At 54.7% G+C, this 57,671-nt stretch carries 53 protein-coding genes and 1 pseudogene (1 of these 54 cut by a window edge); 40 read left to right on the top strand and 14 right to left on the bottom strand.

Going from position 1 to position 57,671, the window contains the following annotated elements:
* Window positions 1-136: 136 nt before the first annotated feature.
* A complete protein-coding gene (locus FEF65_RS02505; RefSeq protein ID WP_161595161.1) occupies window positions 137-628 on the top strand; it encodes a DUF992 domain-containing protein in 492 nt (163 codons plus the stop codon).
* A 27-nt stretch (window positions 629-655) separates the two neighbouring features.
* Here the strand turns inward: FEF65_RS02505 and FEF65_RS02510 are convergent, their stop codons facing one another.
* A complete protein-coding gene (locus FEF65_RS02510) occupies window positions 656-1,399 on the bottom strand; it encodes a helix-turn-helix domain-containing protein (RefSeq protein WP_138238218.1) in 744 nt (247 codons plus the stop codon).
* A gap of 149 nt (window positions 1,400-1,548) precedes the next feature.
* On the opposite strand from FEF65_RS02510, the gene FEF65_RS02515 reads away from it, so the two are divergent.
* Complete coding sequence (locus FEF65_RS02515; protein ID WP_138238219.1) at window positions 1,549-1,890, top strand: mechanosensitive ion channel protein MscS; 342 nt, start codon at window positions 1,549-1,551, stop codon at window positions 1,888-1,890.
* 3 nt (window positions 1,891-1,893) lie between these two features.
* Entirely contained in the window at window positions 1,894-2,679 is a 786-nt protein-coding gene (locus tag FEF65_RS02520) for a DUF2145 domain-containing protein (RefSeq protein ID WP_170304408.1), read from the top strand.
* 59 nt (window positions 2,680-2,738) lie between these two features.
* On the opposite strand, the gene FEF65_RS02525 is transcribed toward FEF65_RS02520, so the two are convergent.
* Window positions 2,739-3,659, bottom strand: a complete 921-nt coding sequence (locus FEF65_RS02525; protein ID WP_138238220.1) for a branched-chain amino acid transaminase — start codon at window positions 3,657-3,659, stop codon at window positions 2,739-2,741.
* A gap of 200 nt (window positions 3,660-3,859) precedes the next feature.
* Between FEF65_RS02525 and FEF65_RS02530 the strand changes: the two genes are divergently transcribed.
* The 8 genes from FEF65_RS02530 to FEF65_RS02565 all read left to right on the top strand — a co-directional run bounded on the left by FEF65_RS02530 (window position 3,860) and on the right by FEF65_RS02565 (window position 11,953).
* Window positions 3,860-4,669, top strand: a complete 810-nt coding sequence (locus tag FEF65_RS02530; protein ID WP_138238221.1) for an ABC transporter ATP-binding protein — start codon at window positions 3,860-3,862, stop codon at window positions 4,667-4,669.
* Entirely contained in the window at window positions 4,666-5,466 is an 801-nt protein-coding gene (locus FEF65_RS02535; RefSeq protein WP_138238222.1) for an MlaE family ABC transporter permease, read from the top strand. Before FEF65_RS02530 ends, FEF65_RS02535 begins: the two co-directional genes overlap by 4 nt.
* A gap of 11 nt (window positions 5,467-5,477) precedes the next feature.
* A complete protein-coding gene (gene mlaD / locus FEF65_RS02540) occupies window positions 5,478-5,930 on the top strand; it encodes an outer membrane lipid asymmetry maintenance protein MlaD (RefSeq protein ID WP_238701125.1) in 453 nt (150 codons plus the stop codon).
* A 134-nt stretch (window positions 5,931-6,064) separates the two neighbouring features.
* On the top strand, window positions 6,065-6,679 hold the full coding sequence (locus FEF65_RS02545; RefSeq protein WP_138238223.1) for an MlaC/ttg2D family ABC transporter substrate-binding protein: 615 nt from the start codon (window positions 6,065-6,067) through the stop codon (window positions 6,677-6,679).
* A gap of 39 nt (window positions 6,680-6,718) precedes the next feature.
* On the top strand, window positions 6,719-9,841 hold the full coding sequence (locus tag FEF65_RS02550) for a YhdP family protein (RefSeq protein ID WP_238701126.1): 3,123 nt from the start codon (window positions 6,719-6,721) through the stop codon (window positions 9,839-9,841).
* 17 nt (window positions 9,842-9,858) lie between these two features.
* Window positions 9,859-10,671 carry an ABC transporter permease gene (locus FEF65_RS02555; protein WP_138238225.1) on the top strand — a complete coding sequence of 271 codons (813 nt, stop codon included), beginning with the start codon at window positions 9,859-9,861 and terminating at the stop codon, window positions 10,669-10,671.
* Window positions 10,664-11,551 carry a beta-N-acetylhexosaminidase gene (gene nagZ / locus FEF65_RS02560; protein ID WP_138238226.1) on the top strand — a complete coding sequence of 296 codons (888 nt, stop codon included), beginning with the start codon at window positions 10,664-10,666 and terminating at the stop codon, window positions 11,549-11,551. The genes FEF65_RS02555 and nagZ overlap by 8 nt, the downstream gene beginning before the upstream one ends.
* A gap of 78 nt (window positions 11,552-11,629) precedes the next feature.
* Window positions 11,630-11,953 (top strand): rhodanese-like domain-containing protein, encoded by a 324-nt coding sequence (locus FEF65_RS02565; RefSeq protein ID WP_138238227.1) that lies wholly within the window; start codon window positions 11,630-11,632, stop codon window positions 11,951-11,953.
* 271 nt (window positions 11,954-12,224) lie between these two features.
* On the opposite strand, the gene FEF65_RS02570 is transcribed toward FEF65_RS02565, so the two are convergent.
* The 3 genes from FEF65_RS02570 to FEF65_RS02580 all read right to left on the bottom strand — a co-directional run bounded on the left by FEF65_RS02570 (window position 12,225) and on the right by FEF65_RS02580 (window position 15,393).
* Entirely contained in the window at window positions 12,225-14,330 is a 2,106-nt protein-coding gene (locus tag FEF65_RS02570; RefSeq protein WP_138238228.1) for a putative bifunctional diguanylate cyclase/phosphodiesterase, read from the bottom strand.
* A 55-nt stretch (window positions 14,331-14,385) separates the two neighbouring features.
* On the bottom strand, window positions 14,386-14,775 hold the full coding sequence (locus FEF65_RS02575; RefSeq protein WP_138238229.1) for a PilZ domain-containing protein: 390 nt from the start codon (window positions 14,773-14,775) through the stop codon (window positions 14,386-14,388).
* A 234-nt stretch (window positions 14,776-15,009) separates the two neighbouring features.
* Window positions 15,010-15,393 (bottom strand): PilZ domain-containing protein, encoded by a 384-nt coding sequence (locus FEF65_RS02580; protein WP_138238230.1) that lies wholly within the window; start codon window positions 15,391-15,393, stop codon window positions 15,010-15,012.
* Between the two features lie 187 nt (window positions 15,394-15,580).
* Between FEF65_RS02580 and FEF65_RS02585 the strand changes: the two genes are divergently transcribed.
* From FEF65_RS02585 to FEF65_RS02695, 22 genes are all read left to right on the top strand, one after another.
* Window positions 15,581-16,804 carry a dicarboxylate/amino acid:cation symporter gene (locus FEF65_RS02585; RefSeq protein ID WP_138238231.1) on the top strand — a complete coding sequence of 408 codons (1,224 nt, stop codon included), beginning with the start codon at window positions 15,581-15,583 and terminating at the stop codon, window positions 16,802-16,804.
* Between the two features lie 142 nt (window positions 16,805-16,946).
* A complete protein-coding gene (locus tag FEF65_RS02590) occupies window positions 16,947-17,684 on the top strand; it encodes a cytochrome b/b6 domain-containing protein (RefSeq protein WP_138238232.1) in 738 nt (245 codons plus the stop codon).
* A 350-nt stretch (window positions 17,685-18,034) separates the two neighbouring features.
* On the top strand, window positions 18,035-18,916 hold the full coding sequence (locus FEF65_RS02595; RefSeq protein WP_138238233.1) for a phosphoribosylaminoimidazolesuccinocarboxamide synthase: 882 nt from the start codon (window positions 18,035-18,037) through the stop codon (window positions 18,914-18,916).
* A 2-nt stretch (window positions 18,917-18,918) separates the two neighbouring features.
* Window positions 18,919-19,881 (top strand): calcium/sodium antiporter, encoded by a 963-nt coding sequence (locus tag FEF65_RS02600; protein ID WP_138238405.1) that lies wholly within the window; start codon window positions 18,919-18,921, stop codon window positions 19,879-19,881.
* A gap of 93 nt (window positions 19,882-19,974) precedes the next feature.
* Window positions 19,975-20,430 (top strand): SUF system Fe-S cluster assembly regulator, encoded by a 456-nt coding sequence (locus tag FEF65_RS02605; RefSeq protein ID WP_138238234.1) that lies wholly within the window; start codon window positions 19,975-19,977, stop codon window positions 20,428-20,430.
* A complete protein-coding gene (sufB, locus tag FEF65_RS02610; RefSeq protein WP_138238235.1) occupies window positions 20,430-21,884 on the top strand; it encodes a Fe-S cluster assembly protein SufB in 1,455 nt (484 codons plus the stop codon). Before FEF65_RS02605 ends, sufB begins: the two co-directional genes overlap by 1 nt.
* A gap of 166 nt (window positions 21,885-22,050) precedes the next feature.
* Window positions 22,051-22,803 (top strand): Fe-S cluster assembly ATPase SufC, encoded by a 753-nt coding sequence (gene sufC, locus FEF65_RS02615; protein WP_138238406.1) that lies wholly within the window; start codon window positions 22,051-22,053, stop codon window positions 22,801-22,803.
* Complete coding sequence (gene sufD, locus FEF65_RS02620; protein WP_138238236.1) at window positions 22,800-24,050, top strand: Fe-S cluster assembly protein SufD; 1,251 nt, start codon at window positions 22,800-22,802, stop codon at window positions 24,048-24,050. Before sufC ends, sufD begins: the two co-directional genes overlap by 4 nt.
* Window positions 24,051-24,212: 162 nt before the next feature.
* A complete protein-coding gene (locus FEF65_RS02625; protein ID WP_138238407.1) occupies window positions 24,213-25,430 on the top strand; it encodes a cysteine desulfurase in 1,218 nt (405 codons plus the stop codon).
* Window positions 25,431-25,599: 169 nt separating this feature from the next.
* Window positions 25,600-26,055, top strand: a complete 456-nt coding sequence (gene sufU, locus FEF65_RS02630) for a Fe-S cluster assembly sulfur transfer protein SufU (protein ID WP_138238237.1) — start codon at window positions 25,600-25,602, stop codon at window positions 26,053-26,055.
* Window positions 26,052-26,624, top strand: coding sequence for a putative Fe-S cluster assembly protein SufT (sufT, locus tag FEF65_RS02635; protein WP_138238238.1), 573 nt, complete (start codon window positions 26,052-26,054; stop codon window positions 26,622-26,624). The genes sufU and sufT overlap by 4 nt, the downstream gene beginning before the upstream one ends.
* Before the next feature lie 15 nt (window positions 26,625-26,639).
* Window positions 26,640-26,957, top strand: coding sequence for a non-heme iron oxygenase ferredoxin subunit (locus tag FEF65_RS02640; protein ID WP_138238239.1), 318 nt, complete (start codon window positions 26,640-26,642; stop codon window positions 26,955-26,957).
* Window positions 26,958-27,271: 314 nt separating this feature from the next.
* Window positions 27,272-30,064, top strand: a complete 2,793-nt coding sequence (locus FEF65_RS02650) for a cation-translocating P-type ATPase (RefSeq protein WP_138238241.1) — start codon at window positions 27,272-27,274, stop codon at window positions 30,062-30,064.
* A gap of 215 nt (window positions 30,065-30,279) precedes the next feature.
* The gene (locus FEF65_RS02655) at window positions 30,280-31,905 is read left to right on the top strand and encodes an NAD(P)-binding protein (protein WP_138238242.1); all 1,626 of its coding nucleotides are present in this window, start codon (window positions 30,280-30,282) and stop codon (window positions 31,903-31,905) included.
* A 12-nt stretch (window positions 31,906-31,917) separates the two neighbouring features.
* The gene (nifJ, locus tag FEF65_RS02660) at window positions 31,918-35,505 is read left to right on the top strand and encodes a pyruvate:ferredoxin (flavodoxin) oxidoreductase (RefSeq protein ID WP_138238243.1); all 3,588 of its coding nucleotides are present in this window, start codon (window positions 31,918-31,920) and stop codon (window positions 35,503-35,505) included.
* A gap of 42 nt (window positions 35,506-35,547) precedes the next feature.
* Window positions 35,548-36,963: a Si-specific NAD(P)(+) transhydrogenase gene (sthA, locus tag FEF65_RS02665; protein WP_238701129.1), complete on the top strand. Its 1,416-nt coding sequence runs from the start codon at window positions 35,548-35,550 to the stop codon at window positions 36,961-36,963.
* Window positions 36,964-36,978: 15 nt separating this feature from the next.
* Window positions 36,979-37,794 (top strand): sulfite exporter TauE/SafE family protein, encoded by an 816-nt coding sequence (locus FEF65_RS02670; protein WP_138238244.1) that lies wholly within the window; start codon window positions 36,979-36,981, stop codon window positions 37,792-37,794.
* Between the two features lie 82 nt (window positions 37,795-37,876).
* Complete coding sequence (gene dcd, locus FEF65_RS02675; RefSeq protein WP_138238245.1) at window positions 37,877-38,446, top strand: dCTP deaminase; 570 nt, start codon at window positions 37,877-37,879, stop codon at window positions 38,444-38,446.
* A 12-nt stretch (window positions 38,447-38,458) separates the two neighbouring features.
* Window positions 38,459-39,334, top strand: a complete 876-nt coding sequence (gene metF, locus FEF65_RS02680) for a methylenetetrahydrofolate reductase [NAD(P)H] (RefSeq protein WP_138238246.1) — start codon at window positions 38,459-38,461, stop codon at window positions 39,332-39,334.
* A gap of 6 nt (window positions 39,335-39,340) precedes the next feature.
* Entirely contained in the window at window positions 39,341-40,261 is a 921-nt protein-coding gene (locus FEF65_RS02685; protein ID WP_138238247.1) for a bile acid:sodium symporter family protein, read from the top strand.
* Window positions 40,261-40,827, top strand: coding sequence for a YqiA/YcfP family alpha/beta fold hydrolase (locus tag FEF65_RS02690; RefSeq protein WP_138238248.1), 567 nt, complete (start codon window positions 40,261-40,263; stop codon window positions 40,825-40,827). Before FEF65_RS02685 ends, FEF65_RS02690 begins: the two co-directional genes overlap by 1 nt.
* Window positions 40,828-40,983: 156 nt before the next feature.
* The gene (locus tag FEF65_RS02695) at window positions 40,984-43,176 is read left to right on the top strand and encodes a hybrid sensor histidine kinase/response regulator (RefSeq protein WP_138238249.1); all 2,193 of its coding nucleotides are present in this window, start codon (window positions 40,984-40,986) and stop codon (window positions 43,174-43,176) included.
* A 54-nt stretch (window positions 43,177-43,230) separates the two neighbouring features.
* Here the strand turns inward: FEF65_RS02695 and FEF65_RS02700 are convergent, their stop codons facing one another.
* From FEF65_RS02700 to FEF65_RS02710, 3 genes are all read right to left on the bottom strand, one after another.
* A complete protein-coding gene (locus tag FEF65_RS02700) occupies window positions 43,231-44,400 on the bottom strand; it encodes a citrate synthase (protein ID WP_138238250.1) in 1,170 nt (389 codons plus the stop codon).
* A gap of 124 nt (window positions 44,401-44,524) precedes the next feature.
* Complete coding sequence (locus FEF65_RS02705; protein ID WP_138238251.1) at window positions 44,525-45,424, bottom strand: tyrosine recombinase; 900 nt, start codon at window positions 45,422-45,424, stop codon at window positions 44,525-44,527.
* A 443-nt stretch (window positions 45,425-45,867) separates the two neighbouring features.
* Window positions 45,868-46,449 carry a hypothetical protein gene (locus FEF65_RS02710; protein WP_138238252.1) on the bottom strand — a complete coding sequence of 194 codons (582 nt, stop codon included), beginning with the start codon at window positions 46,447-46,449 and terminating at the stop codon, window positions 45,868-45,870.
* 90 nt (window positions 46,450-46,539) lie between these two features.
* Between FEF65_RS02710 and FEF65_RS02715 the strand changes: the two genes are divergently transcribed.
* Together FEF65_RS02715 and FEF65_RS02720 are read left to right on the top strand one after the other, a co-directional pair.
* Window positions 46,540-47,211 carry a putative molybdenum carrier protein gene (locus FEF65_RS02715; protein WP_138238253.1) on the top strand — a complete coding sequence of 224 codons (672 nt, stop codon included), beginning with the start codon at window positions 46,540-46,542 and terminating at the stop codon, window positions 47,209-47,211.
* Between the two features lie 63 nt (window positions 47,212-47,274).
* Window positions 47,275-47,742, top strand: a complete 468-nt coding sequence (locus tag FEF65_RS02720) for a hypothetical protein (RefSeq protein ID WP_138238254.1) — start codon at window positions 47,275-47,277, stop codon at window positions 47,740-47,742.
* On the opposite strand, the gene FEF65_RS02725 is transcribed toward FEF65_RS02720, so the two are convergent.
* The 6 genes from FEF65_RS02725 to FEF65_RS02750 all read right to left on the bottom strand — a co-directional run bounded on the left by FEF65_RS02725 (window position 47,737) and on the right by FEF65_RS02750 (window position 51,463).
* A complete protein-coding gene (locus FEF65_RS02725; protein WP_138238255.1) occupies window positions 47,737-48,345 on the bottom strand; it encodes a hypothetical protein in 609 nt (202 codons plus the stop codon). The genes FEF65_RS02720 and FEF65_RS02725 overlap by 6 nt on opposite strands.
* Before the next feature lie 124 nt (window positions 48,346-48,469).
* Window positions 48,470-48,994 carry a hypothetical protein gene (locus tag FEF65_RS02730; protein ID WP_138238256.1) on the bottom strand — a complete coding sequence of 175 codons (525 nt, stop codon included), beginning with the start codon at window positions 48,992-48,994 and terminating at the stop codon, window positions 48,470-48,472.
* Entirely contained in the window at window positions 48,991-49,962 is a 972-nt protein-coding gene (locus FEF65_RS02735) for an AAA family ATPase (RefSeq protein ID WP_138238257.1), read from the bottom strand. Before FEF65_RS02735 ends, FEF65_RS02730 begins: the two co-directional genes overlap by 4 nt.
* Window positions 49,959-50,198, bottom strand: coding sequence for a hypothetical protein (locus tag FEF65_RS02740; RefSeq protein WP_138238258.1), 240 nt, complete (start codon window positions 50,196-50,198; stop codon window positions 49,959-49,961). Before FEF65_RS02740 ends, FEF65_RS02735 begins: the two co-directional genes overlap by 4 nt.
* Before the next feature lie 178 nt (window positions 50,199-50,376).
* On the bottom strand, window positions 50,377-50,568 hold the full coding sequence (locus FEF65_RS13780) for a helix-turn-helix transcriptional regulator (RefSeq protein WP_138238259.1): 192 nt from the start codon (window positions 50,566-50,568) through the stop codon (window positions 50,377-50,379).
* Window positions 50,569-50,722: 154 nt separating this feature from the next.
* A complete protein-coding gene (locus tag FEF65_RS02750; protein ID WP_138238260.1) occupies window positions 50,723-51,463 on the bottom strand; it encodes a hypothetical protein in 741 nt (246 codons plus the stop codon).
* A 279-nt stretch (window positions 51,464-51,742) separates the two neighbouring features.
* Here FEF65_RS02750 and FEF65_RS13785 point away from each other — a divergent pair.
* From FEF65_RS13785 to FEF65_RS02770, 5 genes and pseudogenes are all read left to right on the top strand, one after another.
* A pseudogene (locus FEF65_RS13785) lies at window positions 51,743-51,979 on the top strand (type I restriction endonuclease); the annotation flags it as partial.
* Window positions 51,959-54,151: a DEAD/DEAH box helicase family protein gene (locus tag FEF65_RS02755; protein ID WP_420813943.1), complete on the top strand. Its 2,193-nt coding sequence runs from the start codon at window positions 51,959-51,961 to the stop codon at window positions 54,149-54,151. The pseudogene FEF65_RS13785 and the gene FEF65_RS02755, both read left to right, overlap by 21 nt.
* A gap of 12 nt (window positions 54,152-54,163) precedes the next feature.
* Window positions 54,164-56,593: an N-6 DNA methylase gene (locus FEF65_RS02760; protein WP_138238262.1), complete on the top strand. Its 2,430-nt coding sequence runs from the start codon at window positions 54,164-54,166 to the stop codon at window positions 56,591-56,593.
* Window positions 56,593-57,273, top strand: a complete 681-nt coding sequence (locus tag FEF65_RS02765) for a DUF6602 domain-containing protein (protein ID WP_138238263.1) — start codon at window positions 56,593-56,595, stop codon at window positions 57,271-57,273. The genes FEF65_RS02760 and FEF65_RS02765 overlap by 1 nt, the downstream gene beginning before the upstream one ends.
* A gap of 25 nt (window positions 57,274-57,298) precedes the next feature.
* Window positions 57,299-57,671, top strand: partial view of a hypothetical protein gene (locus tag FEF65_RS02770; protein ID WP_138238264.1) — the beginning only. The gene runs 677 nt beyond the window's last position; the window shows 373 of its 1,050 coding nt (coding positions 1-373); the start codon lies at window positions 57,299-57,301; its stop codon lies beyond the right edge, outside the window.

Consider the following 57,671-nt stretch of genomic DNA (forward strand, 5'->3'; position numbering starts at 1 on the left):
CCCTGGCCGTCCAGTCGGCTTGCTGCCACTTTGTCGCGCTTTTGCCTTTGCTTACTGATACGGGCACACCACTGTCATGCAGGAGGCATCTTTGCTACACTGCATAAGCTCGCCAAAAGGTTCACAGGAGGAAGTCATGCACAAATGTGTGATTGCATCTGTTATCCTGTTATTTATCGCAAGCCCGGCACATGCTGCGGATCAACAGCAGCCGGCTGAGCAGATCGGCCTGCTCAGCTGCAAGCTCCAGCCAGCCACCGGCATCAGCCTTCTCATTCGCTCCACCCGTTATATCCGTTGTGAATTTACGCCGGAAAAGAGCGACCGCCATATCTATTACAAGGGCGAAACAGGCATCGGCTTCGGGCTTGATATCGCCGTGAACAGAGGTTCTGAGGTCGCCTATGCCGTGCTTGCCCGCCGCGTTGATCCGCATGCCGACCCGCAACTGGCGGGCACCTACTCCGGCGCCGGCGGCACAGCCACATTCGGCCTGTCAGCCGGTGGCACCGCCCCGATTGAAAAACAGGATGGCAGCATCACCCTGCAACCGATTAACGCCGACAGCAGCGGTGCCGGCGTGACACTCGGCTTCACCTACCTCTATCTTGAGAATGACCCGCACTGACCAGAGGTTCAAAAAACTGCCCGGCTATCATATCGTATCCTGCTTCCTCTGACGCGAAAAAATCAGCGGTTCCCAATCGCGCAGTGCCAGAAACAGGCCGACATTATGCCTCTCCCGGATACTGACCGTCTCCCCCTCTTTGCGCAGCTCGGCAAACTCATGGGCCAGCCCATGTAACCGCCGCAGCAGCGTCTCCCGACCGGCCGTCGTCAACTGACCATGCAGATAGAGTCGCATCTCTTTGTCCTGATCAAACTCGGCATCAAGAAACTCGCCGAGAAGATGGCGCATAAAATAGACCTCTATCGGCCCGCGCGGCAACCAGCGGAAATCCTCCGCAACACGCAGTTTGATGCGATTGTTGGGGTGAAGCTCCAGCAACTTCAACTCTTCAAGGCGCGCCAGATAGCGAAAAAGTTCGGCCCGCGTAAATGTGAACGCAGCAAGAATTTCATCGAAACACCAATGGTTACGGGCACAGACCGCCACAAGAAACAGCCGTTTATCTGCCACCAGTTCCTTCTCCTGCTCAATCGTCAGGCTGGATATGCGATGACGCTGCTGATCGAATAAACGAACAAGGTCAATGAAGTCCATGCCAATCATGTCACAGATCATATCGATGCGCCTGAGCGTAAAGTGCCCGGTCGAAAACATTTTCTTCACGCTGGCCTCACTCATCCCCAGATGAACTGCGACATCAGCATAGGTCACACTGTTCAGCTTTAATGCCCGCTTGAGTGTTTCCAGCGCCGCTCTGGTGTTATCCATATGCCCCCCTCAAACCACAAAGAAAGTATAAATATATTATACCCACCATATACTATTGTGATACATATCACAATATATTTTCCGTTTATTTCACCCTCATCCATACTGACTACCGCGAAGGCATAAAACCTTCGTCACAGGAGGAGACCATGAAAACATTCATCACAACCATTGGAGTCACACTGACACTGCTCACCATGAGCGGGCAGGCGCTGGCACAGGGCAGCATTCAACACTCCGCACAGGCATTCAATCACTCTGTACAGGCATCAGGCCATACCGTTATTGCCGGTGCAAAACTGTCTGCCGGTGTCATCGCTGTACCGCTTCTCATCGCAGGCTCGGTCGGGGCGGTCAGCGCTGCCAGCGGCAACGCACTGATGCACGAGGCCGATAACGACTTCGGCAAACCCCTGCAGGTATCCGATGAAGCCATTACCGCAGGCCCTACCCCGACACAGGCCATCTACGGCCCGCAAAGGCAGGAGTAGAAGATGAAACCATACATATATACAGCTCTTGCGCTGATACTGCTCTTCGTCCTGAATGGCAAAGCCGAAGCCGGTAGCATGGCCGGTGGCGAGCCTCAGTTTTCTGCCGAACAGATTGTTTCATTTGCCAAAAAGGTTGAAAAAACGGTTGCTGCACGCGGCGCACGGGTATTTATTCTGGCCAGAGCCGGCAGACCGGCCTCGGAGATGCCGGAGGGATTTCACTACACCCATGTCGCTTTCGGCGTCTATTCGACAATCAAAACCGACGATGGCCGTGACATTGCCGGCTATGCCATTTATAACCTCTATCAGGACGATAAACAGGCTGATCGCAGCAGACTCGTCCAGGACTACCCGGTCGATTTTTTCGCCAGTGTCTTCGAGCTTAAAAGTGGCATCGTGATTCCCCGCCCCGAGCTGCAGAAGCGGCTGCTGGATGTGATTGCATCCGATACCTACAAAAAGCTGCATAATCCGGCTTATTCAGTGGTCGCCAACCCATACAACAACCGCTATCAGAACTGCACCGAGTTCACCCTCGATATCATACAGGCCGCCATCTACAACACAGCGGATACCCGGGTGATCAAGGCCAACAATCGCGCCTATTTCAAGGCACAGGAGGTCCATGTCTCCCCGCTCAAGCTGTTGCTTGGAAGCATCACCATGCCGGATCTGAAAACCGGCGACCAGAGCCATGGCATTCGCACGGCATCATACACCACCATTGCCGGCTATCTGAAACAATATGATCTGGTACAGGAAGAGCTGCTGGTCACACCATAAAAAAACAGGGCCTGCAACATGTGCAGGCCCTGTTTCAAATCAGCAGCGATACGGCTCGATCAAACGTAGCTGAGCCAGCCGTCATGCTCGGCACTGCGGCCATGCACAACATCAAAGTATTTCTTCTGCAGAACCTCTGTGACAGGCCCGCGTGAACCGCTACCGATCGTACGCCCGTCCAGCTCACGAATCGGAGTCACCTCTGCTGCCGTGCCGGTAAAGAATGCCTCGTCAGCAACATAGACCTCATCACGGGTAATACGCTTCTCGCGCACCTCGTAACCGGCCTCGCGAGCCAGCTGAATCACCGTAGCGCGGGTAATACCATCAAGCGCGCTGGTAAGCTCCGGCGTATAGATGACGCCATCATAAACCATAAAGAAGTTCTCTCCGCTGCCTTCGGCCACAAATCCTTCGCTATCAAGGAACAGTGCCTCGTCATAGCCATCGCGCAGCGCATCGGAAAGTGCCAGCATCGAATTGATATAGTTGCCGTTCGCCTTGGCCTTGCACATGGCGATATTGACATGATGGCGTGTAAACGAAGAGGTACGAATGCGGATCCCCTTCTCCAGTGCCTCCTTGCCAAGATAGGCACCCCAGCTCCAGGCGGCCACGATCACATGGGTCTTGAGGTTATCAGCACGCAGTCCCATGCCCTCGGAACCATAAAAGCACATCGGTCGAATGTAGGCGGAATCAAGGTTGTTCTGCTTCACAGCCGCAAGCTGTGCTGCATTGATCTCCTCTTTTGAGAATGGCATCGGCATATTCATGATCTTTGCCGAACGGAAGAGACGATCAGTGTGCGCCTGCAGACGGAAAATCGCGGTGCCGGCATCAGCATGATAGGCGCGGACTCCTTCAAACACGCCCATACCATAATGCAATGTGTGCGTGAGTACATGTACCTTGGCATCGCGCCAATCCACCATTTCGCCATCGAACCAAATCAATCCGTCACGATCTGCAAAGTTCATCTGTTCTGCTCCTGAGGTTGTACCTTCAAATTATCCCGTTCCCGACCAGCCGGATCATGGCACATCGGCACTATCCGGGGCCTGACAGCAGGCGAGAGTGCATTCGCCGGCTGAAAATGGTCCCAAATGTAGCGTCTGACCGCCACACGCGCCATATCCTCTGTGCGTGCATTGGAATTTTGCCGTGATAGTCTGCCGCCATGATTCGCGGAGAAGCCCTTTGCAAACGTTTCGGTGATGTAACCGCCCTTAACCCGACTGACATCAGTATCGGGACAGGCAAAATTACCGCCATTATGGGTGGCTCAGGCTCAGGCAAAACAACGCTGCTGCGACTGCTTGCCGGACTTGAAAAACCGACCTCCGGCCACGTCTGGTACGGCGATGAAGACCTGTGCACCATGCCGGTCAAACGGCTGTATGAGCTGCGTGAAAGCATGGGCATGCTGTTCCAGTACTCTGCCCTGCTAAACTCCCTGAACGTCTATAACAATGTCGCGTTTCCGCTGCATGAACATACCGAACTGGCCGAAGAGGTCATCGCCACCATGGTCGCCATGAAGCTTGAGCAGGTCGGCTTGCGCGGCTTTGAGAAATTGATGCCATCCGAGCTTTCAGGAGGCATGGCCAAGCGCGTCGCATTTGCCCGCGCCATGGCGATGGACCCGAAAATCGTGTTTTTTGATGAGCCGACATCGGGCCTCGACCCTATTTCGGCTGGCGTTATCAGCACACTGATCCAGGAGACCTCGCGCAAGAACCGGATGACATCGGTGGTTGTGACCCATGATGTCGCAGCAGGCCTCGCCATTGCCGACCATGTCATCCTGCTCTGGCAGGGCAGCATTATTGCCGAAGGACCGCCTGATGCGATCAGGGAGAGCGATGACGCCCGCGTACAGCAGTTCCTGCAGGGGCGCCCTGACGGGCCGATCCCGTTTTCACGCAGCACTACTTCATATATCGATGACCTGACCCACAAACCAGGCACCATACGGCTGGAATCATGAGCGATCTTTTTATCAAGCAATCGGCTCCGGCCGTCTTCTTCGGCAAACTGGGGCGACAGGCACTGCGCGGGGTCGAACAGATCGGCGATGCGACCATGCTCTGTTTTCAGGCGCTGGCGCTCATTGTGGCCCGCCCATGGCAGGGCAAGCATTTTATCCTGCAGCTTTCTGCGCTGGGCGTCGGATCGCTGATCATTATCGTCATCACCGGTGCTTTTACCGGCATGGTACTGGCACTGCAGGGATACTATACACTGGCCAAGTTCGGTTCGGAGTCACTGCTCGGAGCCGGCGTCGGCATGTCGATTATTCGCGAGCTGGGCCCCGTACTCGGGGCGTTCATGATCATCGGCCGCGCCGGCTCCAGCATCACGGCTGAAATCGGCATCATGCGTGTAACCGAGCAGACCGATGCTCTGGAAATGATGGCAGTCAATCCGATGCAGCGTATTCTGCTGCCCCGCATCGTCGCCACCACACTGGCCGTACCTCTGCTCGTTTCCATCTTCGATGTCATCGGCATCGGCTCAGGCTATATCGTTGGTGTGGAGCTGCTGGGGGTTAACCCCGGAGCCTATATCGCCGAGCTGATCGCCAAAGTGACCATGCATGATCTGTACGGCGGCTGGGTCAAGGCTGTTGTCTTCGGCTTTATGATTGGCGCGATCTGCACCTACATGGGCTATCGCTCGGAACCTACGACCGAAGGCGTCGCCAGAGCTACCACCCAGGCGGTGGTCATCGCATCCGTCGGCGTACTGATTGTTGACTACATTCTGACCTCGTTTTTCCTGTAAGGAGTTTATCAATGCAAGCATACAGACGTGTCGAAATGAGCGTGGGGGTATTTGTCTTCCTCGGACTGATCGCCATTGCCTGGCTGGCCCTTAAAATCGGTCAGGTCGGAGGCCTGGGCGAATCGGGCTATACGCTGGTCGCAAACTTCGATGATGTCGGCGGCATTCGCAAGGGTGGCGACATCATGATGGCCGGCGTCATCATCGGACGCATTGATTCCGTCACACTGGCAAAAAATGATCAGGCAACGATGGTCCTGCGCATCCATGATGATGTAAGAATAACCGAGGATGCATTTGCCTCCATCCGCACCAAGGGCATTATCGGTGATCGCTATGTGCGCATCACCCAGGGGCCGTCGGATACCTATCTGAAACCGGGCAGTGAAATTGAGGAAACAGAATCCGCGATCAACATCGAGGACCTGATCAGCAAATATATCTTCAACGGCAGCGGCAAATAGATACGTAAAAAATAACTGGCAGGATTAATTTTTACACGCCCTGTTGCGAAAAATACGATATCCGGCAACTGCAATCCGTGCCATCATACAGCCACAAGGTAACAGCAAATCCTCACCTCAGGAGTTTTAACGATATGAAAATGATTCGAATCACTTTTGCACTGCTGATGGCTCTTGCCTGCGCCCTGCCAGCCATGGCCTCCGCTGAAGAAGGCCCTCGCACCGTCATTGAGGGCACCGTAAACAACATCATTCACGTCCTCGAAGCTCGCACGGATAAAACAGTTATTTCCCCCGAGGATCGGGAGGCAATCCGTCATGCTATTGAAGGCCGCTTTGACTATGAGGCGATGGCCAGCCGTAGTCTGGGCAAGCCATGGAAAGATCTTGATGCAGGCGAACGCACCCGTTTTACCGGCATTTTCCGCGACCTGCTCGAGTACTCTTACGGCAATCGCCTGAGCGACTACAAGGGCCAGAAGGTCGAGTTTGACGATGCTGAAATCAAGGGTGAAAACGCCCGCGTAAAATCAAAGGTCATTGATGGCACCCGCGAGACACCGGTTGAGTATCGACTGCACCAGACAGAGACCGGCTGGCAGGTTTACGATATTCGCATTGAGGGCACCAGCATGGTCCGCACCTTTTACCAGGATTTCCAGTCGCAACTGGACACCGGCAGTTACACCGACCTGGTCAAGTCTCTCGAGACGAAAATCGCCGACCTGAAGGCCAAGGCAAAGGGATAACCCCATTCCGGAACTCAGGGTTTGTCTGGCACTGCTGAGATGATGAAACGCGCGCTGGCATCATGCCGGCGCGTATTCCTTTTGGTTACGCTGATTTTGAGCATGTTTGCCGGCTGGCTCTACTGGCAGGCACCGGGGCTGAATAGTATCCGTCCGGATATCGAGCACTTTCTCCAGCAGCAGCTCGATCTGAAAGAGCTGCAACTGGGCCAACTTTCATGGTACTGGGCCGGATCACTATGGATACAGGCGGAACATCTCGATTTTACCAGCCGGGATGAAACCCTCGCCTATCACAATGGCCATGCTGCCATCAGGGTCGCGCTCACCGATCTTCTATCCGGAGAAGTTTCCCCCGACAGCATCCGCCTCAGTGGCGGTCGCCTCGATCTGGTCTATACCAACACTGCCACCGCATTGCCTGCATCACTGCTGGTACTTGATAATGTAGAGCTGGCCTGGAGCAGCGGCCAGTGGCGAGGCAGCATCCCGCACGTTCAGTTAACCATGAACGGCAGCACCCGCAGCCTCGATCTCTTCGCGCCATCCGTGAAGCTCAGCGGGCAGCTTGATCGTGATGGCCTGCCACACAGACTCGAATTGCATTGCAACCAGCTCGACTGGCTGCCAGCCGAACTGCGTGAGCGGATACAGGGGGGGGCACCTGAAGGCACCATCACATTGCAACGAACCGGGCCGCGCAGCTGGCAAACAGAGCTGGCCATGGCATCATCTGCAACAACCGTCATCATACCGGCAGATGGCTATCACTACCCGCTGAACCATCTGGAAGCCGGGCTTAACATCATCACAACAGAAGCCGATGCCATGGCGCCGGCCAGCATTGAAATCGGGCGCCTGCACTGGTCACTGGGTGATAACAGCATTATGGCCACCGGCAACTGGAAACAAGGCAAACTAACTCTGCAGGCAGAGTCCAGCCAGCTTGCCATGCCGCTGATCTGGAGCTGGATGGAGGGCGCTGGCGATGAGGAGTGGCGCCACTGGCTAACGCTGATGCACAGTGGCCACGCCCATAAAGCGAGTGCGCAAATGACACTGCAGTGGGAGCACCCGTTCACCGGCTGGCCAACAGATTCAGCCATCGATGCCATGCGCTATCACGTACATGCTGATATTGAGGATGCTGATATCGCGCTCGGCATCAGCACAGATGCTCTGGCGCATACCCGCGGCCAGGTCGACCTCGACCAGGATGGCATGCACGCCTCTATTATCACCACAGAACTGCCCGGATCCCTCGGCCACTCCAGTGGTGATCTGTACATTCCATGGGACACTCTGTTGCTGCAGGTATCCGGCCGCGTGAATGCCGATGTAGAGGGCTTGCTGCACTGGTTTCAACCCGATGCTGCGGCCGGATGGCAGTGGCATGGCTCACGCGCGGAAGGTAACTTCAGCTTCTTGTGGGATACGAGCGAATCCGAGCCCAGAGAAGCAAATGCCCTGCTGAAGCCATCCGGAACCTGGCTTGTCTCAATGAATAACCAGGAGTTCACACTGACCGGCGGCGAAATGCTGTGGAACAAAAGCAGCGGCATCGAACTGCATGACGTCAACATCGCAGGAAAATACCTGAATGCATCGCTGTCACTATCGGCAACACCACCGGCCCGGGAGGCTGTGAGCCCGCCGCCTGCAACTGAACGTGCTCCATCTGAAGGCACCGACAGCAATAGCGAGCAAAGCAACAAGCCTCAGTGGCAACTAAAAACACTGGATGCACAACTGCAAGGACCCATGGGCCCGCTGCTGACAAGCTTTCAGGTTCCTGTTTCAAATGTGGATGGCAGCCTCCGTTCGGAACTGCACTACAACGGCCAGTGGTCAGGCAGCGTCGATATGCAGGATGCCAGCTGGGAGCACCTGCTGGGTTCTGAAAAGAAGATGGGCGAACCATTTTCCCTGAACTATCAGGGGCAGCTGAACCTGTCAGGTGAAACCCCTTCGATTGAACTCAGCCAGCTGCAAAGTCAGGGCAACGCGATCAAACTCCATGGCGGATCGGTAAGCATCAACCGCCAGCGCATGAAAGCACAGCTGAAAGAGCTGCATACAGCCTCGTTCAGCGGCTCTCTGGATATTGTGGTACCTTTTGATGACAAACCATGGCAGGCGAATATGCATGCCACCTTTCTGAACAGAAATGCACTGCCGAACACACTCGACCACCCTGAGCAGATGACTGACAAGCGCTGGGTTCTGCATGCGCTGATCGATCATTTTGACTGGGAAGAGGCGTCCATGACCGGTGTTAAACTCGATCTTTCATCGGAGCAGGGCAGCATCGGCAAGGTCGAGGCGGCCACCGTTCACACCTCTCAAATTGAAATCAGGGATATCGAAGCCCGCTTCACCCTGCCCGGTCAGGGGCGCGTTGAGCTGCGAAAATTTGTTGCCGCTGTGGAAAAGCAGCATCTGATGATGTCCGCCACACTCTCGCCTGAAACGGATGGCGGCATGCGCTGGAGTGGTTTTGCCGAGCTGGAGGGGGATTTCGGCCACCTGATCAAACTGGGCGGACTCTCCGAGCGCTTCCTCGGCGGCAAAGGCCACCTGCTGTTTTCCGGACAGGGACTGATTCTGAAGGAGCAACCGTGGTGGCAGGGGCTGGACGGGCGTCTGCGTATGCGTGTCGATGATGGCCGCATCCTTGAAGGGGGCACCCTGACAACACTGCTGGCCGTCATCAATCTGAGCAAACTGCCTGCCCTGCTACTCGGCAAACGTGACGATCTGAGCGGACCGGGCATTAAATATGATCGCCTGCAGATGGAGGCGATCATTCAGAATCAGGATATTCATATTCGCAATGTCGCCATGCGCTCCACCGCTTTCGATCTGATCGGCCACGGTGCTATGGATATTGATCAGGCCAGCATCGATCTTTATCTGGTCGCCCGCCCGCTGCAGAACCTGGATGCCGTACTGGCGAAGGTTCCACTACTGAGGGATTTGATCGGGGGCGCCTCCCACAGCCTGATGCGCAAGGTGTACCATATGGTCGGCCCCTTTACCAATGCAACAGTGGAGGAGGTCAAACCGGAACAGGCCGGCATGGCCTCCCCTGGCCTGATTGAGCGCATGCTGGCCATCCCCAATGACTGGTTCGGCAGTGACAAACCTCTACAGCAACCATAAATCAGCCGCGCAAGCCGATGCCTAAAGCATCTTTGTACCTTACCGGAGTATGCCTGCTTCCCTCCCTGATGATCCTGCTCGCTGCCGGCATCAGCGGACAGGATGGCCATGCCATCAACCTTGAGCACGTGTTGGCAGCAAACAGCATGCAGCACCTGCTGGGCACCGACCCGCTTGGACGGGATCTGCTCGACAGACTGGCTGAAGGATTACTCCTTTCCATCACAGTCAGTGTCGCCGTGGTCGCAGCAGGTGCCCTGATCGGCATTTCACTCGGTCTTATGGCCGGCTGGAGTGGCGGATGGCTGGATACCATATTGATGCGCCTGGCGGATATCGTACTCTCCTTTCCCGGAATATTGCTGGCCATCGCCATGGCCGCGATGCTCGGACCGGGGGTGGAAAACCTGGTCATGGCGCTGGTCGCAGTCGGCTGGGTCGGATTTGCCAGACTGACCAGGGCTCAGGTCCTCTCACTTAAATCCGTCCCGTTTATCGAAGCCGCCATCGCACTCGGCCACAGTGCCCCCTACATTGCATTCAGACACCTTCTTCCCAATATCGCTGCACCGCTCCTGGTTGAAGGAAGCTTCGGCATCGCCGCAGTGATGATCGGCGAGGCGGGACTATCTTTCCTTGGTGTGGGTGTACAACCACCCAATGCATCGCTCGGAACCATGATTCGTGAGGGTGCGCAAATGATGCTGGTGGCCCCCATGATGGTTGTCTGGCCCGGCATCGTCCTGTTTTCACTGGTCATGGCCGTCAATTTATGGGGCGATGCCCTGCGCGACAAACTGGATGTAAGAATGGAGAAACATCATGCATGAACAGCTGATCATCGGTCTCGAAGGAACAGAACTGAGCGCACAGGAGCGCCAGTGGCTGCAGCAGAGGCCGCCACAGGGTGTCATTCTGTTCGCCCGAAATACTGAGAGCCCCGAACAGGTAAAGGCATTATTGCAGGAGGTTCGCGCCTGTACCGGTAAAGAGACATGGGCAGCCATCGATGAGGAGGGAGGGCGCGTCAACCGGATGCCATGGGCCCCCTTTAACCAGCGCCGCCATGCATCCGAATACGGCGCCATGTACGATCGCAATGCCGGCACAGCTATTCAGGCTGTTTATCAGGATAACTTCTGCACCGGCGAGGCATTAAAAGAGCTTGGCTTCACCCATAATTGCGCACCGGTGCTCGATCTGTTTCACCCCGATGGACACGATATCATCGGCCAAAGGGCTTACGGCGACCATGTCGACAAGGTCACAGCCCTGGCCGCCGCCTGTCTGAACGGCCTGCGTGATGCAGGGATTGAAGGGGTGGGTAAACACTTCCCCGGCCACGGCCGTGCCAATGCCGATTCACATGTGGCTGTACCTGAAGTTGATGCACCACTGGCGACAGTGCTGGAGGAGGCTGAATCATTCTCCCGCCTGATTGCACAGGGCTTGCGTCACATCATGACAGCCCATGTCATTTATACATCGGCCAATCGCCAGATTGCCACCACCTCCCCTTTCTGGGTCCATCACGTATTGCGCGAACGCATGTGCTTTTTTGGTCAGATCTGGAGTGATGACCTCTGTATGAAAGGGGTAGGAGACGATGTGCCGGCAGCGGCCACCGCCGCAATCAGGGCAGGATGTGACCTGTTGCTGGTATGCCAGCCTGAAGGTGTGCGAGCGATCTATCAGTCACAGCAGGCATAGCCCAGTGCATTATAATATGATTGAATACGCATCCCGCCCCCCTCACATCGGGCCGGGAGCAAGAATGAGGAGGAAGTGATGGCTGAACACGACATTACACCACGCCAGCTTAAAGCCATGATGGACATGGATCCGGGCCTGTATGTACTGGATGTACGCGAACCGCATGAGCTGGCGATCTGCCGGATTGAAGGCACTAAAACCATTCCGCTTGGCGAACTGGCACAACGCTTCAGCGAAGTTCCGCAGGACAAACCGGTCGTGGTTCACTGCAAACTCGGCGGACGCTCTGCCAAAGCAGTGGAGCTCCTCCAGTCACAGGGATATTCAAATGTGCAGAATCTGGCGGGTGGAATTATCTGCTGGATCGACGAAGTGGATAACTCCCTCACCCGTTACTAGGAGCCTGTCGGATTTAAGCAATCCGTAGCGAGCAGGAGCAAGCCGTTTGAAGCCATGGCATGACTTCAAATGGCGCGATAGCAATGTCTGCAAGAAAAAATATTCCGGGATTGAGGAGCATAGTGGTGACTATGCGACAAAAGACTGGGGTGTTTTGGGCCGCTATCCCTGCCGCGCAGTAGATTTGAGTTAAGTCCGACAGACTCCTGGGGATCCCCAGAGAATAAACATAGTGCGGCTGCCCCGTTGCGGGCAGTCACCACCTTATCATTCAAAACTGCTTTGTGATCAAATGCACGGCACGATCGGCCGGAACGGGTGGACTGAACAGGTACCCCTGGACCTGATCACAATTGCACTGCCGCAAAAAATCGAGTTGCTCACGCGTTTCGACACCTTCAGCCACCACAGCCAGCCCAAGCGCTCCGGCCAGACTGATAATTGCGGACGTGATGGTGGCATCCTGCTCATCCGTCGTAATATCGAGCACAAACGAGCGATCAATTTTCAGTACATCAATGGGAAAATGTTTCAGGTAGGACATACTGGAGTAGCCGGTGCCAAAATCATCCACCGAGAGCTTGAGTCCCATCGCCTTCATCTCGCTGAGTACCTGCAGTGCAGCCTCGGCATCCTTCATCAACACACTTTCAGTAATCTCAAACTCCAGGTAGGCCGGATCCACGCCCGTCTCGGCAAGAATCTGCTCAATGCTTGCCAGCAAGTGATGATCGGCAAACTGGTGACATGAAAGATTGACCGAGATATTGACCGGCGGCAGCCCCGCCTTCAGCCAGGCAACATGCTGACGGCACGCCGTGCGAATCACCCACTTACCCATCGGCACAATCAACCCGGAGTCTTCGGCTACAGGGATGAAATCAATCGGTGATACCATGCCCCGCTCCGGGTGAATCCAGCGAATCAAGGCTTCAAATCCAGAAACAGTCGAACTATTGGCATCAATCTTCGGCTGGTAAAACAGCGTCATCTCATCCCGTTCAAGCGCCTTGACCAGCTCTCCTTCGAGATGAATACGATCCTGGCTACGCCGCCTCAACTCATCATCGTAGAAAAAGACCCCGTTGCGCCCTTTATACTTGACCTGATACATGGCTGCGTCGGCATGCTTAAGAAGGACGTCGGACTCATGGCCGTCATCCGGATAGATCGCAATACCGATACTCGACGTAATCGAAACCCGGTTACCGGCAAGCATCAAAGGCTTGCTAAGGCTGTCAAGAATGCGCTCTGCGACCACACCGGCGTGACTGGCATCGGCCATATCCGTCAATAATACAGTGAACTCATCCCCGCCCAGGCGGGCAACCGTATCATCCGAGGACTCCCTGGCGGCCACATCCGTACTGCGAATACTCTGCTGCAGGCGGACCGACACCTCTTTCAACAACTGATCTCCTGCCACGTGCCCGAGACTGTCATTGATGCGTTTGAAATTATCGAGATCCAGAAACATGACGGCAACACAGGTCCCGTTACGCGATGCCTTGGCCAGCGCAGCCTTCAAATGCTCACTGAACAGCGTCCGGTTGGGTAATCCGGTCACCGTATCGAAATAGGCCAGGCGCCGTATCGACTCTTCGGTTTTTTTGCGTTCTGTAATGTTTTGCAGTGTGCCAAAAAGATGACTGCTGCCGGCAGGGCCGGATCGCTCGGCATGCATCAACAGCGTTTTTTCCTGCCCCCCCTGCACATGAATGCGAAACTCAATATCAGCAGGGTGCCCCTGCACCGCCTGGTGAATCGCCCGATCGAAGCCGGCACGATCATCGTCATGAATGGCGCTTTGAAAGAGATGATAAAAGGTCCCCGGCGAGGTGCGCGGAACCCCGAAAATACGACAGCTCTGATCAGAAACCTCTATTTCATCACAACTCAAATCCCATGCCCAGTTACCCAGGTTGGCAATTCGCTGCGCTTCAGCCAACAGCCGCTCATTGGTGCGAGCCTGTTGCATGGTCCGGCTTGTACGGAGAATATATTGAAGGCGAAGTGTTAACAGGGTCCAGTCAACAGGGCGGGTAATAAAATCCGTTACCCCCTGATCAAACGCCTCTCTGATTGCCTCCACATCATGGCCATCGGCGACAATAATGACCGGCGCCTGCGCCACGAAGCGACAACATGAGTGACGGGTCGCATCATCCGGCTCCCCGGCCAAAATCACCAGCGCAGGCAACACATCCTGCATCAGGACAATGGCCGCCTCACTGCTACCGGCGATCACCGGCTCATATCCGGCATCCTCAATGACTGAATGCATCCGGCTGCAAAAATCTGCATCCGAAGCAATCACCATCACTTTTTCAAGCGGACCGGGACGATTCATATGCTGGTTTGGTAGCTCTCTCTGCATGATGGCAAGACCTCAGCAAAACATATGCCATTCGCCCCGCCGTGAGGATCGGCCATCATGGCGAAAAAATCCAGCCACCATGCCGGGAAAACGCCACCTGCTCGGACTCACCCATGACCGGATGATCGCCATGTTCAAACGGATCAAGCCTGACATGCCCGTCCAGCGCCAGCGAATCAAATCTCAGCGCCAGACTGTGTGCATCAGCCCGTGCCACAGTGCAACGGGCCACCACCGGCAACTCATGATGATGGCGACCGAAATAGATCGTAACCTGGCAACAACTACCGACCGGCGTCATCGCGGGGCTGTCAAGAAACACCCCCTTCATGCTCAAATCAAGGACTCTCGCCTCAAATGCCTCACCGTCATGAAGCACCACCAGCGCCGAAACGGGCAGGCGATGATCCGCAGCTGTTTTTTTTACCGCATGTTGAATAGTCATAACAGATTCCCCGCTGAGCTGTTATTTTCAATGCCGAAGCTGAGTATAGATGGCGGCTCAGCATCTGCATCCTCTTTCAACATCCTGCTCCGGGAGACTATGAATCACGCCCTGTGTGCAGAGAGCCGGGCAATGAAGGAGAGGCTGATTGGATTCGCTGCATCCTGCAGCTCACCTGGCGGCGGCAAAGCCGTCCATGGCTCGCTCGGAAGCGCCTAATTAATCAGCGCTTCCTTAAGGCCTGAAGATCCAGCCACCGCCCTTTGAGCACTCAAGTCTGGCCTGCTCGGGATCGTCCGCATGCTCCACAACCAGCTGCTGCAGCTCCACACTGCTCTCCAGCCGGACCGAATCAAACCTCAGCGCCATACCGCCATCCACAACACGAACCACTCTGGCGGTCGCAACAATGGGTAACTCATGCATAAAATGACCGAACAAAATACTGATCGTGCATTTGCAGCCGACCGGCAACCCGGCGGTGCAACGCAGGAAAACCCCGGTCATGCTCAAATCGGCCACCTCAACGCCGAATGGCTCCTCCCCTTCCGGCGTCAGTGTGGCCCCCACGGAAACTCTGGAACGACTATAGTTACGCCTGTTGTCGTGTGATTTCATTTGACCTCCCGGACTCTCCGGGGCCACCAGGCCCCTCGCGCTATACCCCGACAGGAAAAGCGCCGCCTCCGTGCGATCCTGCCCGATCAGGTGCATGAAAAGAAGATACCCGGCTAAAAGCAGTTTCTTCAATCATCCCCGTATGTTTTAATCCGCAATCGCTGTCTGCCGGCAAGGAAGGTAATGGATGAATAAGGAAAAATCAGGATCAGGACTGCTGTTGGCCATGCTCACAGCCATTCTGGCCGGTGGCCTTAGCGGCTATATCTGGGGACCGGCAATGGGCTCTGTTGCCTGGCTCGGAGAGCTGTTTCTGACCCTGCTGAAAATGCTCATCGTACCGCTCGTCGCGGCCAGCATCATCACCGGTGTCGCCGCTCTCGGCGATGTCCGTAACCTCGGCCGCATGGGCGGCATATCGATCACCTACTATGCCACCACGACCCTGATTGCCGTATCGATCGGCCTGCTGATGGCCAATCTCTGGCAGCCCGGCACAGGCGTTGACCTCGGCGCAAGCACACCAGCGCATACAACAGGCGATATCGGCATCAGCGACCTGATCCTCTCACTGGTGCACCCCAATATCATTGATGCAGCTGCCCACATGAAGCTGCTGCCCGTCATCGTATTCTGCATTCTTCTGGCAGCAGCACTCACAACCATCGGTGAGCGGGGGAGACCGGTCATTGCTTTTTTCGACGGACTGAATGAGGCAATGATGCGTATTGTCGAGTGGATCATGCTCTTTGCACCGGTGGGTGTATTTGCCCTGATTGCCTCCCGGCTTGGTGAGGCGGGCGGAGGCGAAGCATTCCTTGCCCAGCTGACCGGGCTTGGCCGCTATGTACTGGCGGTGATATCAGGACTGCTCACCCATGCGGCCGTACTTTGTATGCTGCTGATGCTACTGGCCCGCCGCCCGGTCATCCAATACCTTGGCTATATGGGCACACCTCTGATGACCGCATTTTCCACCGCCTCATCCAGTGCCACCCTGCCTCTGACCATGGAGGCCGTTCAACAGGCCGGCGTCAACGAAAAAGCACGCCGCTTTGTGCTGCCACTGGGCGCAACCATCAACATGGACGGCACAGCCCTTTACGAGGCGGTCGCCGTACTGTTTATAGCGCAGGCCTATGGCATTGAGCTGGGCTTTGGCCAACAATTGGTGGTATTACTGACGGCCACGATGGCTGCCATTGGTGCGGCAGGCATTCCGGAGGCAGGCCTCGTCACCATGGTGATGGTACTGGAGGCTGTCGGCCTGCCACTGGAGGGGATCGGTCTGATTCTCGCCGTGGACTGGTTCCTCGACCGCTGCCGCACCACCGTCAATGTATTCGGCGATTCGGTGGGCGCGGCCGTCGTCGGTTATCTGACCAGCCCCGATAAAAAAGCCGGGAACTGACGCACAGTTTTCCGCCAGCCACTGCAAGCAACAGGCTTAATACCTTTCCGCAACCATATTCTGCCACTATCATTGCGCCGCCGGCGCGCTCTCTCCTGCAGACCGCGACAGCCAAATTCAATGACTCGAATGAGAGGCAGCAATGACCGAAGCAATACTAAAACGCTACAGGGTATGGGATGCTCCTACCCGTATTTTCCACTGGGTAAATTTTCTCTCCGTTCTGCTACTGATCATTGTCGGCATCGTCATGCTCTACAAAAGAGATATCGGCATTACCAGCCTTGATGCAAAAATCGCCATCAAGGAAATTCATATCGTCATCGGCTACGTATTCTCACTCAATCTCTTTATCCGCCTGGTCTGGGGCTTTATCGGCAACCGCTTTGCCCGCTGGAGCAACATTATTCCGGGTAAAGGCTTTGGAACCGTATTGTCCTCCTACATTGCCAGCATCAAAACCGGCCACCCGCAGCAGTTTCTTGGCCACAACCCGCTTGGTCGCCTTGCCGTAGTCGTACTGATGCTGATGCTGATCACCCAGGCTGTAACCGGCCTGGTCCGGGCCGGCACCGATGTTTACTATCCACCATTCGGCAGCATGTTCGCAGCCGAAGTGGCTGCTGACGGCGTCAACCCCGCCACACTCAAGCCCTATGACAAGACCGGCGTCGACCCGGTAAAACTGAAGGAACTGGGCGCATTCAAGGAACCATTCGGGGAAATTCACCTCTATGTAGCCTATGCGCTGATGCTGATGATTCTTCTGCATATTTTCGCCGTGGTGAAAGCTGAAATCAGCGAGGGAAGCAACCTCGTATCGGCCATGTTCTCGGGCAAAAAGGTACTCTCCCGCGATCCTGAAGATCTTAAAGAGTAAACGCATCCGCCAAACAGTCTGCTCGCCATGGAAGCGCTGATTCACTCGGCGCTTCCATGCGGGCCATGGATGACCGGCTGCAACCCGGCAGGGTAGCCGGAGCAGACGCTATTGCCGTCGTCAACGGCGCCAACCGGACATGGCAGCATCTGATTTGCAAGTAACTGAAAACTACTCTATATACGTTGCGTTCTGATATTAATCCGAGCGACTCTCAATCAACACGCCATGACTGAAAAATTCACTGCGAAATGCGGCCTTGAGGCAGGGCTGCTTGTATCGGAGCTGCCCATCGGGCATTTTTCGCTGCTTAACAATATGACACTGCAAACTGCGGGGGAACAAATCTGATGGCTGCAATGATGAATGCAGAAATTCAAAGCCTGAAACTGCTGCACAAAGGCAAGGTGAGGGATATGTACGAAGTGGATGAAAACCATCTGCTGATCGTGACAACCGACCGCCTCTCCGCCTTCGATGTGGTATTGCCTACCGCAATTCCGGGCAAGGGCGAGGTACTCAACGCCGTTTCCGACTTCTGGTTTCACAAGCTTGGACATATCGTCCCCAACCATACCGCTACCATGACGCTGGAAGAGGCGTTGCCGGACAGCGAAGAGCGGGCACGTGTCAGCTCTCATGCCATTATCGTAAAGCGACTGAAACCACTGCCCATTGAGGCCATTGTCCGCGGCTACCTGATCGGCTCCGGCTGGAAGGAGTATCAGCGCCAGGGTTCTGTTTGCGGTATTGCCCTGCCCGCAGGACTTGAGCTTGCCGGCAAACTGCCTGAGCCGATCTTTACGCCATCGACCAAGGCAAACGTCGGCGATCATGATGAAAACATCGACTTTGATCGCATGTGTGAAATCATCGGACCGGAGCTGGCTGCACAGGTCCGCGACACCAGCCTGAAGCTCTATTCCGAAGCTGCGGCCTATGCGCTGGCGCGCGGCATCATCATTGCCGACACCAAGTTCGAGTTCGGCCTTGATGCCGATGGCAACCTCGCCCTGATCGATGAGGTACTGACGCCGGATTCATCCCGCTTCTGGCCTGTCTCCGAATACCGTCCGGGCATCAGCCCGCCAAGCTTTGATAAACAGTATGTACGCGACTGGCTGGAAACGCTCGACTGGAACAAACAGGCGCCCGGCCCTGTCATTCCGGAAGCCATTCAGCTGAAAACCGCCGAGAAATACAGGGAAGCACTGGAGCGGCTGACCGCCTGATGCTGTTTACCTCTATTGCCGCACTGTTTGTCGGCGTCGGGTTACTGATTTGGGGCGCGGATCGTTTTGTCGATGGCGCAGCATCGATCGCCAAAAACCTGCGCATACCGCCCATGGTCATCGGCCTGACGATTGTCAGCATCGGCACCTCCCTGCCTGAGATGATCGTCTCGGCCATGGCTGCTCTTGACGGCAATCGTGACCTTGGCATCGGCAATGTACTGGGCTCGAATATTGCCAACATCGGCCTGGTTCTCGGCATCACTGCCATCATTACGCCGATGGCGGTCACATCGATGACGCTTCGGCGTGAGCTTCCGATCCTGTTTCTGGTGACCTTTCTGGCCTTTGCCCTGATGTCGGATGGCAAACTGGAAATTCAGGATGGCATCATCCTGATCATCGCGCTGGTGTTATTTCTCACCTGGATCACCATGATCGGCCTGCGCGACCGACACGACCCGCTGGTTGAGGAGTTTACCGGCTCCATTCCCGAGTCGATGAGCATGGGGCGATCTGTGATGTGGTTTGTCATTGGCCTGATCCTGCTGATGGTCAGCTCCCGCATGGTTGTCTGGGGAGCCGTCGAGATTGCTCACTACCTGGGTGTCAGCGACCTGGTCATCGGCCTGACCATTGTCGCCATCGGCACCAGCCTGCCCGAACTGGTCGCCTCGGTTGCCAGTGCCGTGAAGGGTGAAGCGGATATGGCACTTGGCAACGTCATCGGCTCAAACATATTCAACCTGCTCGCAGTACTGGCCATGCCGGCACTGATCAGCCCGGGCCACTTTGCCGCCCCGGCACTGTTACGCGATTTTCCCATCATGCTCGCCTTTACCGTGGCGCTTTTTCTCTTCTCCTTCGGCCTTAAAAAGGAGGGGGGAACACTGGGACGATTTGAGGCCAGCCTGCTGACCACCGGCTTTGGTGCCTATCTGTACCTGCTTTACCTGCAGTCATGATCCCCGATAAGGGGCCATCACAATAACCATAAACCGCTCTGCGTTGTCGATAAATTAATACAGGACTAGAATAGTCGCCTTTAAGAGGTGGCAATGCTTAGACTGACCAAACTGACCGACTATGGCATTCTGTTGATGACGCACATGGCAACATCCGAGCAGCAACTGTTCACAGCTGCAGGCCTTGCCGAGGCAACCCATATTCCTGTTCCCACCGTCAGTAAAATTCTGCAAATGCTGCTGCATGAAAACCTGCTCAGCTCAACCCGTGGTGCCCGCGGCGGCTATCAGCTCACACGCCATGCATCCGAGATCAATGTTCGCGATGTCATCGATGTATTTGAAGGCTCCATTGCACTGACCGAATGCAACCTTGCCGACAGCAGCTGCGATCAGTCGGCGGTCTGCTCCACCAGCAATAACTGGAAGCGCATCAATCAGGCTGTACGTGAGGCACTTGAGTCCATTTCACTGGCCGATATGAGCGAACAGGATTTTATCCCGGTATTCCGCCTGCAGCGCGGCATTGCCATAGCGAAGGTGCACTGATGTCCGAAACCAGACAGGAACGAAAACCCGAAGAGTTTACCGGCCGCGAATACGAGGCCGGTTTTGTCACCGACATTGAAACCGATACGCTGCCGCCGGGGCTGAATGAGGATGTGATCCGCCACATCTCGGCAAAAAAAGAGGAACCGGAATGGCTGCTGAACTGGCGACTGGAGGCATTCCGCCACTGGCAAACCATGCAGGAGCCGCACTGGGCACATGTCAATTATCCGCCCATCGACTATCAGGCGATCTCCTACTACTCGGCGCCGAAGTCGCAAAAAGACGGGCCGAAGAGCCTGGATGAAGTGGACCCGAAACTGCTGGAAACCTATGCCAAGCTTGGTATCCCGCTCAGGGAGCAGGAGTTTCTCGCCGGCGTGGCGGTCGATGCTGTATTCGACTCGGTATCTGTCGCCACCACATTCAAGGGTAAACTCAAGGATGCCGGTGTGATCTTCTGCCCGATTTCCGAGGCCGTTCGCGAATACCCGGAACTGGTACAACAGTATCTTGGCACGGTCGTACCGACCGGTGACAATTTCTATGCAGCACTCAACTCTGCCGTATTTACCGATGGCTCCTTTGTCTATATCCCCAAAGGGGTTCGCTGCCCGATGGAGCTGTCGACCTATTTCCGCATCAATGCACTGAACACCGGCCAGTTTGAACGCACGCTGATCATTGCCGATGAGGGGTCATACGTCTCCTACCTTGAAGGCTGCACCGCTCCGCAGCGCGACGAAAACCAGTTGCATGCAGCGGTTGTTGAACTCGTTGCACTCGACGATGCCCGGATCAAATACTCAACGGTACAAAACTGGTATCCGGGGGATGAAAACGGCGTCGGCGGCATCTACAACTTTGTAACCAAGCGCGCCGATTGTCGCGGTGCGCGCTCGAGGGTGAGCTGGACACAGGTCGAGACCGGTTCCGCGATTACCTGGAAGTATCCGAGCTGCATCCTGCGCGGCGATGACTCGGTCGGTGAGTTTTACTCCGTCGCACTGACCAAAATGCGGCAGGAGGCCGATACCGGCACCAAGATGATCCACATCGGTAAAAACACCCGCAGCACGATTGTCTCCAAGGGTATTTCCGCCGGTTTCGGTCAGCAGTCCTATCGCGGCCTTGTACGGATCGGCAAATCAGCGGAAGGGGCACGCAACTACACCCAGTGCGACTCGCTGCTGATCGGTGAAAACTGCGGCGCCCATACATTCCCGTATGTGGAAGTGAAAAACCCGACCGCCACCATGGAGCATGAGGCCACGACCTCAAAGATTGGCGAGGATCAGCTGTTTTACTGCCAGAGCCGTGGCATCTCCGAAGAGGATGCCGTCAATATGATCGTCAACGGCTTCTGCAAGGATGTGTTTAACGAACTGCCGATGGAGTTCGCCGTTGAGGCCAATCGCCTGATGGAAGTCTCTCTCGAAGGCGCGGTAGGATAAAATTTAAACCGCAAAGGACGCAACGTTTCGCAGAGCACGACCGGCAAACCGGGCGATCGCTTAACGCGGTGGTGGATAAATATGAACTGTGAGGTGCGCGGCGCAAAACGATCGATGATTAACTTTGCGTCACGCTGCGTACTCTGCGGTGAAAGGGTTTTGAATGATGATTAAAATTGAGAATTTACATGCGTCGGTAGACGGGAAAGAGATTCTGAAAGGGATCAACCTGACAATTGGAGCCGGTGAGGTTCATGCCATCATGGGCCCGAACGGATCGGGTAAATCAACCCTCTCCAATATCATTGCCGGCCGCGATGGTTATACCGTAACCAGCGGTTCGATTACCTACAAGGGTAAAAACCTGCTGGAGATGAGCCCTGAACAGCGTTCGTGGGAGGGTATCTTTCTGGCCTTCCAGTACCCTGTAGAAATTCCCGGCGTCAATAACACCTACCTGCTCAAGGCAGGCGTCAATGCCAGGCGCAAGCATCATGGTGAGCAGGAGCTCGACGCGATGGAGTTTCTGCAACTGGTACGCGAGAAGGCAAAACTGGTGGAGCTGGACCCGTCGTTTCTGTCCCGCGGCGTCAATGAAGGCTTCTCGGGCGGCGAGAAAAAGCGCAATGAAATCTTTCAGATGGCAGTACTGGAGCCATCTCTGGCGCTGCTTGATGAAACCGACTCGGGACTGGACATCGATGCACTGCGCATCGTCGCCGGCGGCGTCAACAAACTGCGCTCATCCGACCGTTCGATTGTCATGGTCACCCATTATCAGCGCTTGCTCGATTACATCGTGCCCGATGTCGTGCACGTACTGGCTGACGGAAAGATTCTTAAAACCGGCGGCAAGGAGCTGGCCCTCGAACTGGAAGAGCGCGGCTACGACTGGGTCAGACAAGAGGCTGCGGCATGAGCGGGTCACTGCAAACCCTTCGCCAGCAGGCATGGCAGGCTTTTGAAGAAAAAGGATTGCCAACGACTCGCGATGAAGACTGGAAATATACCGACCTCTCCCGCATTCAGACACTGCTCGGTGAGCAGTGGTGGCAGCCGGCCGGCACCGGGGCTGTTGCAATCGACATGGTTGAGCTGCCCGGCCTCGATGCGTGGCGCATGGTTTTCAACAATGGATATTTCGATCCCGCACGCTCCGAGCTTCCGCCCGGCGTCACCATCACATCACTGGCCAGTCTGATGCAGGATGAGCCGGCGAAAGTCGTTGATCTGCTGGCATATCAGCCCGATGCACCGCTGAGCAGCGGCCTCACTGCGGCCAACAGCGCTCTCGCTGCCGATGGGGCATGCATCTGCATCCCGGCCAATACCCGGCTAGACCAGCCGTTATATCTCCTGCACCTGAACAGCGGTGGCACCGCCCACCTGCGCACCGGTATCGAACTGGGCCCACATGCCGAGCTCGAAGTCATTGAGCATTTTCACGGGCAGCACAGCGAAGCAGGACTGACCAACAGTGTCACAGCCATTCGTCTGGCTGCAGGCGCTCGCTGCACCCACTACCGCCTGCAACTTGAGGCTGCCAAACAGTGCCACAGTGGCCGCGTCGAAGTCAGCCAGAAGGCGGACTCCTCCTATCAGCTGCATGCTGTCGAGCTGGGCGGCATGCTCTCCCGCTGTGATGTCATCAGCCGGCTGGATGAGCGCGGTGCAAGCTGCGAACTTGGTGGCCTGTTTGTCGCCACCGGGCGTCAGCATATCGACCACCACACCCGCATTGAGCACAACGCCCCTTACTGCAGCTCGCGTGAAAGCTACCGCAGTGTACTGGATGGCCGCTCACATGGTGTATTCAACGGCAAGATCGTGGTTGCCAAAGGGGCGATCAAAACCGACTCGGCACAAAACAATGCCAACCTGCTGCTCTCACCTGATGCGGCCGTCGATACCAAGCCTGAGCTTGAGATCTATCACGATGATGTGAAATGTGCGCATGGCGTCACTGTCGGCCAGCTCGACAAAAACCAGCTGTTCTACCTTAAATCACGCGGCATCGCGGAAGAGGAGGCAAAACAGCTGCTCACTGTCGCCTTTGCCGATGAGCAACTGGCCCGTATGAACAACCACTCCATTCGTCGCTTTATCGAGCGGGCCGCATTTGCCAAACTGCCATCTATCACCGATCTTGAAGGCATGCTGGTATGATTCTCTTCACCGCAGGGGACGCAGCGTTACGCAAAGGAAAATTTACTACGACCTGTCGATTGCAGAACGCCCGCCGGGCCAGTTCACAGGCTGCCTGCTTTAGTACATCAATTTTTACGCTGCATCACTTTGCTTCCTTAGCGGTGCAAAAAGGTTTTGATGATGTTTGATATTGAAAAGATTCGCGGCGATTTCCCGATCCTTGACCAGAAGATTTACGGCAAGCCACTGGCCTATCTGGATAATGCCGCTACAACCCAGAAGCCGCAGTCGGTGATTGATGCGATCAGCCACTACTATCAGGCGGACAATGCCAACGTACACCGGGGTGTGCATGCCCTTTCCGAACGGGCTACAGCGGCCTATGAAGGAGCACGCAAACAGATTGCCCGCTTCTTCAATACGCGCAGCGAGCGGGAAGTGATCTTCACCCGTGGCACCACCGAGTCGATCAACCTGATTGCCTCATCGTGGGGCCATGCCAATATCAAAGCCGGCGATGAGATTCTGATCACGCATATGGAGCACCACTCCAATATTGTCCCGTGGCAACTGCTGTGCGAACGCGTCGGCGCCACCCTGAAAGTCGTGCCGATGAATGAGCATGGCGAGCTGATCATGGAGAGCTTTGATGCCCTCCTCTGCGAGCGCACCCGCCTTGTCGGCGCCGTGCACATGTCCAATGCACTCGGCACCATCAACCCGATCGCATCCATCATTGCCAAAGCCCACGCTGCCGGTGCCAAAGTATTGATCGACGGAGCCCAGGCTGCGGCCCATCTGGCGGTGGATGTACAGGCACTCGACGTCGACTTCTATGTCACCAGTGCCCATAAGATGTATGGACCGACCGGCATTGGCATCCTGATCGGCAAAGAGTCCATTCTCGATGGCATGCCGCCCTATCAGGGTGGCGGTGACATGATTCGCATGGTCACCTTTGAGAAGAGCGAATATAACGATCTGCCCTACAAATTCGAGGCAGGGACGCCTCATATCGCCGGCGCCATCGGCTTCGGCAAGGCTATTGAGTATATTCAGGGCGTCGGCTTTGAAGCCATTGAGGCGCGTGAAAAAGAGCTGCTGGCCTACGCCAATGCAAAGGCGGAGGCATTCGACGGCTTGCGACGGATCGGCACGGCTGCGCATAAGGCATGCGTCCTCTCGTTTGTACTTCAGGGTGTTCACCCGCATGATCTGGGTACCATTGTGGATCGGGAAGGTGTTGCCATTCGTGCCGGCCATCACTGTGCCATGCCGGTGATGCAGTTTTTCAGGGTACCGGCTACCGCACGTGCCTCATTCTCCATGTACAACACAGAGGATGAGGTCGATGCACTGTTTGCTGCGCTTAAAAAAGCGCAGGAGATATTTGCATGAATATCTCACCACAGAGTACGCAGAGTTGCACAGCGTTAATGACTCATAGTGATTTGCCTGGCATTCAACCATCCGGGATTGCGTATTCCTTCATTTTTTCCATGTTTTCCTGCTTTGATTTTACTCTGCGCAACGCTGCGCCCTCTGCGGTGCACAAAGGTTTTTTTCCATGTTTGAATTAAGAGATCTGTATCAGCAGGTGATTGTTGATCACAACAAAAGCCCGCGAAATTTCGGCAAGCTTGCCCGCTTCAACCATGAGGCCGATGGCTACAACCCCCTCTGTGGTGACAAGCTGCATGTTTATCTGAATGTAAACGATGCAGGCATCATCGAAGCCGTTTCATTTGAAGGGGAAGGGTGTGCCATCTCGGTTGCCTCCGCCTCACTGATGACAGAGGCACTGAAGGGCACTCCTGTCAGTGAATTCAAGCAGAAATTTGAAGGCTTTCAGCATATGGTGACATCCGATCTGGATGAGCTGCCGGATGAGGCTGTCATGGGAAAACTGGCCGTACTCTCCGGTGTGCGCGAATTTCCAAGCCGGATCAAATGCGCCTCACTCTGCTGGCACACCGTGAAATCGGCCGTTGAAGACTCTCATAAGGTAGCGAAAACAGAATGAACCATTCAGGTGATATGATCAAAACCACACGCGACTGCGATGCTGTTCTGATTCCGCTTGGCACCCCGGTCACCATTCCGGCCGGAGCACTGGTGCTCATCACCCAGGAGCTGGGTGGCAGCTTTACCGTCAGCGTCTCCGGCAACCTTGCCCGTATTGAAGGCAGGGATGCCGATGCACTCGGCATTGGCATGACCACAGAGCAGGCTGTTGCAGCGGCACTGGAGGAAAAAAAGGATGAACCTGCATCGGGTCCCGTGAATGAGCAGGAAATCTGGGCTGTTCTGCGTACCTGCTACGACCCGGAAATTCCGGTCAATATTGTTGATCTTGGTCTGGTCTACGACTGCCATGTCGTCGATACCGACGATGGCGGCAACCATGTTGATATTGTCATGACCCTGACCGCTCCCGGCTGTGGCATGGGACCCTTTATTGTCGACGACGTGCGACAAAAGGTACTCAGCGTCAACCATGTCACGGATGTTGAGGTTGAGCTGGTGTTTGAACCAACCTGGGATCGTTCCATGATGTCCGACGAAGCACGCCTGCAACTGGGCATGTTTTAACAGGAGAGAGCGGATATGGCTGAGTGGATTGATGTTGCAAACGCCACGGACCTGCCCCCCGGCAGCCGTAAAATTATTTCAACGCCCTATGCTGAAATAGCCGTGTTCAATCTTGATGGCGATTTTTTTGCCATTGAGGATATCTGCACCCACGATGGTGGCGAACTTGCCAGCGGACGCTGCGAAGGGGATCAGATCATCTGCCCCCGCCATGGTGCCCGCTTCTGCATTCGGAATGGACGCGCCCTGACCCCTCCGGCCTATGATGATATCGCCACGTTCCCCGTCCGTATTGATGCGCGGAATATGGTGCAGATCGATATCGATGACTAAACGGCCACAGCAGCAACCACAAAAGGCCCCATGCCTGAGCTGCCGCCACTATTTTGTGACCTGGGATCCGGGTCGCCCTTATGGCTGCCGGGCCTTCGGTTTTAAGTCGAGCACGATGCCATGCCGCGAGGTACAGGGTGCCTCCAATATGATCTGCCTGAAATATGAGGAAAAACCCGACCCGAAACGGCCGCGATAAGACCGCCATCCGATGGCAGCTGCAGCCGATTTCTGCTACAGTGACATCCTGACGGGAGTCGCTGCTGCATCCTCGCTCCCGGATATTACAGGCCCTGAGCAAGGCTGGAGCGAACATGGTGTTCATACGCTCAAATATCCCCCCTGTGGCAACCGAAAGCACGGCTGAAACCCGCCCGCTGATCCCGCCGGATGTACTGCATCACATCCATGCAATAGCGACCGATGAGGTATTGAGCCAGCTTGCAACCTCCGCCGACGGACTGGACAACACAGAGGTCCGGGCCCGACGAAAGTGCTATGGCATCAATCGCCTGAGCGAAAAAAAAGAAATGCCGCTGCTGCTGCAGTTCCTGTTGCAGTTTAACAATCTCTTCTCATGGCTGCTGTTAATCGGCGCCGCCCTTTCATGGATCAGCGAACTGCTGGTGCCGGATGAGGGTGCCCTCTATATCGCGCTGGCACTGCTGGCGGTCACCATCCTTAATGCCGCCTTTACCTTCTTTCAGGAGTACAAGGCAAAACAGGCGATGAAGTCCTTTGCCAACCTGATGACCTCACAGGTGGTGGTAAAACGGGCCGGCGAACGAGCACAGATCTCTTCGGAACATCTGGTGCCCGGCGATATCATTCTGCTGGGTGAAGGCGATAAAATCACAGCGGACGCACGGCTGATCGAGGAGCATATGCTCAAGGTGGATCACTCAGCCCTGACCGGTGAGAGCGAGCCGCAGCTGAGAAGCCTGAAAACAACCAGCGGGAATATACTGCTCAGCCGTAATATGGTCTTCAGCGGCACGCTGGTACAGTCGGGTACGGGCACCGCCGTTGTGGTTGCAACCGGCGACCATACCCAGATCGGTCATATTGCCCGGGCAACCGGTGAGGTGGAGCGAGGCTCGTCGCACCTGCAACAGCAGATTGCCCACTTTATCCGCATCATCTCCTACATCGCCATTGCTCTCGGCGGCTCATTCTTCCTGCTCGGCCTGCTCATCACCCAGACACCGATGTGGACCAACCTCGTGTTTGCCATCGGCATTATCGTGGCCAATGTGCCGGAAGGGCTGTTGCCGACCGTCACACTGACGCTCTCCATTGCCGCCCAGCGCATGGCAAAACTGCAGGTGCTGGTAAAAAATATCGATGCCATCGAAACACTGGGCAGCCTGACGGTGATCTGTTCGGACAAAACCGGCACCCTGACCGAAAACAACATGCATGTGCATGCCATCTGCATGAACGACCGCTGCTACCTCTTTGACCGGGATAAAAAAAGACTGCTGGCAGAACAACAGCACATGCACCTGCGCAATATTCCCGGCATAGAAACATTTAACGATATTCTTGTGCTGTGTAATAACAGCACCCTCAATCGGGAGGCCAGCTTTGGCGATGCGACCGAGCTGTGCCTGAAGCGCTACGTCGCCGCCTTCAGCAATATCCACTATATCGAAAACAACCAGCCACGCCTGCAGGAGATCCCCTTCTCATCGGAAAGCCGCTTTATGGCCACGATGAACCGTTACGACAACCATGCCAGGGCTTACCTGAAGGGCGCTGCCGATGTCGTACTGGCCAGGTGCAGCCACTATTTCGACCAGAATCAGGCCATCGAATTAACGGATGAGGTGCGTGAGCGGCTGATGAGCTGGAATACCAGCTATGCCGGGCAGGGCTTCCGGGTACTCGGCTGTGCGATGAAGAGCGTGGCGGATGACTGCGATGAGATCGAAACCGGCTACTGCTTCTACGGTCTGGTCGTCATGCAGGATCCGCCCAGAGCCGAAGTGGCTGAATCGGTGCGCCAGTGCAAGCAGGCCGGCATTCGTGTCATTGTCATCTCCGGTGATCAGGAGTCGACGGTTGAACATATTGCCCGCCAGACAGGGATTGTCGAAGGGGAGCATCCGCGCATCATCAATGGCACGGATATGGCCGACTACAGCGATGATGCCCTGAAACAGGCACTGGCCGAGCCTGAACTGCTGTTTGCCCGTACCCTGCCACGCGACAAACTAAGGGTGGTCAGCCTGCTGAAGGAGATGGGGGAGGTCGTGGCCGTCACCGGTGATGGCGTCAACGATGCACCGGCCCTGCGTCGCGCCGATGTCGGCATCGCCATGGGAAGATGCGGCACCGAGGTGGCCAAGGAGGCCGCCGACATCGTGCTGCTCGATGATAATTTTGCCTCCATTGTCCGGGCCATCCGCGCCGGCCGCTCCGCCTATGACAATATCAAGGCCTTTATCACCTATATTCTGACCAGCAACACCCCCGAAATCGTCCCCTTTCTGCTCTTTATCCTGCTCGGCTGGCCACTGGCGCTGCCTGTGCTGCTGATTCTGGCGATCGATCTCGGCACCGATATGATCCCGGCGATCGGCCTCGGCATGGAAAAAGAGGATGCTGATATCATGTTGCGCAAACCGCGGGATAAACATGCACGTCTTTTAAACTGGCGGATGATCATCCGCTCATACGGCTTTATCGGGCCACTGCAGACCTGTTTTTCCTACCTGATCTTTTTCGATATCCTGTTTGACGGCGGCTGGGACTGGGGCATGCCGCTGGCCGTCACCAGCCCGCTCTATATGCAGGCGATTACCGGCTTCTTCGCCACGGTGATTATCACCCAGGCATTCAACGTCTTTGCCTGCAGAACCAGCAAGCTCTCCGTCTTCAGCAAGGGGCTGTTCAGTAACCGGGTGATTCTCGCCGGTATCGCCTCTGAAATGGCGCTGCTTGCCATCATTGCACTGACGCCGGCCGGCTGGCACATCTTCGGCACCGCGCCGTTCGATCCGGGCTACCTGCCACTGATGCTGCTGTTCGGACTGATCATTCTGGCCTGCGAAGAGCTGCGCAAATACCTCTTCCGCAGCCGTGGCATGTTCGGCCTGGAGTAGCCAGCCCACCCTTTTCAGTACCCGGATCCATCTGACAGCGACAGCCCGGCAACAATCACGATACGCCGTGAACCGCTCCGTTCAGCGGCGACCATGCAACCGGCAGCAGGAGTACAAGGCGGCCGCAATTCATCACCATATACTATTTCCGGTCATTTTACATTATAGTGCCACGCTATTGACCCACGGATACCTCTGACAGGGAGAGTGACCCAATGAGCTCGAAGAAATACATGACAGGCAGCCTTGACCTGACCAAGCATGATACCGGCACCGGCGCCCATCGCTCGCGAAAGCCCGTATACATGGATTTTCTGCCCCCATGTAACCACGCCTGCCCGGCCGGTGAAGATATTCAGGCGTGGCTGGCCCTCGCCCAGGCCGGCGAATATGAAGAGGCATGGCAGAAACTTCTGGAAAACAATCCGTTTCCGGCGATTCATGGTCGCGTCTGCTATCACCCGTGTGAAACCGCATGTAACCGGGCCTATACGGATCAGGAGGTCAGCATCCATGCCGTTGAACGCTTCCTTGGCGATCTGGCCATGGAAAAGGGCTGGAAACCTCGCTTCAGCGCTCCCGCCGGCGGCAAACGGGTCCTGATTGTCGGCGCCGGCCCCAGTGGCCTCTCTGCCGCCTATCATCTGATCCGCCTTGGTCATGAAGTTGAAATCCGGGAGGCCGGCCCTGTGGCCGGCGGCATGATTCACTTCGGCATTCCGGCCTACCGCATGCCGCGCAAGGAGCTGAATCAGGAGATTCAGCGTGTCGTCGATATGGGGGCCAGGATCACCCTCGACTGTCGGGTTGATGATATTGAAAAAGAGAAGGCGGCAGGAAATTTTGATGCCGTATTTATTGCTGTAGGTGCCCACCTGAGCAAAAACATTGATATCCCCAGCCGTGATGCCCGCAAGATGCTCGATGCCGTCAGCTTCCTGAAGAGCGTGGAAAATGGCGAGGATCTGCAGCTTGGTCGCCGTGTCGCCGTTTACGGTGGTGGCAATACCGCCATGGATGCGGCCCGTACAGCCAAGCGACTCGGTGCCGAGGAGGCGGTGATCATCTACCGCCGCGATCGCGCCAGCATGCCGGCTCATGATTTTGAAGCCGATGAGGCCATCGAAGAGGGCGTAAAAATCAACTGGCTGCGCACCATCAAGGAGATCGACTGCACCACGATGACCGTCGAAGTGATGGAGCTGGATGAGCAGGGGCGCCCGCAGCCGACCGGCCGCACCGAAACCCTGGAGACCGATGCCCTGATTATGGCCGTCGGTCAGGATACCGATACCGGCTTCCTTAAAAAGGTCGCAGGCATCGAATTCAACCGTGATGGCACCGTCGTTGTCGGCCCGAATATGATGACCGGCGCAGCCGGCGTCTTTGCCGGCGGCGATATGGTCCCCAGTGAGCGCTCGGTCACCATTGCCACCGGCCATGGCAAGAAGGCAGCCCGTCATATTGATGCATGGTTGCGCGGCCACACATACGAACCTGCGGCAAAGCACCCGATTGTTGAGCATGACAAACTGCAGCTCTGGTACAGTACGGTAGCGCCAAAACGCAAACAGGGAGAGCTCTCTCCCGAACAGCGCCTCGGTGGTTTTGAGGAGATCCTGAAAGGATACAGTGAAAAAGAGGCCCTGTTCGAGGCAAGGCGCTGCCTGTCCTGCGGCAACTGCTTTGAATGCGACGGCTGTTACGGCTCATGCCCCGAGGATGCCATTATCAAGCTGGGTAAGGGCAACCGCTATGAATATGACTACGACAAATGTACCGGCTGTGCCGCCTGCTTCGAGCAGTGCCCGTGCCACGCCATCGAAATGGTCAAGGAATAAGGACAGCCAGACATGACAGAGAAGAAACAGCAAGCCAGACAGATTACCTTCGACGGTGGCACAGGTGTCGCCCATATTGCCTATCGGGTGAGCGAACTCTGCTCGATCTATCCGATCACCCCCTCCTCCTCCATGGCCGAACTGTGTGATGAGTGGTCCGCCCAGGGGGTCAAAAACATCTGGGGCCAGGTTCCTGATGTCATCGAAATGCAATCCGAAGGCGGTGCTGCCGGTACGGCCCACGGTGCCCTGCAGACCGGTGCGCTGACCACCACCTTCACCTCATCACAGGGCCTGCTGCTGATGATCCCGAACATGTACAAGATTGCCGGCGAACTGACCTCAACCGTCTTCCATATCGCCGCCCGCTCTCTGGCCACCCAGGCGCTGTCGATCTTCGGAGATCATCAGGATGTGATGGCCGCCCGCTCCACCGGCTTTGCCATGCTCTCATCGGCCTCCGTACAGCAGGCACATGATTTTGCCCTGATCTCGCATGCCGCCACACTGAAGGCACGCATGCCATTCATGAATTTCTTCGATGGTTTCCGCACTTCGCATGAGATCAACAAGGTCAGTCTGATCGCAGATAGCCAGATTCGCGCCATGATCGATGACGAGCTGGTCTACGCCCACCGTAACCGGGCACTCAACCCCGATAACCCGTTCATCCGCGGTACCGCAATGAATCCGGACGTCTACTTTCAGGCCCGTGAAAGTGCCAATCCATATTATGATGCCGTGCCCGGCATTGTGCAGGAGACGATGGATCACTTCGCGGAGGTAACCGGCCGAAGCTATCGCCTGTTCGACTATTTCGGTGCTGACGATGCGGAACACGTCATCATCCTCATGGGTTCGGGCGCCGAAACCGTACAGGAAACCATCAAGGTGCTGCAGGCACAGGGCGCAAAGATCGGCGTGATCACCGTACACCTGTTCCGCCCGTTCTCGGAAAAGCACCTGCTGGCGGCCCTGCCGGCCAGCGTCAAAAAGATCGCCGTTCTCGATCGCACCAAGGAGCCGGGCGCACGCGGCGAACCACTCTACCAGGATGTCATCGCCTCCCTGTCGGAAGCAGTCATGCGCGGCGACATGGCCACCCTGCCACGCGTCATCGGCGGCCGTTACGGCCTCTCCTCCAAAGAGTTCACACCGGCTATGGCAAAGGCGGTATTCGATGAACTGGCCAGCGACACACCGAAGCACAACTTCACCGTGGGCATCACCGATGATGTCACCCACCTGAGTCTCGATGTCGACCACAGCTTCAATATTGAGCCGACAAACATGACCCGGGCACTGTTCTACGGTCTCGGCTCCGACGGTACGGTTTCGGCCAACAAGAACAGCATCAAGATTATCGGTGAAAATACCGATCTCTACTGTCAGGGCTACTTTGTTTACGACTCCAAGAAAGCCGGTTCCCAGACGGTATCCCATCTCCGTTTCGGCCCTGAGCCGATCCATGCGCCCTACCTGGTGGATTCCGCCAACTTCATTGCCTGCCATAAGGCAACCTTTATCAGCCAGGTGGATATGCTGAGCAAGGCGGCAAAAGGCGCTGTTTTCCTGCTCAACAGTCCGACCCCGGCGGATCAGGTATGGGATGAGCTGCCAAAGCCGGTTCAGCAAACCATCATCGACCGTCAGGTCGACTTCTATGTCATTGATGCCTCCACGGTTGCACGCGAAGCGGGCATGGGCCGCCGCATCAACACCATCATGCAGACCTGCTTCTTTGCATTATCGGGAGTACTGCCGCGTGATGAGGCCATTGCCCAGATCAAAAAGGCCATTGAAAAGACCTACGCCCGCAAAGGAGCCGATGTCATTCAGCAGAACTTCAAGGCGGTGGATGCTGCCCTTGATCACCTGCACAAGGTGGATGTAACCGCCTGCGCCACCAGCCATCATGACATGGACCTGATGGTACCGGTGCGTGCACCACAGTTTATTCAGGAGGTCATCGCTCCGATGCTGGCAGGCAAGGGTGATGATCTTCCCGTCTCGAAAATCCCGGTCGATGGCACCTTCCCGTCCGGCTCGGCTCAGTGGGAAAAACGCAATATCGCCGACTTCGTACCGCAATGGGAACCCGATGTCTGCATTCAGTGCGGCAACTGCTCGTTTGTCTGCCCGCACAGCGTCATTCGCGCCAAATTCTACAACGAGGGCCATCTGGAGGAGGCTCCTGAGTGCTTCCCGTCCGCACCGGTATCGGCTCGCGGTTTCCCCGAAACCCGCTACACCCTGCAGATCTATCTGGAGGACTGCACCGGCTGCGAAATGTGCGTCCATGCCTGCCCCGCCTATGATGAAAAAGATCCGACGCATACGAAAAAAGCAATCAATATGATGCCGAAGGCACCTCAGATGGAGGCCGGGCGTGAAAACGTCACCTTCTTTGAAAAGCTGCCGGTCAACGACCGCGCCACCATCGACTACTCATCGGTACGCGGCACCCAGTTCCTCGAGCCGCTGTTTGAATTCTCCGGCGCCTGTGCCGGCTGTGGTGAAACCCCTTATGTGCGCCTGCTGACCCAGCTGTTCGGCCCGCGCCTGCTGGTGGCCAATGCCACAGGCTGCTCATCGATCTATGGCGGCAACCTGCCGGCCACACCGTGGACCGTGAACAAGGATGGACGTGGCCCCGCCTGGTCCAACTCGCTGTTTGAGGACAATGCCGAGTTCGGTCTCGGCATGCGTATCGCCGCCGATCATCACACCCATATGGCCAAGCAGACCCTGCTGGAGATGCGTGACCTGCTCGATGCCGACTTCGTCGATCAGCTGGTTCATGCCGACCAGAGCATCGGCTATGAGGTCACCCGGCAACGTGAACGGGTTGAGCGACTGAAGCTGGTACTGGCAGGCATGGATGATCCGCGCGCCAAAAACCTGCTGACCGTCGTCAATCATCTGGTACGCCGCAGTGTCTGGCTGATTGGTGGTGATGGCTGGGCCTATGACATCGGCTCGGCCGGTCTTGATCATGCGCTGGCAAGCGGTCGCAATATCAACATTCTGGTGCTTGATACCGAGGTGTACTCCAACACCGGTGGTCAGGCATCCAAATCCACCCCGATCGGGGCCACGGCGAAGTTCGCCTCGGCCGGCAAGCCGGTCGGCAAAAAGGATCTGGCCCTGCAGGCGATCTCTTACGGCAACGTCTATGTCGCCCGTGTCGCCATGGGTGCCAACCCGCAACAGACCCTGCTGGCCATGCGCGAAGCAGAGGATTATCCGGGACCATCCATCATCCTCGCCTACAGTCACTGCATTGCCCACGGCATCGACATGACACAGGGACTGCATCAGCAGGATATGGCCGTTGCCTCCGGTTACTGGCCACTGATCCGCTATAATCCGATGCTGCGCAAGGCTGGCAAAAAACCGTTTGTACTCGATTCTCCGACACCGGTGATGAAGGTAAGGGATTATGCCTATACCGAAATGCGCTATAAACTGCTGCAGAAGAGCCATCCGGAAGAGGCTGAGCGCCTGATGCAGCTGGCACAGGAATCGGTCGATCTGCGCTGGGCCACCTATGAACACATGGCACAACAGGATCCGTCGGAGTTCCAGCCAATGAAGTAACGGCTTATCCCGGTGACGGGATGAGCGCCGACAGGTGGCAGCATGTCCCGGTCGGAGAGGGAGCAGAATATGGATTATGACATCCTGATCGTCGGATCGGGGCCTGCCGGGCAGCATGCCGCCTGGCAGGCGGCACGCATGGGAAAAAAGGCGGCCATCATCGAACGCAAACCGGGACTCGGTGGTGCCGGCCTGCAAACGGGCACCATTCCCAGCAAGGCCCTGCGTGAAGCGGCATACCTGGCTTCCAGAACAGGCACCCACGGCATGCGGGAAGCCGCCAGCAAGGCGCGTCACGGCATTCTGGCCGAGGCCGTGCGTCGCAAGGATGTCGTCATCAGCCAGCAGGAGTCGGTCATCCTTAAACGCCTGCTTAAATCGGGAGTCGCGCTGATTCCCGGTGAAGCCTCCTTTGTCGATGCCCACACCCTCGAGGTGATGGATCTGCATGGCGGTTCATCCCGCCGCCTGACCGCACAGGTGATTGTGCTGGCAACCGGCTCAAGACCCCGGCGCCCGTCAGATATCCCTTTTGATAAACAGACCGTGCTCGACTCCACCTCGATCCTCAATCTGAAACGACTGCCGAAAAGCCTTCTCGTTGTCGGCGGTGGCGTCATTGCCTGCGAATTCGTTTCCATCTTTGCCGCACTGGGCGTCGAGGTGAGTATCGTTGACTCGCATGAGCAGCTGCTTGCCTATCTGAGCGAGGATGTCGTCGGCGTACTGGCCGACTCTTTTGACAACATGGGCGTTGAGCTGCACATGAAGGAGAAGGTCGTCGCCATCCGCAAGGAGGAGGGACGCATTCTGACCCTGCTCGAGTCAGGCAAAAAGCTCTACTCTGAAACCGTCCTCTATGCCCTCGGTCGCGAACCAAACTCGCAAAACCTCAACACCGCCAAAGCGGGCCTTGCTCTGGATCAGGGCTGGATCGCCGTGAATGAACACTTCCAGTCCAGCATTCCGCACATCTATGCTGTGGGTGATCTGATTGGCTGGCCGGCTCTCGCCTCCACCGCCATGGAGCAGGGGCGCACGGCGGTATTGCATGCTTTTGGTAAAAAAGGGCAGTCCATGCCGGAAAACCTGCCCATGGCTATCTATGCCATTCCGGAGATTTCCTGGGTCGGCAAAACAGAAAAACAGGCGCGCAAGGAGAACATCAACTATGTCGTCGGCCGTGGCTACTACAAGGAGAGTGCGCGCGGACAGATTATCGGTGACGCCAACGGACTGGTAAAACTCATTGTCGACAGCCAAAGCCATAAACTGATCGGTGCTCATATCGTGGGTGAACATGCCAGCGAACTGATCCATACAGGCCAGCTGCTGATGCATTTCGGCGGCACCGTGCATGATCTTGTCGCCAATGTATTCAATTACCCGACACTGGCCGAGTGCTACAAGCTGGCGGCACTCGACTGCCTGGCCCACCTCCATCAGCAGCCCCACTAAGCGCCCCGTCGCCTGATGATCAGCGGGGCAGAATCAGAGCTGTTACTGTATGGCCTGCTGATCGGCCTTTTTGCCGGTGCACTGGGTGGCACCCTTGCCGGCCTTGCCGGTGTCGGAGGCGGCCTGGTTTATGTGCCGCTGTTTTATGCCCTGCTACCGGCACAACAGGGACAGGGCATGGCCCTGCACATCTTTGCCAGTTTCGTTGCCATCATCATCACAGGTTTTTTCTCCGCCCGCTCCCACTGGCGCCTCGGCCATATTGATCGCCAGACACTGAGCCAGCTGTTACCTGGGCTGATCATTGGCGCCATCATCGGTCTGTGGAGTACCCTGCGCCTGCCGGAGGCGGCAGTCCTGCTCGGACTTGCCGCACTGGATGCATGGATTGCCTTTGATTACGGCCGCACGATCCCCCCGGATGCCGACAGGCGCCCTTCACTGCGGCTGTTCAGCGGCCCGATCGGCCTTGCCTCAGGCGCTCTCGGTATCGGCGGTGGCACCATGCTGGTGCCGCTGCTGCGGCGTCATCTGATCCTGCGCCATGCCGTTGGCACATCAGCGGCATGCGGTTTTGTCATGGCCCTGACTGCGGTCACGGCCAATCTGCTGGCAGAGCCTGACTGGCATGAGTTGATGATAAGCCAGTGGCCACAGCTGCTTGGCATATGGCTCGGCATTGCACTGATTCTGCCTCGCTGCAGCCACTGGAGCGCCCGCCTGCATCAGGTCAGCGGCGAACAAAATCTTCGCCTTGCACTGAAAATACTTTTTTTCCTGCTCTCCGCCTGCCTGCTACTTGCCGCCACTATCGCCCTGCTGCACACCTGACAGCTATCGAAAAATATGGGGGTTGCTGGTATTTCAGAGCCACCACGCTATGCTGGCGCATCATTGAATATATGGAGGAGACATGTCCATCAAGTCGGATAAATGGATTCGCCGCATGGCAAAAGAGCACGGCATGATTGAGCCGTTCGTTGATGGTCAGGTCAAACGGGCTGCCGATGGTAATGGCATCGTATCCTACGGCCTCTCCTCCTATGGCTACGATGTACGCTGTGCCGATGAGTTCAAGGTTTTCACTAACATCAATTCTGCCGTCGTCGATCCGAAAAACTTCTGCCCGACCTCCTTTGTCGATATCAAATCGGATGTCTGCATTATTCCGCCCAACTCCTTCGCGCTGGCGCGTACGGTGGAATATATGCGTATCCCCCGCTCGGTGCTGACCATCTGCCTTGGCAAATCGACCTACGCCCGTTGCGGCATTATTGTGAACGTCACGCCACTGGAACCTGAGTGGGAAGGTCATGTCACGCTTGAATTCTCCAACACCACACCGCTGCCGGCCAAAATCTACGCCGGCGAGGGCGTGGCCCAGTTCCTGTTTTTAGAGTCGGATGAGGTCTGTGAAACCTCATACAAAGACAAGTCGGGGAAATATCAGGGTCAAACCGGCGTCACCGTACCAAGACTTTAAGGAACAGCTGCGATGAAACTCTCCAAAATTCTGGCTGCTGCCGAACGGCCACTGATCTCATGTGAATTTTTTCCGCCCAAAACCGATAAGGGCGAGGAAAACCTGTGGCAGTGCCTTAAAGAACTGCAAGCAATCAACCCCGCCTATATTTCCGTCACCTATGGTGCCGGTGGCACCACACAGGACCGCACCAAAGGCATTGTGACCCGCATCAAACAGGAAACAGGTCTGTCGCCCGTCGCCCACCTGACCTGTGTCGGAGCCAGCAAAGATGAGCTTGCCGCGCTTCTGGCCGATTACCGGGCAGCAGGCATTGAAAACATTCTCGCCCTCAGGGGCGATGCTCCGGAAGGCATGGATCGCTTTGAGGCGGTTGCCGGCGGCTTTTCACATGCCACGGATCTGATCGCATTTCTGCGCGAGCAGGGTGATTTTTCCATTGCCTGTGCCACCTACCCGGAAGGACACCCTGAATCCAAAGGCGGCGTGGAAGATGATATCCGCTACCTGAAACTCAAGCAGGATAACGGTGCCGATGCCGCCGTTACACAATACTTTTTCGACAATGATGCATTTTTCCGCTTCCGTGACGCCTGCACCGCTGCCGGTGTAACCCTGCCGATTATTCCGGGGATCATGCCTGTCGGCAATTTTGACCAGATTGTCCGCTTCTCATCAATGTGTGGTGCCACCATTCCGGACTGGCTGCGCGCCCGCATGGAGCCCATCCGGGAGGATCTGGATGCAGTCAAGGCACTCGGCATCGAGCTTGCGGCCAAACAGTGTCGCGAACTGCTCACCGCCGGCGTGCCGGGACTCCATTTTTATACGCTGAACAAGTCGGAAGCGACGATTGCCATTCACAACCAGCTGACCGACCTGCTGTAACGCCGCATGGCATGGCAGTTTCTATCGCGCAATATGGCCATGCTCACGCTGGCCTTTGCCGTAGCGGCTTATATCTATCCGGCCCTATTCCTTCCGTTCAAGGCTGTTTTTCTCTGGCTGTTTGCCGCCACCATGTTTGCTCTCGGGGTGGTACTCAAGCCTGAGGAGGCGCGCTCAGCCCTTGCACATCCCTCCCGCATTGCGCTTGGCGTGCTCTGTCAGTACTCCATTATGCCACTGCTCGGGTTTGCTGCTGCCACCGTACTGCTCTGGCAGGGAGCCTCCCCGGCGCTGGCGCTCGGCTTTATTATCGTCGGCTGTGCCCCCGGTGCCATGGCCAGCAATGTCATTACCTACCTTGCCGGCGGTGCTGTCGCCTTCTCCATCGCCATGACCATGGTCGCCACACTGCTCTCGCCACTGCTGACCCCTTCACTGGTGGAGCTGCTCGGCGGCGCCATGATGCAGATTCCGTTCTGGCCGATGATGCAAACCATTGTGCTCTCGGTTGTCCTGCCACTGATGCTTGGCATGCAGCTGCGCAAACGCCTGGGCAATCAATTGCAGCAGGCAGAGGTCATCGCACCGGGTATTGCTGCCATTGCCATTATTATTATCTGCGCCTATGCCGTAGCCGCCAATCATGATCGCATAGCCCAGACCCCGTGGCTGGTTGTGTTGCTCGTTATCCTGCTGAACGGGCTGGGCTATTTGCTCGGCTGGTTTTCCGGCCGCCTGTTCGGCTTTGATCAGCCCCATAAAATTACTCTGGCGATCGAAATCGGCATGCAAAATGCCGGACTTGGTGTCGCGCTCGCCCTCAAGCACTTTGAACCGGAAACAGCCCTTCCCGGAGCGCTGTTTGCCGTATGGTGTATCATTACAGCTGCCGGCATGACCCGCTGGCAGGAAAGGAAGGTCAGCTGATGTTGATATTTATCCACGGCTTTAACAGCGCCGGCAACGGTGACAAGGCCAAACGACTGCGCAGCGAGTTCACTGACATCAAGGTGCTCACCCCCACCTGCCCTTTCGCACCGGAAGCAGCGATCACCATGTTAAGCGAACTGATCGGGCAGGCCCTGCATCAGGGAGATAAACCGGTCATTGCCGGCTCCTCACTGGGCGGATTTTATGCAGCACACCTTGCCCACCGCTTCGAGCTTGCCTCTGTTTTGATTAATCCACTGATCGATCAGACACTGTTACGCCACGAAACAGGCCCGCAAACCAACTATTACACCGGTGAACAATACGAATGGAGCCTGGATCACTGTGCCCGGCTGGATCGCATGGTCATCGCCCCGGCTGCACTGGCATTTCAACCGTTGCTACTGCTTGATGAGGCGGATGAGCTGCTCGACAGCCACCTGGCCATCTCTCATTATGGTGATTTGGCTGAAACCCACCTGTTCCCCGGCGGCTCTCATCGCTTTGATCATATGGATGAAGCGATACCGCTCATGCGCAACTATATCGCCAGACACAGCTGAACAGAGGGGCCATATATCACCCGTCCGGCCCCGCCATACCCCTGAAATTTCATGACAGTCAGGCGCTGAATCGCTATCCTTTTCTTTGCGCTTCGAGGAACGAAGCAGATCGTGACAACGCCGAAAATCGAACTGCCCGTCTGAGGAGAAGGCCTCTTGAGCCAGAGTGCAACCATATCGCCATCCATCAGCAAGGCTCAGTTGCTATGCCTTGAGCAGTTACGACTGCTGCACAAACCATCCCTGCTGATTGCCGCCTCCACACTGGTGGCCGGCACCCTGATGGTCGCATCGCAATGGGATATCGCCTCGCACAGCACCCTGCTGCTGTGGGTCACCACCCTGTTCTGCGCGGCAGCCCTGAGACTGGGCATCTATTTTTCCTTCTCGCGGACAGATAGACAGTTGCAACAACAGCGGAAATGGAAAGCGATGACTGTCGCCGCCACCTGGCTGGTCGGCTCGATCTGGGGCTGGCTCGGTTATTTTCACTTTCCGGCCGATGATCCCCTGCACCTGGTCACCATGATGCTGATTCTGATCGGCCTTGCCGCAGGCAGCATCACCACGTTGTCACCGCTACGCTCTGCATCGTTGCCGTTTATCCTGCTGCTGCTGACACCCGTCACCTATCATCTGTTTACATTGCCAGCGACATCACTGCACTTCATCAGCTTTCTGCTCATCTTCTACCTGTGCTTTCTGATCGGCAGCGCCCTGCAAAACTATCAGACCCACAAGGACAACATCTCTTTGCGCATTGAAAGCAGCGAACGTGAAAAAGCTGTCAGAGCCTCGGAAAAAGAGCTGCAACTGAGTGAAGAAAAGTTCCGCACCCTGACCGAACATGGCTCGGACATCGTCGCTACCATCAACCGTGATGGCGTCATCAGCTTCTCCAGCCGCTCGGCTGAACGTATCCTGGGCTACCCCCAGCAGACACTGATCGGTCAGTCACTATTTGAGCTGGTCCATGAGGATGACCGCCCCGGACTGACGCATGCCATGACAGAGATGTTTGCCAATCCTGGCAACAGTATTCCGGCCGCATTCCGTATTCGACACTGTCTGGGCCGCTGGCTGGATATCGAATCAATCGGCCGCACCACCGGTGATCACGGGCAGGAAACACTGATTCTCAACGCCCGCGATGTGACCGCGCACAAAGAGCTCGAGCTGCAGCTGCACCAGTCGCAAAAAATGGAGGCGATCGGCACCCTTGTCGGCGGCATCGCCCATAACTTCAATAACAATCTGGCCGCCATGACCGGCAACATCTATCTCGCCCGCCTCTCCTCGCAAGACAACAGCAACACCCTCAAGCGGCTCGATTCACTCGACCTGCTGGCTTCGCGCTCTGCCGATATGATCAAGCAATTGCTCGCCTTTGCCCGCCAGGACCGGCTGAGTATGAAGCCACTGCGGCTGAACCGGCTGCTCAATCACGACATCGCCCTGACAGCCAACCTGATACAGGAGAGCATCGAGCTGCGCCTCGATATCTGTACGGATGAGATCATGATCAGGGGGGATGCATCACAAATCCAGCAGGCACTGATCAACCTGCTGATTAATGCGCGCGATGCCGTTGCCACGATAGAAAATCCTGAAATTCTCTGCTCATTGCAACGCTATCAGGCCGATCATGCATTCCACCATCGCCATCCTGAGATCAAAGGAGAGCAGTTTGCCCGACTTTCCGTACAGGACAACGGCTGTGGCATTCCCGGCGATGCACTCGGTAAAATATTCGAGCCGTTTTACACCACCAAGGATGTCGATAAAGGCACCGGCCTTGGCCTGGCCATGGTTTATGGCGCGATTCAGGCTCACGGAGGCGTCATTGATGTCACCAGCTCACCGCACGCAGGCACGACCATTGATATGTACCTGCCGATCATTCAGGAACAAGAAGGCCGCAATGAAGAGGCCGGCCACATTGCCCCGTCCATCCATCATGGCGCAGGTGAAACCATCCTGCTGGTTGATGATGATACAACAGTGCTGCACTCCACCCGCGAGGTGCTGCTCAGCCTCGGTTTCCGGGTCATCACGGCAGAACATGGCATCGCCGCACTTGAACAGTTCGAGCAGCAGCCGGAGAGCATTCGCCTGTTACTGACCGATATCGTCATGCCGAAAATGGGCGGCATTGCGCTGGCTCAGGCGATCCGGCAGAGGAACAACCACCTGCCGGTTATTTTTGCCACTGGCTATGACAGGAAAGAGGCGCTTGATGCTGAAGCTGCCATCAGCCACAGCAGCGTACTGAGCAAGCCGTTTTCAATCAGCCGTCTCAGTCAGGCCATCCACGACAGCCTGCTCTCAGCCGGCCAGGAAAAAGGCTGATTTGGCGAACCGTCCACAGCCGCAGCGGTTTTACACGCCGCCGGCCGGATCAGCTCAGCGCTTTTCGATCGGAATGTAGGATTCACCTTTCTTGCCGACATAAATCTGGGCCGGACGATAAATACGTCCGCTACCCAGCTGCTCTTTCCAGTGAGCCAGCCAGCCGGCCACGCGCGCAATGGCAAAAATCGGCGTAAACAGATCGGTCGGAATACCAAGCTTGCGATAGACAATGCCTGAATAGAAATCGACATTCGGGCACACACCCTTCGCTCCCAGCGTACTCTCGGACAACGTTTCAATCTGACGGGCAATGCTGTAGTTGGTATCAATGCCGATCTTGTCGGTCAGCTGCTTATAAAGACGCACCAGCAGTGCGGCACGCGGATCACGGGTTTTGTAAACGCGATGGCCCAGCCCCGGAATTTTCTCCCGGTTGCTCAGCTTGCTGTTCAGATAGGCTTCGACATTTTCCACACTACCGATTTCATCCAGCATATTGAGCACATCCTCATTGGCGCCGCCATGCAACGGACCGGAAAGCGAGCCGATGGCGGCGCTGATCGAGGTATAAGGATCGGCATGTGTCGAAGCGGTCACCAGCGTCGAGAAGGTACTGGCATTCATCTCATGCTCGGCATGCACAATAAAGGCAACATCGAGAATCCTTGCTGTCAGCGGATAGGGCTCCTCACCGGTCAACATGTAATAAAAATTGGCTGCATGTGACAGATCATCACGCGGTGCAATCGGATCATCACCATGGCGCATGCGTGCATGGGCGGCCACCAGCGTCGGCAGCTTGGCGATCAGATTCACACAAACAGTATCAACCGTAGCCCGATCCAGCTCACCGGAGATATTTTTCGGGAACGGATAAAACATACCGAGTGCCGCCACCGTTGCCTGCAGCGAATCCATCGGGTGAGCCGACTCGGGAAAACATTTCATCATATCCCGGATACGGAACTTGATGCGACGATGATGCTTGAGCTGGCGATCGAATGAAGCCAGCTGCTCAGCCGTCGGCAATTCGCCATACAGCAGCAGATAAGAGGTCTCCTCAAATGAGGACTGCTCAGCCAGCTGTTCAATATCAATGCCGCGATACTCCAGATAGCCGCGCTTGCCATCCACGGAAGATACCGATGACTCAGCGACCGGTATGCCCGCAAGACCCGGTGAATAACACGCAATATTGTCGGATGCGTTGTTTCCAGCCATATCTGTACTCTCCTTGATTCACATGCGGATCGATACCCCGTCAATCCATGTTGCTGTTTCCAGAGGGGAACCATAACAAATCAAAAATATAAATGCTTGGATTATATACCCCTTTTATCTCCTGTCAGCCGCTGCCAAGCGGATGCGCACGATTCACCAGGTCATGCATACGGGCCCGGGAAACGTGTGTATATATTTCCGTGGTCGTGACATGGGCATGGCCGAGCAGCATCTGTACGGCCCGCAAATCCGCACCGTGATTCAGCAGATGCGTGGCAAAAGCGTGGCGCAACGTATGCGGCGAAGGCAGCGGGGAAATCCCCGCCTCAGCGGCATACAACTTGATCCGCAACCAGAAATTCTGGCGCGTCATTGCACTGCCTCCCCGTCCGGCAAACAGAAACGGGCTGGCCGGCTGACGGGGGCGCTGCAGCAGCCAGGCCTGCAACCAGCGACCGGCCTCCTCACCGAACGGTACCAGCCTCTCCTTGTCGCCCTTGCCGATCACACGCAGCAGGCCACCGGCCAGATCAGCCTGCCCGAGCCTGAGCGTCACCAGCTCGCTGACACGCAAGCCCGTCGCATAGAGAAGCTCCAGCATACAGCGATCACGCAAGCCAACGGCATCATCCGTATCCGGCGCCGCCAGCAATCGCTCCACATCCTGTTCACTCATCATTTTCGGCAACGGCCTGCTTTTGCGCAGGCGGGGCAGATGACGCGCCGGATGGTCCTCACGCGCCCCCTGATCCTGCAGCATGGCAAACCAGGTAGAGAGCGCACTGCGCCGCCGCTGAATCGTGCTCTCCTTCATCCCGTCCTGAGCGAGCGAGGCAAGATAGGCGAGCACTTCCGACTGATCTGCATGCATCAAATCGGTGCCCGATGCCTGAAAAAAGAGCTCTGCATGCAATAAATCGGAGCGATAGGACTCGGTTGTTTTCGCCGACCAGCCACGCAGCATGGCAAGACGCTGCAGCAGACCGGTAATTTTTTCTTCCTGTTCAAGCGCGAGTACAGACATATCGACATGCTAGGGAGAGCGCAAAAAAAGGCACGCAACAGGAGCACATTGCTGTCACACGGGCCCGAACAAAAATCACAACACGTTGATAATAAAAGCAAATTTTAACACGCGACTGCCAGCAGGCAATAAAAAAAGGGCAGGTAACACAAGGTTACCTGCCCTTTCCTGTTGGTACGAGGACTGGAGCATAATTATAAGCATAAACATCTGTTAATTAAGGCATATGTAAATTCCAAAAAAAATCATACCAACATATATACCAACACATAGACACTTTACCCTTTGAGCCTGTACATCAACCCTGACCAAAGGAGGCCAGCGTTCGGACGGCTCGAGGGAAGCCCTGCTGCAATTGCCGGGGATACTCAGGCCGCACAGCCATGGCATGCAAGTTTGGAATTAATGTGAAGCACTTCAATCCTACGATGAGGAGAACATTATTATTCCTTCTTTTCCTCAAACTCGATTTTGATTTGCAACAGTTCGCCTCTGGCATTCAGGTATGTGTGGCCGAACAGAGTGGATATGATGATCTCGCGTATCATTTCTGAAAGCGAAAGGTTTACTCGGCCGGCAAGGGTTTGAATATCATCTCTCATTTTTCGTGGTATCCACACTTTCAGATCCTCGATGTTCTTCCCCAGGTCCTTCGTCTTGTTTGGCCCCTGATAAAGCTCAAGCGGTTCGGCGACCTGCCTTGAAAAAAGCGGTGGAGAGTTCAATAAGTAATGATGTTCTCTGCGCTCATAAAACCCCATCCAGTCATGCTTGCCGTAGAGATAGGTAAACATAATCTGTCGCACCAGATCAGATCGGGTTGTATTGAGCGCATTGCAATTCTGGTCTAACACATCCCCCAACAGCTCGGGCAGCCAGAATTTTAGTGCTACGTCCCCGTCTTCGAGAATCGCCGAATAATCCCGGTCGGTCATTGTTATGTGATAACCAGGCTCCTGCTGCTCCTCTGTCCCTGACTCAGGCGGTCTACCTTTACGCCGCCATATCGTGTCGAAGATTCCCATAATGTTCCCCTCCCCAATTTCTTGAACCTAGCAGATGTTGTCGTACCATGTTGAGTCTCTTTGGATACAACTACTCAGGAGAAATATTGAATGAGCTTCAAGGTTATTTCCGGCGGCCAAACAGGCGTTGATCGAGCCGCTCTCGATGCAGCGATGTTGCTTGGTATCGAAGTTGGCGGCTGGTGTCCCAAGGGTCGCAAAGCACTCGATGGTGTCATTCCCGACAGGTATCCACTGACAGAAACCCGAGGGAAATCCTATCATATACGCACCAAATGCAATGTACGGGATTCCGATGCCACGCTGATCATCTGTCGTGATGAGCCGGTCGGCGGTACTGCGCTGACCATCAAATATTGCGAGCAGATGGGAAAACCGTACCTGGTCTATCAACTCAAGGCCGGCGAGATAGATTGGATCGACAGCCCCGAAGATGTCGGGTCGGTCCTCTACTGGCTGAATTGTCTGGATGTGCAGGTGCTGAATGTGGCTGGTCCGCGCGAGGGGAAACACTGCCCCATATACAATCGCGCCATTTCTTTTCTGATGACGGAAGTGCGGCATTCTTCAAGCCATCAATCATGCCGACCGAAGACGAAATTCAGCTTCTTCTTGAACGGGCGAATCAGGAAGCTGATACAATCCGACAAATTCTATGGCAGCGGGCATAAACCATGTAAGAGTCTGCAACCGCGCTTAACGCCAAACCAACTTCTTTGTGAGACCCTGGGCAATTACAGCCCAGCCGATGCAATAGCGTGAGGACTCAAACAAACGCACTCTACAAAGTGATGTGCTATATGAAGTAATGCGGGGGTAAGGATTATGACAACAAAAAACACCGAGCTTGCCTTTAACTTGTGGGCTGTATTCGATATGTCTGGTGGCTATGTCTATTGTCTCTCAGGAAAAGCCTACGTGTTGTCAGGAACTGACCAGCAGAAGCTGGGCTTGCTGAAGGAGCTCGCCGCAACGGATTATCTAACTGCAAAGCGATATAGAATTCCTGAGCGCTTTCACGTGATCACGCCGGGTGGTGTTAAAAAGGGGTTCGCGGATGTCCGTGAGGTATTTGACCCCAACGCAATGATGTTCGAGGAGTTATTTGAGGAGATTGAACGCAACCTTCCCTCGGTGATCAGTTTTGATTACGGAGGCCAGGCTACCCATAAGCCGCAAAAAATACCTGGTGATCCTCTCTGTGTTACGACCATCCTATGCGAGGACACCTTAGGGAATATTCGCCCGATATTGTCACAGGCTGATATGGACTGGCTTTCAAGGCAGCTATAGGAATGGCGGTTCCTCACCAAGCAAATTAAATCTGCGGATTACTTCTGTATTGAACATAGCCTTGCCCCGTTCAAGATGCTTAAGCAGGCGTAAATATGTCTTCATGTTCATACCCTTAGGACGTGGTAACCACCCCATTAGCTTGCCATCAGGCTTTCCTAGTTTCTCTTGAGCATCCCTTGCTTTGCGAAGAACACGATCCAGTTGCCCTTCAGATTCGGAAGCATACGCAAGATTGTAACATTTTCGGCAGGCTGGGTATTTGCTGACAATGTAAAGAATTGCACAGCGCCTGCAGCAATGCGGACAACGCATCCACACTCGGCGTCCTCCATAATTGCATGGCGTATATTCAAGCTGGATGATTTGTTTGACGTCTTGCCAATCTTCTCCATACGCCTGATGGCGATAATTTAGAAGCAGCGAGTGTTGTTGCACGTGATAACCTATGCTTGCGACTCTTTCACCTCGCAATGACCAGTTTATAACACCACTGGATCCATTGTGTAATAATCCTTGCCTGTGCATCCACATGATCTCAATCCGCTTCTGAGCCTCTGTTTTCAGCCGCCCTCCATTCCTGCCACTACCAAATCCGCCCATATTTACGCTCCTCGCTGAGAATATTTTCACAAATCATTAGGAAAGTTCGCAATGGCAGTTGTACATCACCGAGCCTTATTGAATGCACTGGTCGCTCAGTGTATGTGCTCCAATTATGCACGACTTACTTTTTATTTTCTGAACTTGAATCGCTGCCGCCAATATCGCTTTCGTTAACTTTCAATGCAGTGACCTGATCTCTCCTCATCATATCCAGCACTTCGTCCTGGCTGATTGCGCCGGATGCGTATGACTTCGGACACCCAACAAATTCTACAAAGTCATGCACACTCATCGCCGGTTGCTCGACCAGAATCATTGCCGCACCACAGCAAATCTCAGCGGATGCCTGAGGATACCAGCCCATACGGCCACACTTGCAGCACTTCCTGAACGTGCGCCGGTGCACCACTACCGGTTGCATTTCCTCTGTATCCGTTGCCCTTAGAGATTCATTGTTGTTGCAACCTGATTTTCCATCTCTTGCACTCCTGTTGCGCTCAGCGTTGCGCTTTAGAACCTTATGCGCCAAAGCTTTCAAGCTGGTTGTTGCGCCATTGTTGCAATCACGGTTGCCTTCGCCTTCATGTTTGTTGCGCAGTTGCGTTCTATGGGTAATGCAACCGTGCAACTCACCTGCAGCACTCATTGTTTGCCTCGAATAAGCCCCAATTCTCGGGCCTTCTTCTCTGCTCGGGAGACTGTCGATTTGTTCACACCAAGCGCATCAGCAATATCTTTTCGCTCACAACCATCATTGAGCATGGCCGCGACCTTCTCGGTTGTAGAGTCCTCTAGATCTTTGATCGACCAAACGCCATCAATCAATTTCGCCTCGAATGGCTTTACAGCATCCCCGTGACAACCTCGGGCCTTCTCGTAGTGGACCTCAAAGCATGCGCCGGAATCGGGACTGTAGTCAGCCGAATGTCGCAGGCTGATAACTGTATCAAGAACATCCTCACGACGACTTGTGCCTCGCTGACCACCACCCTTGCCACTGTGGTGAACGAACAGGACAGATATGCCGCGCGATCGAAGCCGGAGCGCCCACTCTTGAACAGGCAGCCAGCTTTCTGATTCATTCTCTCTCCCTCCCCGACACAATGTGCTGATATTATCGACAATAATCAGGTCAACACCATTAAGGTGGCGGTCAATTTCCAACTGCCCTTCAGGATCAGCCAGGTTTGGCATTCCCATTTCTTGAAAGTCTGGAGTGATGATTCGTAATGGCGCAGCAGGCTCCAAGGCTGTTTTGTCAATAATCGCAGCCAGTCGCTCCTGTAACGTTATTGCTGGCATCTCTCCATCTAGAATAAGCACCCCTCTGGGTGATTCGGCCTGCCAGCGTAGAAATGCTCCACCTGATGAGACAGCAACCGCGATACCTAGTGCAACGTGAGTTTTACCTGTGCCTCGATATGCATGGATCATCGCCAACCCTTGTGCCGGCAACCATGGCTCCAACAAGCACTCACGGACTGGTAGCTGCATTTCCAGAAACTCGCCAATTTCGATCGCTCTATATTTAGCGACAATTTCGTTCTGTTGCTGCTGAATGTCCTGCGCAAGTACCTTTGCATCTGCCAGGTAAGTAAGTGCTACTGCCGTCATGATATACCTCCAAATACAACAGTCAGTGCCGCAACGAAAATCTCTTCAGGCTCCGGCGGATAAAAGCCATCACCAGCGCTAACCATGCTTGGCTCATAGCTAGGGACATCTAGGACGCATCGGAGAAGCGCCTGCTCTGCGTTGGCGATACCGCACTCAGCAAGACTGGCGACCAGCATCGTCGGATCGTTGGTCATGTTCACAGCCAGTGCGGCAAGCTGAGCTGTCGCTGGCATTTGCCTGATCGCAGCCGCAGGGATAGTCGGCAAATCACTGTGTATAATCCGCAGCCCAATCAGTATTCGGACAGCTTTCTGCTTGGGCTTTCCTGCATCAGTTAGACACGATTTCAGTAGATTCCTAGTCACGGTGCGCCTCCGGCTCTTTTATATGCTAAATAACATACATTGAACCTTATGAGGCCCGGCTCGATTCAATTTGCTCTTGAATCCACTCTTCGATTTCGGATTCGATCCAGCCAATGGTTCGTGGACCAAGTGAGATTGGAGAAGGGAAGGTTCCTTCTTCCACTCGAAGGTATATTGAACTTCTGGAAAGCCCTGACCGAGCCTTTACTGCTGGAAGTCTTAGAATTGTAGTTGTCATAGAACACTCCTGTCGCCCTTTGGCGTTTGTTGGAATGCCCCGAATACAAGATGCGCAAGCCCCCTTGCCGTCAACCTTGCATTTTCATGTAAGCTGTTCTTTTGCTTTGAGAAGAATTTTCTAGCTAGGCGTTTTGAGGGAGTGGCTGCAACTCTTACCTGTCAAGGATCTGCGAAAGCCGTTGTCGACTAATTCCTTCTCGCTCAGCGGTTCGGTTAATAGCGCCCGATTTCCCACGCATTCGAACCTCTTGTTCGAGCCAATGTTGAAGTCGTTCTTTTCTTTCTTCTGGGCTTTCGATTATAGCCAGTTCAGGTGTATTACCGTTTCGACTTGCTTGTGAAAGCAAATACGCCTCGATCTCAATTCCAACCTTTTCACGTGCTGTCCTGGCGGAGTTGAGTACTTTGCACTGAATAAGGCGGAACTCGTGATTTAACTGTTTCTGCAATGCGGCGAATAGATCATCCGCATTTACACCATAGCGGGATACCTCTCGAATTACCAACTCCTCTAATGCCACCGGGCTCACATAGCCTAAAGTGAATGGCTCTGCGCCAATATTCCAGGCATATTCATCGACGATTGCATTTACCTCTTTGCTGTTATGGAGCAGAACGCCTGAGCTTTCAGCTAAATCCACGATAGTCTTCCATACTTTTTCAGGCCACTGTATGGACAGGCACACTGCTGATGCAGCGATATCCTGAAACCACTCCAATGGTGCAGTGATAACAGCGCGACCGACCGCACCGGAGACAATTGATGACTGCACCTCCTCCTGCATCGCGGAATAGTTGTTCTGAATTGATAATTGAATCTCACGCTCTTCTTCACGCCTCATGAAGCGCAGTTTGCGATGTATCAGGTTCTGCACCTCATCGGGTATTGCCATGGAAAAACCACTCCATCATTGCTGTAAGGACTCTTGAGACTTTATTGGCACATATAATACTTTCAAGCCGAGAAGGAATGTAGACTGGCAAACAGCTAAATATGTTCTATATTTAGCTATCGAAGGATGGGGGCGGAGGCATGAAGATTTCATTTGAGCGCGTTTGTGAGCGCTAAAGAAGCACAGGCCAGAATCAGGATTAACCGGCTACTTGAGGACGCCGGTTGGCGCTTCTTTGACGATGAAATCGGTTCAGCCAACATAGCCCTTGAGCCACATGTGAAAATCACTCGGACTGAACTCGATGAATTTGGCGACAACTTTGAACGATCGAGTGGTGGTTACGTCGATTTTCTTTTGCTGGATGAGCGTGGCTTTCCGCTCATCGTGCTTGAAGCGAAGGCCGAAGATAAGCATCCCCTTGTCGGCAAAGAGCAGGCACGGGAATATGCCGAGTCTCAGAACTGCCAATTCATTATTCTGTCCAACGGCAATATGCATTACTTCTGGGATCTGAATAGCGGCAACCCTTACGTTATTACTCATTTCCCCAGTCCTGATTCTATCGATGGCTACCGTTCCAACAGCACCGACACTTCTGCATTGATCAATGAGCCGGTGGATGACGATTACATCGCACTTACCCAGCTTCCAGATTATGCCTCGCAAGCTGGCTGGGTGAACGAGAGCGAACGTTCAGCCTTCATTGAAAAGAACCGTCTTCGCTTTCTGCGCGCTTATCAGAAGCAGGCGCTTCAATCGATTCAGAGTGCCGTGGCTGAAGGCAAAACGAGATTTCTGTTTGAGATGGCAACGGGTACCGGCAAGACACTGACATCTGCCGCAGTCATCAAGCTATTTTTGCGCACTGGTAATGCCCGTCGAGTTCTATTTCTGGTGGATCGTCTTGAACTGGAAGATCAGGCCAATAAAGCCTTTAACTTTCTGCTGAAGAACGATTTTACCTCATTGATTTACAAAGAGCAGCGCGGTGATTGGCGCAAGGCCGAGATTGTGGTTACCACGGTGCAGTCGCTGATGGTGAACAACAAATTTGAGCGCCTGTTTAATCCGAATGATTTCGATCTGGTTATCTCCGACGAATCGCACCGCTCTATTGGTGGCAATGCGCGTGCCGTATTCGAATATTTCACTGGCTTCAAACTTGGTCTGACTGCTACCCCCAAGGATTACCTGAAAAAGTTCGATGCCGGGAAGAGCGACGACCCACGTGAATTTGAACGGCGCATGTTGATGGACACCTACCGCACCTTCGGTTGCGAATCGGGTGAACCGACATTCCGCTATTCACTGCTGGATGGTGTAAAGGATGGATTCCTGATTAATCCGATTGTGGTCGATGCGAGAACCGACATTACCACACAACTTCTCTCTGATGAGGGCTATTCCGTCACGCTTCCGATTTCGGAAGACGAAGAGGAGTCGAAAGAGACCTTCTACCAGCGCGACTTTGAAAAGAAATTTTTCTCCGAACCGACCAATCGGGTCTTCTGTGAAACCTTTCTCGCCAATGCCATGCGTGACCCGGTAAGCGGGGATATAGGCAAGGGCTTAGTGTTTGCCGTTAGTCAGCATCATGCAGCGAGACTCACTCAGATGCTTAATGAGATAGCCGACCAGATGTTTCCCGGTCGTTATAAATCCGATTTTGCAGTGCAAGTCACTTCACAGATCAAAGGGGCGCAGCAATACACCATTAATTTCGCCAACAACAATCTGCTTGGCTCGGCCAACTTCATTGATAGCTATAAAACCAGCAAGGCTCGTATTTGTGTCACTGTCGGCATGATGACCACCGGCTACGACTGCCCGGACATCCTCAATCTCGCCCTGATGCGTCCGGTCTTCTCGCCGCAGGATTTCGTACAGATCAAGGGGCGCGGTACCCGCAAGCACAACTTCCTTGAGCAGCTGTTTGATGACCAGCTCAAAGATGCTGTGGTTGAACCGCAGAAGCTGCATTTCAAGTTGTTCGATTTCTTTGCCAACTGTGAATACTTCGAAGAGAAGTTCGATTACGACGAGATTCTGGAGCTTCCCAAGCCGCGTAGCGGAGGAGGTGGAGGAGAACCCCCGCCGCCACCGGAGCTTTACGACAGCCTTGATCCCGATGCTATCCAAGAAGTGCGCGAAACCCAGATTGGTGTCGAAGGCATGCGCATTGATCGCATGTTCTTTAAGCGGTTTGAGGATCAGGTGCAGGCCGACAGCGAGCTACGCCAGCATGTCGATGATGAGAATTGGGAGCAGGCAGCAGCCGAGTTGGTACGTAAGTATTTCCACAAGCCGAAAGAGTTCTTCGATGAGGAGAAGCTAAGCAAGGCTGCCGGTGTGGATCGCCGCGTTTCCCTGCGTGAAATTCTGGAGAAGGTGTTCGGGCTGATTGATGAGTTCAAGAGCAAGGATGAGCTGCTGGAAGAGGAGTTCCATAAGTTCATGCTCGATCTACAGCCGGAAGATGCCCAGCATATCTCGGCCATCAAATATTTCTTCAAGGCATACGCCACCGATGGCGAGCTGCGGGAGATTATCAAAGAGGGGCGCTTTGCCGAATTGCATGTGCATCCGGGCTTCACTGTTACAGACTACCGCGCCGTGCCAGAGCAGTGGCGCAATCGCGTTCCGCAATATGTAAGGGATTACTTGCCGCTTGATCGGTTCATGTAAAAAGGATGTTCAATGTTAGATAGCGAAACCAAACGCAGGATAGACAGCTGCCGCGATATTCTTGTCGGCAAAGTGCCCGATCCGAAATCACAGGTGGAGCAGATCACCATCGCCCTGATCTACAAGTTTATGGACGATATGGATCGTGAGGCAGCCGAGTTCGGCGACCGCACCTTCTTTGCCGGTGAGTTTGCCAAATATGGTTGGGAGCAGCTGATGCGTCCCGGTGTCGGCGGCCATGAGATGCTGGCGCTCTACTCCGAGGCCATCCAGAAGATGAATGAGAACGCAGGGATTCCCGAACTGTTCCGCGATATCTTCAAGAATGCCTATCTGCCGTATCGTGATCCTGAAACGCTGCGCACTTTCCTTAAAGAGATTAACGGCTTTACCTATGATCACTCCGAGCGTCTGGGCGATGCCTTTGAATATCTGCTTTCCGTATTGGGCAGCCAGGGAGATGCCGGACAGTTCCGCACCCCGCGCCATATTATCGATTTTATGGTGGAGGTCATTGATCCGCAGAAGGGTGAGTCGATCCTTGATCCAGCCTGTGGTACGGCGGGGTTCCTGATTTCGGCGTGGAAGCACATCTTAAAGCAGAACACCGACAAGAAGCCCGGCGACAAACTGACCCCGGATGCAAAGCGTAAGCTGATTGCCAATATCAAGGGCTTTGATATCTCACCGGATATGGTGCGACTCTCTTTGGTTAACCTCTACCTGCACGGCTTCACCGATCCGCATATTTATGAGTATGACACGCTGACCAGCGAAGACCGCTGGAACGAGACCGCCGATGTGATCCTCGCCAATCCACCTTTCATGTCGCCGAAGGGTGGCATCAAACCGCATAAGCGCTTCTCGATTCAGGCCAAGCGCTCGGAAGTTCTCTTCGTGGACTACATGGCCGAACACCTCACCCCGAAAGGACGAGCTGCGATCATCGTGCCCGAAGGCATCATCTTTCAGAGCCAGACCGCCTACAAACAACTGCGCAAACTGCTTGTTGAAACATCGCTCGTCGCCGTGATCTCACTCCCGGCGGGTTGCTTTAACCCATATTCCGGCGTGAAGACCTCCATCCTCATTCTCGATAAATCCATCGCCAAACAGAGCAACACCATTGCTTTTTTCAAAGTAGAGAACGATGGGTTTGGCCTCGGTGCGCAACGTCGCGAGATCGAAAAGAATGATCTTCCACGGGTGAAAGTTGAACTGGCCGAATATCTACAAACATTGCGCAACAATCAGCCCACCGCCGACCTTCAATTCTCCACCGGCCTGATTACGTCAAAAGAAATGATCGCCGAAAATGGTGACTACAACCTGAGTGGGGGTCGTTACGGCTCGGTAAGGCAAAGTACGAATCAACTATGGCCTTTTGTGGAATTGGGAAGCGTCTGTTTACAGGTTACGGATGGATCACACTTTTCACCTGAAACAGTCAATTCAGGATACCCCTATGTAACAGTCAAAGACCTTGATCAAGGTCACATTGATCTGGAGGGGTGTAAGAAAATTAATGAATCAAGTTATAAGCAATTGGTAAGTAATGGTTGTAAGCCAAAGCGTGGAGATGTTCTGTTTTCAAAAGATGGAACTGTTGGAAAAACTGCCATAGTTGATTTTGACAGAGATTTTGTAGTCTTATCTTCTCTGGCCATCATTACTCCAAATACGAGCCAGGTACTACCAGAGTTTATTTACTGTGTTCTCTCGTCTGACAAGTTTATTTCAGATGCGACCGACAATAAAACAGGTGTTGCAATTCGACGCATTGTTCTTCGAACACTTAAAAGTATTCAAATCCCTCTGCCACCGCTGGATGTGCAGAAGGAGATCGTGGCGGAGATTGAGGGCTACCAGAAAGTCGTCGACGGTGCCCGCGCCGTGCTCGACAACTACCGCCCCCACATACCCATCCACCCCGACTGGCCGATCGAAAAGTTTGGCGAAGTCATCTCAACGATCACTCCACCTGCAAAGATTCAGGCGGGGGATTTCAGTGAAGTCGGGCGCTATCCGGTTATAGATCAGTCCCAAAATGCCATTGCTGGAAGGACCGATGACGAAAGCACCTTGATTGATGGAAGCAACGGACTAGTGGTTTTCGGCGACCATACCTGTGCTGTTAAGTACGTAAACGAACCCTTCGCCCAAGGCGCAGATGGCATCAAGATTATTCAAGCTGGGGAGCAACTTGTTCCGAAATTCATTTTTTTCTACCTGCAAAGCCACCCCATTGAGCAAGATGGGTACAAAAGGCATTTCGGAAAGCTGAAGGAATCGCGTATCCCCATTCCTCCTATTGCCACTCAGCAAGCCATCGTTGCAGATATTGAGGCGGAGCAGGCTTTGGTCGCGGCTAACCGCGAGTTGATTGAGCGCTTTGAGAGTAAGATTCAGACCTCCTTGGCACGCGTCTGGGGCGAAGAATAATGTTCACAGAATTCGACCAATACTCTGAGGACCTTCTTCGCGCCCAATATGATGTCTCAGAGATTATTGAGCATCTATTAACCAGAGGAGAGATTCGTGAAGACTTTCTTCAAGACATTATTTCTTCGCGTTTTGATCCTCGACCAAAATTTGCGCGAGGTGTTTTGACGGATGGGATAATTCAATCCCCACAGCAAGACCTTTTGCTTAGTCGCCCTCATGCAATGCACTATCCAATGGGGCATCAAATTGCTATTCATCCAGATAACTGTCTGTGTGCTATCGAAGTGAAAAGCAATGCAACTGGCACCGATATTAGGGATTGCAACGACAAGGTTGCCCAAATCAAAACAATGGCAGCCACAAGTTTCCCGCTATTCGGAATGTTTTGTTATCGCACGGACCTACAAGAGAAAACGATTCTCAAAAGGTTCGGCTTTAGCTTTGACGCAGCGACCAGCACCTACGTTGATTTGCATGATCCAGACCGTGGCGAGCCTGGCTTGCCAATTATCTATCCGGAACTGGACTTCTTTGTATCGATAGAAGAAGACAAGCCGCTCTATTTTCGCAAGAAAGATGATGGTCGGTTCGTTCGTATCGTTGAATATCCAGTCATCAAGAATGTTTTCAGGCTTATCCAAAGTTTGGTCAGCACGTCAGGAGCGCCAGCTCCATAAATGACCATCAATGTTAGGGGGAGATATGTACATTGAGGTAACAGATACTGAGCAAATCGTTTCTGCTCAAGAAGCAATGCAGGCCAACCTCAAAAAACAATTTCCATACAGACAGAAACGCGTGATTGGGTGGCCTTCGGGACACTTTGAAGGTGAAGTCCGTTTTACTGGAAAGCGTGGAGGCGAAACCAACTGGTGGTACACGGGGTTCTCTGAAGATGAGCAATCCGCTTATAACTTGTTTGGTCGAGGCGACCCCGAAACATCTCAACTGCTCCTGATCGACCTGCAATTCAATTTTCCCATCGACTCATTTAACAGAAAGCAGGGAGGGGTGTTCGTTCAAGACGTCGCATCAGGAAAGGTCATTCTCGGACACCGGGGAATCGTGACCCGTG

Origin of the sequence: Mariprofundus erugo, from assembly GCF_005818865.1 — a bacterium.
GTDB lineage: Bacteria > Pseudomonadota > Zetaproteobacteria > Mariprofundales > Mariprofundaceae > Mariprofundus > Mariprofundus erugo.

Coding starts and splice junctions, on each gene's coding strand:
- FEF65_RS02505 (WP_161595161.1), top strand. CDS start 137: ATGCACAAATGTGTGATTGCATCTGTTATCCTGTTATTTATCGCAAGC.
- FEF65_RS02510 (WP_138238218.1), bottom strand. CDS start 1,399: ATGGATAACACCAGAGCGGCGCTGGAAACACTCAAGCGGGCATTAAAG.
- FEF65_RS02515 (WP_138238219.1), top strand. CDS start 1,549: ATGAAAACATTCATCACAACCATTGGAGTCACACTGACACTGCTCACC.
- FEF65_RS02520 (WP_170304408.1), top strand. CDS start 1,894: ATGAAACCATACATATATACAGCTCTTGCGCTGATACTGCTCTTCGTC.
- FEF65_RS02525 (WP_138238220.1), bottom strand. CDS start 3,659: ATGAACTTTGCAGATCGTGACGGATTGATTTGGTTCGATGGCGAAATG.
- FEF65_RS02530 (WP_138238221.1), top strand. CDS start 3,860: ATGATTCGCGGAGAAGCCCTTTGCAAACGTTTCGGTGATGTAACCGCC.
- FEF65_RS02535 (WP_138238222.1), top strand. CDS start 4,666: ATGAGCGATCTTTTTATCAAGCAATCGGCTCCGGCCGTCTTCTTCGGC.
- mlaD (WP_238701125.1), top strand. CDS start 5,478: ATGCAAGCATACAGACGTGTCGAAATGAGCGTGGGGGTATTTGTCTTC.
- FEF65_RS02545 (WP_138238223.1), top strand. CDS start 6,065: ATGAAAATGATTCGAATCACTTTTGCACTGCTGATGGCTCTTGCCTGC.
- FEF65_RS02550 (WP_238701126.1), top strand. CDS start 6,719: ATGATGAAACGCGCGCTGGCATCATGCCGGCGCGTATTCCTTTTGGTT.
- FEF65_RS02555 (WP_138238225.1), top strand. CDS start 9,859: ATGCCTAAAGCATCTTTGTACCTTACCGGAGTATGCCTGCTTCCCTCC.
- nagZ (WP_138238226.1), top strand. CDS start 10,664: ATGCATGAACAGCTGATCATCGGTCTCGAAGGAACAGAACTGAGCGCA.
- FEF65_RS02565 (WP_138238227.1), top strand. CDS start 11,630: ATGGCTGAACACGACATTACACCACGCCAGCTTAAAGCCATGATGGAC.
- FEF65_RS02570 (WP_138238228.1), bottom strand. CDS start 14,330: ATGCAGAGAGAGCTACCAAACCAGCATATGAATCGTCCCGGTCCGCTT.
- FEF65_RS02575 (WP_138238229.1), bottom strand. CDS start 14,775: ATGACTATTCAACATGCGGTAAAAAAAACAGCTGCGGATCATCGCCTG.
- FEF65_RS02580 (WP_138238230.1), bottom strand. CDS start 15,393: ATGAAATCACACGACAACAGGCGTAACTATAGTCGTTCCAGAGTTTCC.
- FEF65_RS02585 (WP_138238231.1), top strand. CDS start 15,581: ATGAATAAGGAAAAATCAGGATCAGGACTGCTGTTGGCCATGCTCACA.
- FEF65_RS02590 (WP_138238232.1), top strand. CDS start 16,947: ATGACCGAAGCAATACTAAAACGCTACAGGGTATGGGATGCTCCTACC.
- FEF65_RS02595 (WP_138238233.1), top strand. CDS start 18,035: ATGGCTGCAATGATGAATGCAGAAATTCAAAGCCTGAAACTGCTGCAC.
- FEF65_RS02605 (WP_138238234.1), top strand. CDS start 19,975: ATGCTTAGACTGACCAAACTGACCGACTATGGCATTCTGTTGATGACG.
- sufB (WP_138238235.1), top strand. CDS start 20,430: ATGTCCGAAACCAGACAGGAACGAAAACCCGAAGAGTTTACCGGCCGC.
- sufC (WP_138238406.1), top strand. CDS start 22,051: ATGATTAAAATTGAGAATTTACATGCGTCGGTAGACGGGAAAGAGATT.
- sufD (WP_138238236.1), top strand. CDS start 22,800: ATGAGCGGGTCACTGCAAACCCTTCGCCAGCAGGCATGGCAGGCTTTT.
- FEF65_RS02625 (WP_138238407.1), top strand. CDS start 24,213: ATGTTTGATATTGAAAAGATTCGCGGCGATTTCCCGATCCTTGACCAG.
- sufU (WP_138238237.1), top strand. CDS start 25,600: ATGTTTGAATTAAGAGATCTGTATCAGCAGGTGATTGTTGATCACAAC.
- sufT (WP_138238238.1), top strand. CDS start 26,052: ATGAACCATTCAGGTGATATGATCAAAACCACACGCGACTGCGATGCT.
- FEF65_RS02640 (WP_138238239.1), top strand. CDS start 26,640: ATGGCTGAGTGGATTGATGTTGCAAACGCCACGGACCTGCCCCCCGGC.
- FEF65_RS02650 (WP_138238241.1), top strand. CDS start 27,272: ATGGTGTTCATACGCTCAAATATCCCCCCTGTGGCAACCGAAAGCACG.
- FEF65_RS02655 (WP_138238242.1), top strand. CDS start 30,280: ATGAGCTCGAAGAAATACATGACAGGCAGCCTTGACCTGACCAAGCAT.
- nifJ (WP_138238243.1), top strand. CDS start 31,918: ATGACAGAGAAGAAACAGCAAGCCAGACAGATTACCTTCGACGGTGGC.
- sthA (WP_238701129.1), top strand. CDS start 35,548: ATGTCCCGGTCGGAGAGGGAGCAGAATATGGATTATGACATCCTGATC.
- FEF65_RS02670 (WP_138238244.1), top strand. CDS start 36,979: ATGATCAGCGGGGCAGAATCAGAGCTGTTACTGTATGGCCTGCTGATC.
- dcd (WP_138238245.1), top strand. CDS start 37,877: ATGTCCATCAAGTCGGATAAATGGATTCGCCGCATGGCAAAAGAGCAC.
- metF (WP_138238246.1), top strand. CDS start 38,459: ATGAAACTCTCCAAAATTCTGGCTGCTGCCGAACGGCCACTGATCTCA.
- FEF65_RS02685 (WP_138238247.1), top strand. CDS start 39,341: ATGGCATGGCAGTTTCTATCGCGCAATATGGCCATGCTCACGCTGGCC.
- FEF65_RS02690 (WP_138238248.1), top strand. CDS start 40,261: ATGTTGATATTTATCCACGGCTTTAACAGCGCCGGCAACGGTGACAAG.
- FEF65_RS02700 (WP_138238250.1), bottom strand. CDS start 44,400: ATGGCTGGAAACAACGCATCCGACAATATTGCGTGTTATTCACCGGGT.
- FEF65_RS02705 (WP_138238251.1), bottom strand. CDS start 45,424: ATGTCTGTACTCGCGCTTGAACAGGAAGAAAAAATTACCGGTCTGCTG.
- FEF65_RS02710 (WP_138238252.1), bottom strand. CDS start 46,449: ATGGGAATCTTCGACACGATATGGCGGCGTAAAGGTAGACCGCCTGAG.
- FEF65_RS02715 (WP_138238253.1), top strand. CDS start 46,540: ATGAGCTTCAAGGTTATTTCCGGCGGCCAAACAGGCGTTGATCGAGCC.
- FEF65_RS02720 (WP_138238254.1), top strand. CDS start 47,275: ATGACAACAAAAAACACCGAGCTTGCCTTTAACTTGTGGGCTGTATTC.
- FEF65_RS02725 (WP_138238255.1), bottom strand. CDS start 48,345: ATGGGCGGATTTGGTAGTGGCAGGAATGGAGGGCGGCTGAAAACAGAG.
- FEF65_RS02730 (WP_138238256.1), bottom strand. CDS start 48,994: ATGAGTGCTGCAGGTGAGTTGCACGGTTGCATTACCCATAGAACGCAA.
- FEF65_RS02735 (WP_138238257.1), bottom strand. CDS start 49,962: ATGACGGCAGTAGCACTTACTTACCTGGCAGATGCAAAGGTACTTGCG.
- FEF65_RS02740 (WP_138238258.1), bottom strand. CDS start 50,198: ATGCCAGCGACAGCTCAGCTTGCCGCACTGGCTGTGAACATGACCAAC.
- FEF65_RS13780 (WP_138238259.1), bottom strand. CDS start 50,568: ATGACAACTACAATTCTAAGACTTCCAGCAGTAAAGGCTCGGTCAGGG.
- FEF65_RS02750 (WP_138238260.1), bottom strand. CDS start 51,463: ATGGCAATACCCGATGAGGTGCAGAACCTGATACATCGCAAACTGCGC.
- FEF65_RS02755 (WP_420813943.1), top strand. CDS start 51,959: ATGCATTACTTCTGGGATCTGAATAGCGGCAACCCTTACGTTATTACT.
- FEF65_RS02760 (WP_138238262.1), top strand. CDS start 54,164: ATGTTAGATAGCGAAACCAAACGCAGGATAGACAGCTGCCGCGATATT.
- FEF65_RS02765 (WP_138238263.1), top strand. CDS start 56,593: ATGTTCACAGAATTCGACCAATACTCTGAGGACCTTCTTCGCGCCCAA.